The following is a 54,319-nucleotide window of genomic DNA, read 5'->3' as shown; positions in this document are numbered from 1 at the left end:
TAAGGGCTTTCTGGCGCGATGGTCGCAGCGCAAGCAGGAAGCAAAACAGCCGGAGCCGAAGCAGGACGCGCCGGCCGCCGAAAGCGCGGAATCGTCCGGATCGCCCGCACCGCAAGGCGAAGACGTCACGCCGGAGTTCGATCTCTCGACCCTGCCAACGCTCGAGGAACTGACTGCGAGCACCGACATCTCAGCGTTTCTTCGCAAGGGCGTTCCCGAACATTTGCGAAATGCGGCCTTGCGAAAATCCTGGGCGCTGGATCCCGCGATCCGTAACTATGTCAATCCCGCGCTCGAATACGCGTACGACTGGAATACGCCGGGCGGCGTTCCCGGCGGCGGCGAACTCGGCGCCGGCGTCGATGTGGCGCGGCTGGTGTCGCAGATCATGGGCGAACCCGCGGCCGTAACGACAAGTTCCGGTGCAAGTTCCAGAGATGACGCCGCAGGCTCTCCGGCAGAGCTGACGGAACGGGAACTGTTCGCAAAACCGCAGGAAGATCTCCCGGTGCAGTCCCTTAGACAGTCCGGGGAACCGGCTGAGACGGAAGCCGTTTCAAAGGCTGACGGCGATGCCAGCGAACCCCCGCTGGCCGAAGAAACCCAGCCGGTGCAACCTGTTGCATCGCAACAGCCAGTGCGACGTCATGGCACCGCAAAACCGATTGTTTAGACAAAAGTTTTTGCGGACATAGCCAATGGCTATGTTAGAGATTCCCGGCTTGGAATAATTCTAGTTCCAAGTTGTACGCCCAAATGAGGGACAACGTGTGGGCGTGGGTGCGAGTGGGCGGGGAGAAATCGGTAGCACCATGCGTGATGCCGGACTGGAACTAGCAATCAAAGCAGCGGGAGGCGTTGCATCGCTGGCGCGAGGGATCGGCATTGCGCAGCCCTCGGTCTCGGCGTGGTCGCGCATTCCCGCCGAACGGGTTCTCGCCGTCGAGGCGCTGACGCAGGTGAATCGTTTTGTCCTGCGTCCCGATCTGTACGGATCATCCGGGGATCAGGTGACATCGAAGCCCGAAATAGACGAGATAGATCAACTGCGCGCCGCAGAATACGGCCTGTTGTCGCTGCTGCTTGGCAAGGCGCCCGATGCCGAGACGCTCAAGCGGGTTGCAACGCTGAAGGGCGATAGCTCCGAACTCGGCATGGCGCATGTCGAACTCGCCTCCGCAGCCGCCGCGACGGACGACCGCGCCGTGAGCAAGGAATTCTTCGATCTCTTCATCGGCCTCGGCCGCGGCGAACTGCTGCCCTATGCCTCCTACTATCTGACCGGCTTTCTTCATGAGCGTCCGCTGGCGCGGGTGCGTGAGGATTTGCGGGCGCTCGGGATCGAGCGCGCGGGCGCCTCTCGCGAGCCGGAAGATCACGCAGCGATCCTGCTCGAGGTCATGGCTGGCCTTGCACGCGGCGACTTCGAGGCTGAGTTCGCCGACCAGGCGCGTTTTTTCGAACGGCATCTCAAGCCGTGGGCGGCGCGGATGTTCGCCGATCTGGAAATGTCACCATCGGCGCGCTTCTACCGCGCCGTCGGCCGCACCGGCCGTGTCTTCATGGAACTGGAATCCGAGGCTTTCACGCTGTCCGAGTGACGGCGAAAGGCAACGCGAAACGGGAGATCGCAATGAGCAAGCCATCTGACAGCAAGGGCAAGTCACGGGTCACGGGGGTGGATCGGCGCAGCCTGTTTCTGATGGGCGGTTCGGCGGTCGCAGCGGCAGCCGTTGCGCCGCTCACTGGCGGTGAGGCTGTGGCGGACGAGTCGCAGGCCGAGCGCGTCAAGGCGCGCTACAAGGAAACCGATCACGTCAAGAACTACTATCGCGTCAACCGCTATTGATGGGACAACGCACATGTTGATGAAGCGAAGAGACGGATCCGCGGGCAAGGCGCGTTTGCAGGGTATCGCCGCCGGCCTCGCGTCTGGAGTTCTCGACCGCCGTACCTTCCTGCGGCGGTCCGGTCTGGCGGCCGGGGCGGGCGCCGCGATCGGCCTGATGCCGCTCGGCTCGGTACGCAAGGCGCAGGCCGGTCCTGAGAAGGTCGGCGCCCCGACCGATATCAAAAAGAACATCTGTACGCATTGCTCGGTCGGCTGCACGGTGATTGCCGAAGTGCAGAACGGCGTCTGGGTCGGCCAGGAACCGGCCTGGGACTCACCGATCAATCGCGGGTCGCATTGCGCCAAGGGCGCTTCGGTGCGCGAACTCGTCCATGGCGACCGCCGGCTGAAATATCCGATGAAGCTGGTCAACGGCGAGTGGCAGAAGGTCTCGTGGGACCAGGCGATCAACGAAATCGGCGACAAGATGATGGAAATTCGCGCCAAGTCGGGCGCCGATTCCGTCTATCTGCTCGGCTCGGCAAAGTTCTCCAACGAGGGCGGCTATCTGTTCCGCAAATTCGCGGCGTTCTGGGGCACCAACTCGATCGATCACCAGGCCCGCATCTGCCATTCGACCACCGTCGCCGGCGTCGCCAATACCTGGGGCTACGGCGCGATGACGAACTCCTATAATGACATGCGCAACTCGAAGACCATCGTCTTCATGGGGTCGAACGCCGCCGAGGCGCACCCGGTTTCGCTGCAGCACATCCTCACCGGCAAGGAGATCAACCGCGCCAACGTGTTCGTGCTCGACCCGCGTTTCACCCGCACGGCGGCCCACGCCACCGAATATGTCCGGTTCCGCAGCGGCACGGACATCGCGGTCATCTGGGGCATGTTGCACCACATCTTCAACAATGGCTGGGAAGACAAGGAATTCATCAAGCAGCGCGTCTACGGCATGGACCAGATCCGCGCTGAAGTTGCGAAGTGGACGCCGGAAGAAGTCGAGCGTGTCACCGGAATTCCCGGCGAGCAGTTGAAGAAGGTCGCCGAGACCTTTGCCAAGCAGAAGCCATCGGCTTTTGTCTGGTGCATGGGCGGCACCCAGCACACGGTCGGCACCGCCAACGTCCGCGCCTATTGCAACCTGCTGCTGGCGACCGGCAATGTCGGCACCTTCGGCGGCGGCGCCAACATCTTCCGCGGCCACTGCAACGTGCAGGGCGCGACCGATATCGGTCTCGATATCGTGACGCTGCCGCTCTATTACGGCCTGGTCGAAGGCGCCTGGAAGCACTGGGCGCGCGTCTGGGAGGTCGAATACGATTATCTGCAGTCGCGCTTCGACGAAGTGCCGGCGAAGGCGGGCCGTCCGGCCCGCAACCGCAAGCAGAACATGGAATTGCCGGGCATTCCGTGGACCCGCTGGTTCGATGCGACGCTGGCCAACCCCGATGACGTCGACCAGCGCGATGCCGTAAAGGGCGTGGTCATCATGGGGCACGGCGGCAATACCGTGCCGCGCATGACGGAGATGGTGAAGGGCCTCGAAAAGCTCGAACTGCTCGTGGTCGCCGATCCGCATCCCACCACATTCGCCGCGATCTCGCAGCGCAAGAACGGCACCTATCTGCTGCCGGCCTGCACCCAGTTCGAGACCTCGGGCTCACGAACGGCCTCCAACCGCTCGCTGCAGTGGGGCGAGCAGGTCGTCAAGCCGATCTTCGAATCGAAGGACGATTACGAGATCATCTACCTGCTTTCCAAGAAGCTCGGCTTCGCCGATCCGATGTTCAAGAACATCAAGGTAGAAAACAACCATCCGTCTGCCGAAGACCTGCTGCGGGAAATCAACCGCGGTGGCTTCTCGACCGGCTATTCCGGCCAGTCGCCGGAGCGGCTGAAGGCGCACATGAAGAACCAGGGCAAGTTCGACCTGGTGACCCTGCGCGCCAAGGCGGATGAGCCCGAAATCGGCGGCGACTATTACGGCCTGCCGTGGCCGTGCTGGGGTACGCCGCAAATCAAGCATCCGGGAACCCACACGCTCTACAACACCAACCTTCACGCCAAGGATGGCGGCGGCACCTTCCGCGCCCGCTTCGGCGTGGTCTATGAAGAGAAGCAGCCGGACGGCTCGGTGAAGAACGTCAACCTGCTGTCCGAAGGCTCCTACAGCAAGGGATCGGAGCTGACCGACGGTTACCCTGAGTTCACCTACGGCGTGCTCAAGAAGCTCGGTTGGGACAAGGATCTCACCCCGGACGAACTCGCGACCATCAACAAGATCGGCGGCAACAACCCTGATGGCGTCGGCTGGGCGGTCGACCTGTCGGGCGGCATCATCCGCGTCACGCTCGAACACGGCGTGATGGCGTATGGCAACGGCAAGGCTCGCGCGGTGGCGTGGAATCTGCCCGATCCCGTGCCGGTTCATCGCGAGCCGATCTACACGGCGCGGCCCGATCTGGTCGCGAAATACCCGACGCGTCCGGACGGGCGGCAGTTCCGCATGGCCAATCTCGGCTTCTCCGTTCAGAAGGCAGCGGTGGACAAGGGGCTTGCCAGGCAATTCCCGATCATCCTGACCTCGGGACGTCTCGTGGAATACGAAGGCGGCGGCGAAGAAACCCGGTCGAACAAATGGCTCGCCGAATTGCAGCAGGACATGTTCGTCGAGGTCAACACGTCGGATGCCGCCGAGCGCGGCATCAAGGACGGCGGTTGGGTTTGGGTGTTCGGTCCGGAAAACGGCTCGAAGGCCCGGGTCAAGGCGCTGGTCACCGACCGTGTCGGCAAGGGGGTGGCATTCATGCCATTCCACTTCTCCGGCTGGTTCCAGGGCGTCGACCAACGCGGCAACTATCCGAAGGGGTCGGATCCGATCGTGCTCGGCGAAAGCGTCAACACGATCACGTCCTACGGCTACGACCCGGTCACCGGCATGCACGAGGGCAAGGTGACCCTGTGCCAGATCCAATCGGCGTGAGAGGAGAATAGATCATGGCTCGCGTCAAATTTCTGTGTGACGCCGACCGTTGCATCGAGTGCAACGCCTGCGTGACGGCCTGCAAGAACGAACATGAAGTGCCGTGGGGCATCAATCGCCGCCGCGTCGTCACCATCAATGACGGCAAGCCCGGCGAACGCTCGGTCTCGATGGCCTGCATGCATTGCACCGATGCGCCGTGCGCCGCGGTCTGCCCGGTATCGTGTTTCTACACCACCGCCGACGGCGTGGTGCTGCACTCCAAGGATCTGTGCATCGGCTGCGGCTACTGCTTCTACGCCTGTCCGTTCGGCGCGCCGCAATATCCGAAGGTCGGCAACTTCGGATCGCGCGGCAAGATGGACAAGTGCACCTATTGCGCGGGCGGGCCGGAAGCCGACTCGACGCCGGCCGAATACGCCAAATACGGCGCCAACCGTCTGGCCGAGGGCAAGCTGCCGATTTGCGCCGAGATGTGCTCGACCAAGTCGCTGCTCGCCGGCGACGGCGCGATCATCGCCGAAATCTACAAGGAGCGGGTGATGAAGCGCGGTTACGGCTCGGGCATGTGGGGCTGGAAGACCGCCTACAGCGATTCACCGACCGGCTGATGCAACGGCCGCCGTGCTCCGGCGCGGCGGCGCATGCGTAATTCCGATAACCGAAAGGGCGTTGTGCAAATGCCAGGCTCACTTTCAATTCTCAAGCTCGCGATGTTCAGGCCCTTGCTTGCCGCGCTCGCGCTGCTGTTCGTGTTCGCGCAGCCTGCGGCGGCGCAGCTTTCCTTCAAGCCCACCGCCGAAGCCGTTCAGGAAGACAAGTTGCTGAACGCGCTGAAGGAGGGCGACAAGATCTCCGGGCGCGTATCGATCCCCGACGGAAATGCGGCCAATCTGATCCAGCCTGCGGGGCGCGACTGGCGCGACTTCCACCGTAGCAAGCTGCCGTGGATCGGCGGCATTGCCATTCTCGGAATGCTGGCCGTGCTGGCCATCTTCCTGATGGTGCGAGGCCGGATTCGCGTACAGCGGGGGTTCTCGGGGCGGACCATCCTGCGTTTTTCCAGCTTCGAGCGCTTCGTCCACTGGCTGACGGCAAGCTGCTTCATCGTTCTGGCGCTCTCAGGATTGAATGTCAGCTTCGGCCGGATCCTGATCCTGCCGCTGTTCGGGCCGGACGCCTTTGCGGCGATGTCGGCCTGGGCCAAGCTTGCGCACAACTACCTGGCATTCCCGTTCATGCTGGGTGTCGCGATCATGTTCCTGATCTGGATCAAGAATAACATTCCCGGCAAACTCGATATTGAGTGGATCAAGCAGGGTGGCGGTCTTCTGCCCAATGGCAAGCATCCGCCGGCCAAGCGCTTTAATGCCGGCCAGAAGGGAATCTTCTGGATCGTGGTGATCGGTGGCGCGCTGATGTCGGTGTCCGGCTGGTTTCTGCTGTTCCCGTATCTGCCCGGCAACGTCACGGCGCTGCAGCTCTGGACCGTGATCCATGCCGTGATCGCGATGCTCTTCATCGCCGTCATGCTGGCGCACATCTATATCGGCTCGATCGGCATGGAAGGTGCTTTCGACGCAATGGGCACGGGCGAGGTTGATCTCAACTGGGCGCAGGAGCATCACGCGCTCTGGGTCCAGGAGGAGCAGGCCAAGGCCGGCACAGCCGCCGACCGTCCGGCCCGCGCGGTGCCGGCTGAATAAATCCTGTTCGGCTCAAGTCAAAGGTGAGGAAGTGACATGAAATCCTTCGTTGCGGCTTTGGCATTCGCAGTCGTCGCTGCCGTCGGCGTCGCGATGGTGCTCAACACCATCCAGGAGCCAAGCTCGGTCGCGTTTACGACCACGGGCGCCAGGGTCGGCGATCCCGGCCATAATCTGATCGGCCCGAGCTGACGCCGGCGGTGGGCGTGCCTGACGTCACGCTGGCGTGGCCGGTCGAAATCCGCCTTCCGAAGGATCGCCGCACGCTGCGTGTTGCCTTTGACGACGGCCGCAGCTTCGATCTCCCCGCCGAATTGCTCCGGGTGACCAGCCCGTCCGCCGAAGTGCAGGGGCATTCCGAAGCCGAGCGCAAGACGGTCGGCGGCAAACGTAATGTGACCATTCTTTCCGTCGATCCTGTCGGCAATTATGCCGTCAGGATAGGATTCGACGACATGCACTCGACCGGCATCTACTCCTGGGCGTTCCTGCACGATCTCGGCGTGAATGCCGGGCGGCGTTTTCAGGACTACCTCGACGACCTCCAGGCGAAAGGCCTTGACCGCGACAGACCGGGCGTGCGCTGAGGCCGATGCGGATGCAGCAAAGGATTGCCGCGAACGCTTCGCTCGCCAAGGCAGGCCAGTCTGCGCTTCTGAGCTTTGCGGCCCTGTTGATCGCTCTGCCGATCGGTACGACGGCCGCCTTCGCGCAATTGCGCGGCCATGGCGGGCCGGTGCGGGCGCTGGCGATATCGGCCGATGGGCAAAGCGCGATCTCCGGCAGCTTCGATTCGACCGCGATCCGCTGGTCGCTGACGCGCAATGCGGCCGAGCAGGTGCTTCGGTTCCATTCGGACGCGGTCAACGCGGTCGCGATGCTCGGGGAGGGGCGCGTGGCGACCGCCGGCGCCGATGGCCGTATCGCCCTTTGGACCTTCGGCAAGGCCGAGCCCGACGCGGTGTTCGAAGGCCACACGGCGCCGATCGTCGCGCTGGCGGTGTCGCCCGATGGCGCAACGCTCGCATCAGCCTCGTGGGATCACACGGTGCGACTCTGGCCGCTCGCTGGCGGGGCGCCGCGTGTGCTCGACGAGCATACGCAGAACGTCAACGGCGTGGCGTTCACCGCCGATGGCCGCGCCCTGGTCAGCGTCAGCTACGACCTCAGCGTTCGCATCTGGCCGCTGTCGGGAGCGCAAACGCCAACCGTCGTCCCGATGCCGACCCCGCTCAACGCCGTGGCCGCCAGCGCCGACGGTGAAATCGCCGTCGGCGGTGCCGACGGCAAGGTCTATTTTCTGAGCGCAGGCGGTTCGCGGACCGGCGAGGCTGCGGCGGGACCAAGGCCGGTGATTTCGATTGCGATTTCGCCTGACGGTGCGCTGGTTGCCGCCGCGGGCATCGGCGGTACGGTCGCGGTGATCGACCGCAAGGCGCGCACGCTCACGCACACGCTGGTAGGTCCGGGCCTGCCGGTCTGGTCGGTGGCATTCCTGCCCGACAGCCGCACGCTGCTCACGGGCGGCGCTGACAACATCATCCGGCGCTGGAACGCGGCGACGGGCGAGCCGGTCGATCCGATTCTGCTGGAGACAGCGGGAGATCCGCTCGCCGCCTATGCCGGCGATCGCGGAGCCGAAATCTTTCGCGCCTGCGTCGCCTGCCATACGCTTGGCGCCGAGCAGGCCAACCGCGCAGGCCCGACGCTCGCCGGCATCTTCGGCCGGCGCATCGCCACCGCACCGGGCTACAATTTTTCCGAAGCGCTCAAGCGGCTCGATATCGTCTGGACGCCGGAGACGGTTTCCAAGCTGTTCGAGATTGGGCCGCAGGCCTATACGCCCGGCACCAAAATGCCGGAGCAACGCATCGGCTCGGAGCAGGACCGCGCCGCGCTGGTGCAATTCCTCGAGCGCGCGACCAAGCGATAGGGTCGTTCGACGCGGCGGCGATCCCGGTTTCTTTAATGCTTCACGGGAGTCGAAAAGACCAGCGACATATCCTCGTACTCCTCGATCGGAAGCCTGGTTACGCCTGCGGCGGCCGGAGATTTTTTCGACAACGCCGCGCCGGTGGTCACGGTAGAATGCTCATGGGAAATTGAGTACGAACGCATTGTGGTTGCGACAGCGAGCAGGGCGACTGCCACGAATCCGGAAATCAACAAACGCTTCATGGAAACTCCGTTGGCTCGATATGCAGTGTGATTTGCACCACCGCATTACAGCCAACGGTCACGCGCGGATGTGACCTGAGTCACCTATCACGATCTTGTTTTTGACATGGGCGCCGATTCCATCGGCGCCCTCAAATTCCGAGCCGCGATCGTTAAGGCGCCGATGCTCGTGCGAGTTGCGCGCGCGACCGTCTCCGGTCGGGTCATTGCGGCGCTGATCTCGATGGCGGATCGCGGCGCGTGCGGGCGTATCACGGCGCGCTTTGCGTATCCTTGGCGCCAAGCGCGGTCCCGTTGCCGGCCTCGCGACCGGGAACGCTGACGTGGACCTCGTGGCCCTGGCGAATCGCCAGCGACGCGGCGGTGACGGCCGCTTCGAACGCCGCTTCTTTGGTATCGTAGTCGTTCTGCGCGGTCCCGTCGTGGAGCACCGTCCAGCCGTCCGGCTTGGAGACGATCATGTATTCGGCCAATCCCATCGGAGCCTCCTTGCTGTCCTGGAGGGCAACGTTGCAACCCGTTTCAGGGTTCCGGTGGCCTGCGCTCGCCGACATGGGGCCCGAAGGGGCAGATCAGGTCTTTGGAGGACGCCCGCGTCTGGCGAACAGCAATCCCTGCGTATCAGCTGCGTTCTGGAGAATACCTGCCCGTTTCAGCGCTTCGCTTCGCGCAGGGCCACGGGGCATGGCTCGCGCTTGTTCCAGCGCCACCAGCGCCTCGATTTGCAAATCCTGCTGGGGCCGATCCTCGGCCTTTTTCTTGTCCATCCGAAAAAACTAGGAGCGGGATCATCGTCTGTCTGTTCGATAGCGGACATTGGAACCGCGATTGCTGTGGATGCGAGATTGGTGGTCTGCCCTGCCGGGAACCAAATCGCGCGCTCGCTGCTTCCAATCCCGGAGGTGTCCCATGAGCAAAGAGAAGCCCACCGACGATCCGCGTCAGCAGACGGACTGGGGATCGCACAAGCAGACCGACAAGCCCTGGAAGGGGAATCCGGAAAAGGAGCAGCGGCCGGGATCGCCAAAACCCGATCTGGAAAAGTGGCATGAGACCAACACGCATTAGCCGCCCGCATTGTGTGACGGATGGAAGCATTGCGAATGCTGGAAGAGACTGAAGGCGGCTATGGCCTTTGCGGAGCCTGCCAGCTGGCTGGATCAGGAACAGAGGTTGCCGCCCAACGTTTTCCCAAAATGGTTGGACGTAGACATGACTGAACAATTGCCTCTGCTGATCGATAGTTCGATTGAAATCGCCTGGGACTATCTCAACCGTACCGGTGAGTTGGGCGATCCGATGGTGGCCAGCCGTTTTCTCAGCGACACGATAGAGTTGATGGTGCGTCGCGGTGAGCGGCGGCGCTTGATGCTGGCCAACAAGGCAATCGCGGCCTATCAGCAATTCAGGGGGCAGCGATCCGTCCCCCCTGTGCTCGCGTCGGCTTGATGGCGGTTCGATTGTTCACGCCCGGAATGCCGCCGCGGCATTCGCCTCACGCCTCATTCGTGCGTGATGCGTTGCCACTGTACCCGCTTGGTGCGGGCGCTCAGCACTCCCGACTAGAGTTGCGCGTGCTGCCCGCCGGGCCGTGAAATTCCACTCAATGCCGCGCCGGTGCCGTTGCCGCCCTGCGCCAGCGCGATGTCGCCCAGCGCAATAATGCCGACGAGACGCTTGTCGCGATTGAGCACCGGCAGGCGACGGACCTGGAGGTCCCCCATGATCGCGCTCACCTCGTCCAGCTCCTGATCTTCGTAGCAATACTTGACCTCGGCCGTCATCACGTCGCCAACCCGGCCTTCCGGACCTCGGCCCAGGCCGACACCGCGGATCGCGATATCGCGGTCGGAGATCATGCCGACCAGGCGCTCATTGTCGGTCACCGGGAGCAGCCCGACGCCGAGAGCCGCCATGGCCTGCGCGGCGTCCTTTAACGTGTCATCGGGGGTGCAAAGCTGAACCTCAGCGGTCATCGCATCGGAAACTTTCATGTGAGGCTCTCCGTTTGGCGGTTGGTTTATCGGCTAACCGGCTTCGCCGATCGCCGTACCTGGGGGCAAATATCCCGACTCCGGCGGAGAGACTTCAGACTGAGCCGAAGTCTCTCCTGGGAAGTCACTCTTGGATTGTCCTACTGGATTGTCCTACCAGCGCTCGCCGGCGATGCCGACGCCTACGTCCACGCCGGGGGCCCGGATACCGACGCCGGCTCGCGGCTCATCGTAATCACGGTAGCGTCGCTGCTCGATATATCGCTCGCGCGGCGCATAGGCGTATGAGTCGCGCACGACCACACGGCTGCTGCCGCGGGTGCGATAGCAGCGCCCGTTGTCGTCACAGACCATGCGAACCTGCTGTATCAGGTCGGAGTTCGTGTATTCGCTGCTGGTGTAGACATCGGAAGCATTTGCGCTGCCGGCCAAGAGCGCGCCCGCGCCGGCCAGCAGGCCGATTGCGATCTTTCTCATAAAGGTCTCCTCATTCGAATGCTGCCCTCGGGGCTAAAAGCATCGCGCTGGCTTTGGTTCCGATGCGAGGCGCAATGATACCGGAGTTCCATCAGCGCGCGGTGAAGAGCTGGCGGTGATAAGGTGCCGATCGCGGCCGGTGCACTGGCCGGGGCGTCGTCGTCGCAGGGGCAACCCCGCGGCGATTCATGCGTTGGCCCACATGGAGGCATCAAGTAATGACAAATGAATCTATCCCCGTCATCTCCCACAATGCACTTGTTCTGATCGGCGACGGCCAGAAGGCGCTCTTTCTTCGCAACAAAGGCACCGCGCACCAGGTCAAGCTCGAGGTCGAGCAAATCCTGCAGCAGGACAATCCGGCAACGCGCGAGCAGGGCACCGATCGTCCGGGACGCTCCAGTTCAAGCGTCGGGATGGCGCGAAGCGCCGTAGAGGAGGTCGACTGGCACCACATCGCCAAGGAGCGGTTCGCCGGCGAGATCGCAGAAGCGCTCTATCGTCACGCCCACGACAATCGTTTCGACAAGCTCGTCGTCATCGCGCCGGCAAAAATTCTCGGCAACCTGCGCAAGGCATTTCATGCCGAGGTTACTGACAAGATCGTGGGCGAGATTCCAAAGGAACTAACTTCGCATCCGATACCGCACATCGAAAGGCTGATAGCGGCCTAGCCGCGCATCGCTGGCCAGGCGCTGGCAGCCTCACGAACATGGGGCGCCGGGCCGTTGCTATGTCACGGGGCCCGGATTGAACAACGCAAGGGAATTGGTGAGCTTCCAGTGCTCGGCCCAGGTCTCGCGGCCGCTCGCCACGTCAAGCATGAGACGGAATAGTTCCCAGCCGACGTCCTCGATCGTTGCATCGCCGGTCGCGATACTGCCGGCGTCGACGTCGATCAAATCGTGCCAGCGTTGCTTCAACTCGCTGCGCGTGGAAACCTTGATGACCGGCACGGCGGCAAGTCCATAGGGCGTGCCGCGGCCGGTTGTGAAGACGTGCAGCGTCATGCCCGAGGCAAGCTGCAGCGTGCCGCAGACAAAATCGCTGGCCGGCGTTGCCGCAAAAATCAGCCCTTTTTGGTTTACCCGCTCACCCGGCGCGAGCACGCCGGCGATCGGGCTGGTGCCTGACTTGATGACCGAGCCCATCGCCTTCTCGACGATGTTGGAGAGGCCGCCCTTCTTGTTGCCCGGCGTGGTGTTGGCGCTGCGGTCGGCCTCGCCGCCGGCGAGATAGCGGTCATACCAGGCCATCTCGCGCACCAGCGCGTCCGCAACATCCTGGCTCGTCGCGCGCGGCGTCAGCAGGTGGATGGCGTCGCGAACTTCGGTGACTTCGGAAAACATCACGGTGGCGCCGGCGCGGACCAGAAGATCGGCGGCAAAACCCAGCGCCGGATTGGCGGTCACGCCCGAGAACGCATCGCTGCCGCCGCATTGCATGCCGACCACCAGCGCCGATGCCGGGCAGGTTTCGCGGCGCCGCTGGTTCAATATCTTGAGGCGTGCGTCAGCCATCTGCACGATGTCCTCGACGATTTCGCCGAAGCCGGTCAGGCCTTCGTCCTGCATCCGCATGATTTCGTCGTCGGCGTTCATGCCCTCGGGCAGCAACAACTCGGGCTGCAGCTTCTCGCAACCGAGCCCAACGATCATCACCTCGCCGCCGAAATTGGGATTGCGGGCGAGATTCTGTAGTGTACGGATCGGGACCGCGGCGCCTGGCGCGTTGATCGCGACCCCGCAGCCATAGGCATGCGTGATCGCCACCACGTCGTCGACGTTGGGATATCCAGGCAACAGTTCCTTGCGAATCCGGTCCAGCGCGAACTCGACCGTGCCGGCAACGCATTGCACGCTGGTCGAGATCGCGAGGATGTTGCGGGTGCCGACCGAACCGTCGGCATTGCGATAGCCTTCGAACGTGTAGCCTTCCAGCGGCGGCAGGGCGATCGCGCCGCCGTTCGGCGTCGGCAGATTGTCGAACGACGGCGCGTCGGGCATCTGCACCAGCGATTCCTTGACCCAGCTGCCTTTCGCGATCGGCGCTGCGGCGCGACCGATGACCTCACCGTAACGGTGAATGGCTTCGCCTTCTCCGATATCGGCGAGGGCGACCTTGTGGCCTTGCGGGATCTGTTCGACCAGCCGCAAGCCGCATCCGAATTCGGTGCCCGCCTGCAGGCCGCCGCGGTTCGCGACGATCGCGACGTTATCGTCCGCGTGCATGCGGATGTAGAGCGGCTTCGCGGTGACGGGCTGCATGTCGAATCCTCAGTTCACGGGCGGCATCAGGCAACGCGTAGCTGCGCCGCATGATCGAGGCAATCAAGGTCAAACCGCGCGCCTGATCAAGCGGCTCTTCGGGCACAAAGCCGGCGGATATGAACTGAGCGTCCGACCAAATGGGGAATTAATCCTGCCCCGGTGAGGGACGGCGACTGGAACCAATAGTCAAATAATATTACTAGTCAGCAGCGATCTTCCGTGAAATATTGCCCGCGCTGCCGCCAATAGGCAGCTTCAAAGGTGCCTAGATACCGAATTCGGGGATGCAGGCACCCTGAACAACATTTTGGGAGAACGCGCCTCATGACCTCCAAAGCCCTTCTTGCGGCCACCGCGCTGGTCGCCATCACCCTCTCGCTCCCGGCAACCGCCGCCGAGCTCACCGTCGGCTTTTCCCAGATCGGATCTGAATCCGGCTGGCGGGCGGCGGAAACCTCCGTCTCAAAAACCGAGGCCACCAAGCGAAAGGTCACGCTCAAGATCGCCGACGCCCAGCAGAAGCAGGAGAACCAGATCAAGGCGATCCGTTCCTTCATCGCGCAAGGGGTCGACGCCATCTTCCTCGCGCCTGTCGTGTCGAGCGGCTGGGACGCGGTGTTGAAGGAGGCCAAGGAAGCCAAGATTCCGGTCGTGCTGCTCGATCGTGACATCGATCCGTCGGGCAAGGAGCTTTATCTCACCGCCGTCACCTCCGACAGCGTGCACAAGGGCGCCGTCGCCGGCGAATGGCTGGCGAAGACCGTGGCCGGCAAGGCATGCAATGTCGTCGAGCTGCAGGGCACGGTCGGTGCGAGCGTCGCGACCAACCGCAAGAAGGGCTTTGACAGCGTCGTCGCCAAGAACGCCAACCTCAAGGTGGTGCGCAGCCAGACCGGCGACTTCACCCGCGCCAAGGGCAAGGAAGTGATGGAAAGCTTCATCAAGGCCGAAGGCGGCGGCAAGGCGATTTGCGCGGTCTATGCCCACAACGACGATATGATGGTCGGCGCGATCCAGGCGATGAAGGAGGCCGGCCTCAAGCCGGGCAAGGACATCCTGACGGTGTCGATCGACGCGGTGCCGGATATCTTCAAGGCGATCGCGGCCGGCGAGGCCAACGCCACCGTGGAGCTGACGCCGAACATGGCAGGTCCGGCGCTGGACGCCGTCATGGCCTTCAAGGCGAAGGGAACGGTGCCGTCGAAGTGGATCCAGACCGAGTCGAAGCTCTACACGGCCGCCGACGATCCACAGAAGATCTATGACAGCAAGAAGGGCCTCGGCTACTGATCGGCCGGCGCTACGCCGCCGGGTCTCAAGCCAGCCCCAGACCCGGCGGCAAAAGCCTTCTCGACGAATCCGCCTCCTGAGGCGAACATGCCGGGCGTTCGCGTTGACGCGAACGTCGGTGGGAGTGATGCCGGCATGAATGCAAGTTCCGATCCTGGATCAGCGCTGCTGGAGGTGCGTGGCCTGAGCAAAAGCTTTGGCACGCTGCGCGCCCTGCAGGAGGTGGATTTCACCTTGCGGGCCGGCGAAATTCACGCGCTGCTTGGCGAGAACGGCGCAGGGAAATCCACCCTGATCAAGGCGGTGACCGGCGTGTTCCCGCGCGACGCCGGCATCGTCCGCCTCGGCGGCGCCGAGGTCGCGCCGCGCTCGGCCAAGGCAGCGGTCGATGCGGGCATTGCGACCGTCTATCAGGAGGTCAATCTGCTGCTGAACCTGTCGGTGGCGCAGAACCTCTATCTCGGCAGGCAGCCGACGCGGTTCGGGCTGGTACGCGAGGCGGAGATGCGTAGCTCGGCCATCGCGCTGCTTGCGGAGTTCGATCTGCATATCGATGTCGCCGAGCCGCTCGGAAACTATTCGGTCGCGGTTCAGCACATCACCGCGATCGCCCGCGCCGTCGACCAGTCGGCGCGCGTGCTGATCCTCGACGAGCCGACCGCGAGCCTCGATCGCCATGAGGTCGAGATCCTCTTTGCGGTGATGCGCAAGCTCGCGCTGCGCGGCATCGGCGTCGTCTTCGTCACGCATTTTCTCGACCAGGTTTACGAGATCTGCGACCGCATCACGGTTTTGCGCAACGGCCGGCTGATCGGCGAGCGGACCACCGCCGAGCTGCCGCGGATCGAATTGATCCGCATGATGCTCGGCCGCGAACTCGCCGAGACCACCAGCGAGCGCGCGGCGGCGCAGGTGCGGCAGGTCGGGGAGATTTGCGCGCGCTTCGAAAACTATGGCAAGGCCGGCTATGTTGCGCCGTTCGATCTCGTGCTTCGCCGCGGCGAGGTGGTTGGCCTCGCGGGCCTGCTCGGGTCGGGGCGGACCGAAACCGCGCGGCTGGTGTTCGGCGCCGAGCGCGCCGACAGCGGCAGCGCCACGGTCGAAGGCAAGCCGGTTCGCCTGCAATCGCCGCGCGACGCGGTCACCCATGGCTTCGGCTATTGCCCGGAAGAGCGCAAGACCGAGGGCATCATTGCCGATCTCACGTTACGCGAAAACATCGTGCTGGCGTTGCAGGCCAAGCGCGGCCTCGCAAAACCGCTGTCCCGCTCCGAGCAGGAAGAGATCGCGATGCGGTTCATCAGGCTGCTCGACATCCGCCCGCCGGAGCCGGAACGCCCGATCGGGCTGTTGTCCGGCGGCAACCAGCAAAAGGTGCTGCTGGCCCGCTGGCTCGCCACCGCGCCGCGCGTCCTGGTGCTCGACGAACCGACCCGCGGCATCGATGTCGGCGCTCACGCCGAGATCATTCGCCTGATCCGCGAACTGTGCGACGACGGTCTGGCGCTCTTGGTGATTTCTTCCGAGCTCGACGAGATCGTGACCTATTCTGACCGGGTGATCGTGCTGCGCGATCGCAGCCACATCGACGAACTGGAAGGGGAGGCCATCGACGTCTCCAACATCCTTGCGGCGATTGCCGCAGCAAGCACCGCCGGTGCGGAAGCCGGGCCGTCATGATGCCAAGCCTTTTGCAAAGACTGCTGCAAAGCCGTGGCCTTGCCCAGATTGTCGCCTTGCTGGTGATCCTCGCGGTCGATCGCGCCGTCTCGCCGCAATTCTTCGATCTGCGGATGCAGGACGGGCGGCTGTTCGGCAGCCTGATCGACGTCCTGAACCGCGGCGCGCCGGTCGCGCTGCTCGCTTTGGGCATGGTGCTGGTGATCGCCACGCGGGGCATCGATCTATCAGTAGGCGCGGTGATGGCGATATCAGGCGCCATCGCCGCTAGCCTTGCCGACGCCCACGGCCTGCCGCTGGCGCTCGCCGCAGCGCTCGGCGCCGGGCTGTTATGCGGGCTGTGGAACGGCTTTCTCGTTGCGGTGCTCGGCATCCAGCCGATCGTCGCCACCTTGATCCTGATGGTGGCCGGCCGCGGCGTCGCGCAGCTCATCACCGAGGGCCGTATCGTCACCTTCACCGCGCCCGACCTGGTCTGGCTCGGCAACGGTGCCGTGCTCGGCGTGCCGGCGCCGGTGGTGGTCGTGCTCGGCATGCTGATCGTCACCGGTGCGGTGGTCCGTGGCTCGGCGCTCGGCCTGTTGATCGAGGCGACCGGCGGCAACGCACGGGCGAGCGAACTGGCCGGGATCGGCACGCGCGGCATGATCCTTGCGGTCTATGTCTGGTGCGGCCTGTGCGCGGCGCTCGCCGGCGTCATTGCGGCTGCCGACATCATGGGCGCGGATGCCAACAATGCCGGGCTCTGGCTCGAGCTCGACGCCATCCTTGCGGTGGTGATCGGCGGCACCTCGCTGTTCGGAGGGCGTTTCAGCCTGGTGCTGGCGATGGTCGGCGCGCTGATCATCCAGGCCATGAACACCGGTATCCTGCTGTCGGGTTATCCGCCGGAGTTCAATCTCGTGGTGAAAGCGGCTGTTGTGCTGGTTGTTCTGCTGCTGCAGTCGCCGCGCTTTGCCAATGCCGGGTTCGTGCTGGGGAGGGCCCGCCAATGAGGGGGCTGCCGCCGGCCGCGATCACCGCCATGGTTTTTGTCGTTGGATTTGCGCTCTGCACGGTGCAATTTCCCAATTTCGCTTCCACCCGCGTCGCGGCCAATCTGCTGACCGACAACGCCTTTCTCGGCATCGTCGCCACCGGCATGACCTTCGTGATCATTTCCGGGGGGATCGACCTGTCGGTTGGTTCGGTGATCGGCTTCACCACCGTGTTCGTCGCGCTGGCGATCGAGCGCCTCGGCCTGCCGCCGCTGGTCGCCTTTGGCGCGATCCTGCTGCTGTGCGCCGCCTTTGGCGCGGCCATGGGCGCCATCATCCACGTCTTCGACATGCCGCCGTTCATCGTCACGCTGGCGGGTATGTTCCTCGCCCGCGGCGCCAGCTTCCTGATGTCGACGGAATCGACGCCGATATCAGCGCCGCTCTATTCGACGGTGTCGGATTTCGCGCTGCGGCTGCCCGGGGGAGGCCGGCTCACAGCCATTGCCCTCATCATGCTGGCGGTGGTCGCGGCGGGAGCCGTGCTGCTGCATTTCACCCGCTTCGGGGCCAATGTCTATGCGCTCGGCGGCAGCCGCGCGACGACCGCGCTGATGGGCATACCGGTCGGGTCCATGACGGTGCGCATCTATATGCTGTCGAGCGTCCTTGCCGGGCTCGCCGGCATTGTGTTCTCCTTCTACACCGCGGCGGGCTACTCGCTGTCGGCCGTCGGGGTCGAACTCGATTCCATCGCGGCCGTGGTGATCGGCGGCACCTTGCTGACCGGCGGGCAGGGGTCGGTGGTCGGCACGTTGCTCGGCGTGCTGATTCAGGGCCTGATCCAGACCTACATCAATTTCGATGGAACCTTGTCGAGCTGGTGGACCAAGATCGTAACCGGTATCCTGCTTTTCGCTTTCATCGCCCTGCAGCAGGCCATGCTGGGCATCGCCCGCCGCGCCGGCCCCCGTAAGGCAGGAGTCAAATCATGACGTCCCGGCTTCTCGTCATCCCGACCCGGCGCGCGCATTCCAACCACGCCGAGGTTGCCCGCAGCATCGGCATCGACATCATCGTCGGCCGTTACGCCGAAGGCGGACGCCTTCCGGGCGATGCCGAACTCACGGCGATGTTCGGCGTATCGCGGCCGGTCTTGCGCGAGAGCGTCAAGACGCTGGTGGCGAAGGGGCTGCTTACCACCAAGGCGCGGGTCGGCACCGTGGTGCGCGAGCGCGGCGCCTGGAACATGTTCGATGCCGATGTGCTGGCCTGGCATCTCGATGGCGGCATCGACCGGCGTTTTCTCAACGATCTCGCCGAAATCCGGCTCGCCGTCGAGCCGCGCGCCGCCGCGCTCGCGGCTGGCCGCCGCTCGGAGGCCGACATCGCCGAACTCCGCCGGAGCATGGCGCGAATGCGGGCGGAGGCTTCCGACTCCGTGGGCTTTGCCGACGGCGATCTTGCCCTGCACCTGGCTGTCGCCAACGCCTCCGGCAATTTGTTCATGCGATCGATCGGCAACGTCATCGAGGCGGCGTTGCGCGCTTCGTTCCTGCTCAGCGCACCGGTCGAAACGCAGGACCGCGAGACGGTGCTGTCGTGGCACCAGCGCATTGTCGACGCGATCGAGAGCGGCGATGCCGAGGCAGCCACCGCAGCCATGATCGAGGTGATCCACAACGGATTGCGCCGTCATGAGGGAACGCCTACATCGTCCGGCGCTGCGCCTGCGCCCCCCGCGGTAGTCGAGTCCGGAGAGCAGTCATGAACCCGCTTCGCGTTGCCATCGTCGGCTTCGGCAAGATCGCCCGCGACCAGCATGTGCCGGCGATTGCTGCGACCGACGGTGTGGAGCTGGTTGCCGTCGCCAGCCGCAATGCCTCGCTTCCCGGCGTGCCGCATGCGGCGACGCTCGATGAATTGTTGCGCGACGGCCCGCCGATCGATGCGGTGGCGCTGTGCACGCCGCCGCAGGTTCGCCACGCGCAGGCGGCGATGGCGCTTGCCGCCGGCAAGCATGTGATGCTGGAAAAGCCACCGGGCGCGACGGTCGCTGAAATCACCCCGCTCGTGATCGCCGCGCGCGCCGCGCAACGCACGCTGTTCGCCACCTGGCACTCGCGGTTCGCACCTGCCGTCGAGCCGGCGCGGCAATTGCTGGCCGGCCGGCAGGTCACATCCGTCAAAATCAGCTGGAAGGAAGACGTGCGAGTCTGGCATCCGGGACAGGCCTGGATCTTTGAGCCGGGCGGGCTCGGCGTGTTCGACCCCGGCATCAACGCGCTTTCGATCCTGACGCGCATCTTGCCGCAGCCATTGTTCGTAACGGCGGCCGATCTTGCATTCCCCGCCAATCGCGACGCGCCGATCGCCGCTACACTTGCGCTCAGCGATGCGCAGGGGCTGAAGATCACAGCCGAACTCGACTTCCTCCAGACCGGCCCGCAAAGCTGGGACATTGACCTCGACACCGACGGCGGCCCAGTCACGCTTTCCATGGGCGGGGCGAGGTTGCGGGCAGGGGGCAAGCAACTCGTCGATGCCGCGGATGCCGAGTATGCCGGGCTCTATCGCCGCTTCCGCGAGCTCGCCGAAACCGGCGAATCCGATGTCGATCTCGCGCCGCTCCAGCTCGTCGCCGACGCGTTCCTGCTGGGGCGGCGGCGCACCGTTGAGCCATTCGAGGACGAGACATGAACATGCCGGCCGTTCCTCGCGTGGCGCGTTCCCGCTTTGGTGTCCTGCCTGACGGCACCGAAGTCGAGTGCGTGACCCTGCACGCCGCCGATGGACTGGAAGCACGCATCATCACCTATGGCGCATCGCTGCAGGCATTGTTGGTGCCGGATGCCGCCGGACACCGCGACGACATCGTGCTCGGTCATGATACCTTCGAGGGATACCTCGCCCGCCGCCAGTTCTTCGGCGCAACCGTCGGGCGCTATGCCAACCGCATCGCCGGCGCGCGCTTTGTGCTCGACGGCGCCGAGGTGCAGCTTGCGGCAAATAACGGGGCCAATGCGTTGCATGGCGGGCTGGAGGGCTTCGATCGCCGCAACTGGCGGATTGTCAGGGTCGAGGATGGCGATCATCCGGGCGTGACGCTTGCCTACACCAGCGCCGATGGCGAGGAGGGCTATCCCGGTGTGCTGGAAGTAGAGGTGACCTGGCGCCTTGCCGGGCCGATGGAGCTCCAGCTCGACATGACGGCGCGAACCGATCGCCCCACCGTGGTCAACCTTACCAATCACAGCTTTTTCAATCTGGCCGGTGCGCGCTCGGGCCGGAATATTCTCGATCATCATCTCACCGTGGCAGCGGACCATTTCCTCGCCATCGATGCCGGCGCGATCCCGTTGCCGCAGCCGCCCAGCGCGGTCGCCGAAACCCCGTTCGACTTCCGGGCCGGCGTCGAGATCGGCGCGCGGATCCGAAACGACCATCCGCAGCTTCGGGTTGGCCGCGGTTACGATCACAATTTCTGTCTCGGCGCGCCAAGCGGCGAACCCCGCTTTGCCGCGCGGCTCGCTGAGCCAGCGTCCGGCCGCGTGCTGGAGCTGTTCACCAACCAGCCCGGGCTGCAGGTCTATTCCGGAAACTTTCTCGACGGCTCCACCGCCGGAAAGGGCGGCCGCCTCTATCGGCAGTCCGATGCCATGTGCCTCGAACCGCACGCCTGGCCGGACACGCCCAATCGGCCCGACTTCCCGACCGCCCGGCTTTCCCCGGGCGAGGTCTATCGCCACACCACGCTGTACCGCTTCACGCATGCGATTCAAGGCGCAATTCACGGCGCAATCGAGACACAATCCGCGGTAGAGTCGCCTGAGGGAGCGGGGCGATGAGCGGCGACAGCGAAATGGAAGAGGTACCGACGGCCGTTCTCTGCGGCGAGCGATGCCATCTTGGCGAGGGACCGACCTACGACGCCGCCACCGACACGGCCTGGTGGTTCGACATCATCGAACGCCGGCTGTTCGAAGCGCGGCTCGACACCGGGCGGACCACCATCCATTCGCTGGACGTGATGGGCAGCGCGCTTGGGCGGATCGACGCGCATCGCCAGCTCCTCGTCGCCGACGATGGCCTCTATATACGTGAGACGGCGGATGGGCGGATGACGCTGTTCCATCCGCTCGAGGCCGACAATGCCGCAACGCGTTCGAATGACGCCCGGGTCCATCCGTCCGGCACCTTCTGGATCGGCACCATGGGTCGCCGGGCCGAGCGGGGGCTGGGCGCCATCTATGCGCTGCATCGCGGTGAGTTGTCGCGCCTTTATGACAGCATCACGATCCCGAACGCGATCTGCTTCTCGCCGGACGGGACTACCGGCTATTTCGCGGACACCGGGAAGAATACGCTGTTCCGGGTCGATCTCGATGCCGCGACCGGCCTGCCGCGCGGCACGCCCGCCGCGCTGGTCACCCGGCGGGGCGGCGGCGGCATCGACGGCGCGGTGGTCGATGCCGACGGGCTGATCTGGAATGCGCGCTGGGGCGGCGGCTGCGTTGACGTCTATAGCCCGCAAGGCGAGCATCTGCGCTCGCTCCGCGTCCCGGCGCGGCAGTCGAGCTGCCCCGCTTTCGTCGGGCGGGATTTCTCGCGGCTGCTCGTTACCTCGGCCTGGCAGGATATGGGCGAGGACGCGAAGCGCGCCGATCCCGATCATGGCCGCACCTTCGTGCTCGATGTCGCCGCGCGTGGCCGCCCTGAACCAGACGTAAAACTAGCAACAGGTTGATGGAGGAAGACGAGGCGCGCACGAACGCGCGAGATGACTGAGTTTCAAGAACCGCATTCAGCGGTCTCACAATCCAGGAACCATAGATCGTCGATGATCAAAGGGAGTGAAGCATGACTAGTCTGAAGACCACATTGTCGGCCCTCGCGCTGGCAGCAACCATGGCCGCAACGGCGGTAACCGGCGCCGTCGCCCAGAGCAAGGGAACCGTCGGCATCGCCATGCCGACCAAATCCTCGGCACGCTGGATCGACGATGGCAACAACATCGTCAAAATCCTGAAGGAGCGCGGCTACGGCACCGACCTGCAATATGCCGAGGACGACATTCCGAACCAGCTCTCGCAGGTCGAGAACATGGTGACCAAGGGCGCCAAGGTGCTGGTGATCGCGGCGATCGACGGCACCACGCTGTCGGATGTGCTGAAGCAGGCCAAGGCCAAGGGGATCACGGTCATCGCCTATGACCGATTGATCCGTGACACGCCCAATGTCGACTACTACGCCACGTTCGACAATTTCCAGGTCGGCGTTCTGCAGGCGCAGTCGATCGAGCAGGGGCTCGGGCTGAAGGAAGGCAAGGGGCCCTTCAATATCGAATTGTTCGGCGGCTCGCCGGACGACAACAACGCCTACTTCTTCTACAATGGCTCGATGTCGGTGCTGCAGCCCTATATCGACAGCGGCAAGCTGGTGATCGGCAGCGGTCAGAAGGGCATGGACAAGGTTTCGACCCTGCGCTGGGACGGCGCCACCGCCCAGGCACGCATGGACAACCTGTTGAGCGCGTTCTACGGCCGCAAGCGGGTCGATGCGGTGCTCTCTCCCTATGACGGCCTGTCCATCGGTATCCTCTCTTCGCTGAAGGGCGTCGGCTATGGCAGCGGCAACATGCCGATGCCTGTCGTCAGCGGTCAGGATGCCGAAGTGCCGTCGATCAAGTCGATGCAGCGCGGCGAACAGTATTCGACCATCTTCAAGGATACCCGCGACCTCGCCCGCGTCACCGCCGACATGGTAGACGCCTCGCTTAGCGGCAAGGAAGTCACCGTCAACGACAGCAAGACCTACAACAACGGCGTCAAGGTGGTACCTTCCTATCTCCTGAAGCCGGTTGTCGTCGACAAGAGCAACTGGGAGAAGGTGCTGATCGACGGCGGTTACTACAAGCGTTCGCAGTTCGATTGACGCGCAATGGTGGCGTCGGCGATGGCCGGCGCCACCACCTGCCTGTGTGCGACCGCGACGAGATAGACAGATAATGGACGTGATGACGCGATGACCGCAATTCTCGAAATGCGCGGCGTAAGCAAGAGCTTTTCCGGCGTTCAGGCCCTGCGCGACGTCAACTTCACGGTTGAGGCGGGACAGATCCATGCGCTGGTCGGCGAGAACGGCGCCGGCAAGTCGACCCTGATGAAGGTTCTCAGCGGCGTCTATCCGCACGGCGATTACGAAGGCAGCATCATCTTCGACGGCGAGGAGCGGCGCTTTCGCGACGTGAACGATTCCGAGGCGCTGGGCATCATCATCATCCACCAGGAGCTGGCGCTGATTCCGCTGATGTCGATCGCGGAGAATATTTTTCTGTCGCATCCGCCGCAACGTCTCGGCGTGATCGACCGCGACACGGTCTACAGCCGGACCCAGGAACTGCTCGCCCAGGTCGGCCTCACCGAGATGCCCGACACGCTGGTGACGGATCTTGGCGTCGGCAAGCAGCAATTGGTGGAAATCGCCAAGGCCTTGTCGAAGAGGGTGCGGCTATTGATCCTCGACGAGCCGACCGCCAGCCTGAACGAGAACGACAGCGCGGCATTGCTGGATCGCCTGCTGGCATTCCGCGCCCAGGGCATCGCCTCGATCCTGATCTCGCACAAATTGTCGGAGGTCGCGCGCGTCGCCGACCGGATCACGGTGCTGCGCGACGGCCGCACGGTCGACAGCATCGATTGCCGGGCTGAGGCGGTGGAAGAGGACCGCATCATTCGCAGCATGGTCGATCGCGACCTTGCCCATCGCTTTCCGCAGCGCACCCCGGCGATCGGCGAACCGGTCTTCGCCGTTCAGGACTGGACGGTGTATCACCCGCAGCATCGGGAACGCCGCGTGATCAAGGGCGTCAACTTCGAGGTCCGGCGCGGCGAGGTGGTCGGGATCGCCGGGCTGATGGGCGCAGGCCGTACCGAATTCGCCATGAGCCTGTTCGGCCGCGCCTGGGGAGACCGGATCAGCGGACGCGTCTGGCTCGATGGACGGGAGGTCAACCTGTCGAGCGTGGCGGCGGCGATCGATGCCGGCCTTGCTTACGTCACCGAGGACCGCAAGCAGCTCGGCCTGATCCTGGACAGCGACGTCCGCAAGAACATCACGCTGGCGAGCCTCGGCCGCGTGGCGCGACAGGGCGTGATCGACGACATGTCCGAATTGCGCGTTGCGAGCGACTACCGCAACCGGATGCGGATCAGGTGTTCCGATGTCTACCAGCAGACCGGCCAGCTCTCCGGCGGCAACCAGCAGAAGGTGGTGCTGTCGAAATGGCTGATGACCGATCCGAAAGTATTAATCCTCGACGAGCCCACGCGCGGCATCGATGTCGGGGCAAAATACGAAATCTATTGTATCATCAACGAGCTTGCCGAGGCGGGCAAGGGGGTGGTGATGATCTCGTCGGAGATGCCGGAACTGCTCGGGGTCTGCGACCGCATCTGCGTAATGAATGACGGCGCCTTTGTCGGAGAATTCGCTGCCGCCGAGGCCACCCAGGAAAGGATCATGCGCGCCATCATGCGCAACAAGGAAATGGACAAGAAGGTACTTCAGGGAGATTTGCGGCCATGACCGACAAGGCGGTTGCGCTGCCCGGGCACACCGGCTTCATCAAGAACAATCTGCGCAACTACGGCATGCTGCTGTCGCTGTTTGCGATCATGCTGTTCTTCCAGGTCATGACCGACGGTACGCTGCTGCAGCCGTTGAACCTGACCAATCTGGTGCTGCAGAACAGCTACATCGTGATCATGGCGCTCGGTATGCTCTTGATCATTGTCACCGGCCATATCGACCTGTCGGTCGGCTCGGTCGCGGGCTTCGTCGGCGCCGTCGCGGCGGTGCTGATGGTGCGCTATCACATTGACTATCCGCTGGCCTTCCTCGCCTGCCTGCTGGTCGGCGCGATGATCGGCGCGGCACAGGGCTATTGGGTTGCCTATTTCAAGATCCCGTCCTTTATCGTGACGCTGGCCGGCATGCTGGTGTTCAAGGGGCTTGCGCTCGCGATCCTGGCAGGCCAGTCGGTCGGACCGTTCCCGCCGACCTTCCAGAAACTGTCCTCGGGCTTCATCCCCGAACTGTTTCCCGGCGCCGGCACGCTCTATCCGACTTCGCTGTTGATCGGTGCCGTGCTGGCAGTGGCCCTGGTCTATACCAGCGCCAAGAGCCGGGCGCGGCAGGCGTCGCACGGCATCGAGGTCGAGCCCTTCGGCTTCTTCGTCGCCAAGAGCGCGGTGCTGTTCGCGGCGATCGTGTTCTTCGCCGGCCTGATCGCCTCGCATCGCGGCCTGCCCAACGTGCTTGTCATCATGACGGCGCTGATCGCGCTCTATGGCTTCGTCACCACCCGCACCGTGATCGGCCGCCATATCTATGCCATCGGCGGTAACGCCAGGGCCGCGAGCCTGTCCGGCATCAAGACCGAACGGCTGACGTTCCTGACCTTCGTCAACATGGGGGTGCTGGCGGCACTGGCCGGCCTCGTGTTCGCGGCGCGGCTCAATACGGCGACGCCGAAGGCCGGCGCCGGCTTCGAGCTCGACGTCATCGCGGCCTGCTTTATCGGCGGCGCGTCCGCCTATGGCGGTGTCGGCCGGGTCGGCGGCGCGGTGATCGGGGCCATGATCATGGGGGTCATGAACAACGGCATGTCCATCCTCGGCATCGGCATCGACTACCAGCAGGTGATCAAGGGGCTGGTGTTGCTCGGCGCCGTCTGCCTCGACGTCTACAACCAGCGGCGCTAACCAGGACATGGATCGATAAGCGCGCAGCCAAATTCGAGTGGCTGCGAGCTTGACGAAGGCAAGGTAGTCGAATTCAGGTCGGGATGGGGCCGGATAGCGGACAGGCTGCGGTCGTCAAAAGCGACGCGAATGAGCCGAACCGGTAATGATTTGGCTACAGCTCGCTCGAAATGAACTGCTTGAATTCGGCAGTTTGCGGTCGGGCGAACAGTTCAGACGTCGGCCCGCTTTCCCAGATCTTTCCCCGATGCATGAAAACGACCTGATCCGCGACTTTGCGCGCGAAGCCCATCTCATGTGTGACGGTGATCATTGTCATGCCACTTGTCGCGAGATCTTCCATGACGGCGAGCACTTCTGCGGTCAGCTCGGGATCGAGCGCCGAAGTCACCTCGTCGAAAAGCATGACCTGGGGGGACAAGGCGAGCGAACGTGCAATGGCGACCCGCTGCTGTTGTCCGCCGGACAACTGCTCGGGATAAGAACTGATCTTGTCGGTTAGCCCGACGAGGCCCAGCACCTCGGCGGCCTTCCTCCGCGCTGCGTCCATTGCCTGCTTTTTCACCAAAGTCAGCGCCAACGTGATATTCCGCTCCACCGTGAGATGCGGGAATAAGTTGTACCCCTGAAAAACCATGCCGACATCGTGGCGCAACTGCGCCCGTGCGGCCTTGCCGGGCCTGCCGACTTCGTGGCCGCAAATTTCAATCCTGCCGGCCTGGATCGTCTCAAGCCCCGCGATGCAACGGAGCAGCGTGCTCTTGCCGGATCCGCTCCGGCCGACGATGGCCACGGTCTGGCCGCGCGCCACGTCGAGGCTCACTTCGTCCAGAACGCGCAACGTCCCGAACTCCTTGACCACGCCCGTAACCTGCACGACGGTGGCGCTAGTGGCTGGCGCGACCTGCATTGGCTCTCCTTTCGAGGAAACGGCTGGCCAGCGATAGCGGGTAGCACATCGCAAAATAGATTGCGGCCACGATACAGAAGATGATGAAGGGCTCGAAGGTCGAGTTGTTGACGATCTGGCCAGCGCGCGCGAGCTCGACAAAGCCGACCACCGAAGCCAGCGACGTATTCTTCACGATCTGGACCATGAAACCCACAGTCGGCGGAATGGCCATTCGGAAAGCTTGCGGCAATATCACATAGGCATATTGCTGGAATCGATTGAGGCCGAGACAATCGGAAGCCTCCCACTGCGTGCGTGGCACCGCCTCGATGCAGCCACGCCAGATCTCACCCAGAAAGGCGGCGGCATATAGCGTCAGGGCCAGGCCAGCCGCGACCAGCGGCGCCAGCTTGTAGCCGAGGATGCCGAGGCCGAAATAGGTCAGGAACAGCAGGATCAAAAGCGGGGTGCCCTGGATGAGCTGGATGTACCCGCCGGCGACGATGCGCAGCGCGTGGCTCGGCGAGACCCGCATCAGCGCGATAGGCAGGCCGACGAGGGCGCCACCCGCGAATGCAACCAGCGACAGCAGCACCGTCCATTGCGCCGCCATGATGAGATACCAGATGTGGTGGGCGTTGAGCTGGATCATAAGGCGGTGCCCAGCCGCCGCCGGCGCTCGAAGATGATGAGGCCGATGGCCTTGAACGCAAGTCTGTAGAGAAGCGAAAGCCCGAGATAGATAACCGCGACGATGATGTAGACCTCAAAGCTACGATACGTATCGGACTGCACGTTGTTGGCGACGGCGGTCAGCTCCTCCGCCGAGATTTGCGAGGTGATCGACGATGCCAGCATGAGAAGCACGAACTGGCTGGAGAGGGCGGGATAGACCCGCTCGATGGCGGGCAACAGAACGACGTGCAGGATGGTCTGAAGGCGCGTCAGGCCCAGGCAATCCGCTGCCTCGAGCTGGGTGTGGTGGATGGACTGGATGCCCGCCCGCATGATCTCCGTCGTGTAGGCGCCCATATTCACCACGAGCGCAATGACGGCGGATGTTTCGGCCGATAGTTTGAGGCCCATGCTCGACAGGCCGAAATAGACGATGAAAATCTGCACGAGCAGGGGCGTATTGCGGATCAGCTCCACATAGAAGCCGACGAGCAGCCGCAATGTGCGCCCGCCGTAAACCCGGACGACCGCGCACAGCGTGCCGACCACGAAGCCGAGGGCGATCGACAGTACTGTGAGCTGAATCGTGAGCCACGCGCCGGTCAGGAAGGCAGGCCATTTCTCCAGCAGGAACGAGAAGTCGAACTTGTAGAGCATAGCCGCCGGCCCTGCTGCTTAGTTGCCTGCCTTCAGTAGCTGCTCCACCGGAATATCGACGCCGTGATACTTCTTGTAAATCGCGCCGAGCTGTCCGTTCTGAAGGTTGCTCTTCACCCAGCCGTTCACCCACTCCTTCAGCTTGGGCTCGTCCTTGCGCATGCCGACGGCGAGGTAGAACGTCTGCATTGTGATGCGCGACTCCGCCGTGCGTGCCGGGTTCTTCTTGCTGATCGCCGGCAGCAGCGAGCGCGCCGTCGCGAGGATATCCACCTGGCCCGATGCGAATGCGAGCGCCATCGTGGCGTCGTCCTCGTAGCGTACCAGCTGGGCGCCTTTCGCCTGCTGGGTAAGATCGGTGTCCTGCGTCGTGCCGCGCACGACGGCGACCTTCTTGCCGGCGAGGTCCGCCATCTCCTTGAGCGGGACCGTGCTCAACGACGCCACGACCGAGGGATGATCGGCATAGGGAATCGAGAAATCGATCACCTTGGCGCGATCGGGCGTGATCGACAGCGTGGAGACGACGAGGTCCGCCTTGTCGGTCTGCAGCATCGGTATGCGCGTAGGGCCCGTGGTGGTTACGATCTCCAGGGAGACCCCGAGATCTTTTGCGAGAAGCTTCGCCGTATCGACGTCCGATCCGGTCGGCTCCAGCTTGTCGTCGGTCATGCCGAACGGAGGGATGGCCGTGTCGATGGCGATCCGGACCTTGCCCGCCTTCTTGATGTTATCGAGCGTATCGGCCTGTGCCGGTGCAAACGACAGTGACAGGGCCGCGAGCGCCAGACCTGCGATCAGGCGGCGAGAGATCATATTGGTCATGGCCGGTCCTATTGCTTCAGAATGAGATCGGGCAAGTTGTCACCGAAGTACTTCTTGTTCAGCTCGTTGAGCTTACCGTTTTTGAGATTGGCTGATATCCAGGCGTTGACCTCGTCCACGAGGCGCTTCTCGTCCTTCTTCACACCGACAGCGAGCTTGAAATTGTCGAGTACGAATTTCAGCTCCACCTGCCGCGCCGGGTTTTTCTTGTCGATCTGCGGGACGATCATTTCCGCCGTGGAGAAGATGTCGACCTGTCCAGAGAGGAAGGCCTGTGCCTCGGTGGCATCATCCTCGTAGCGGACCAGCTTCATTCCCTTCGGTCCCTCTTTTGTAAGCTGCGTGTCGTGCGTTGTGCCTCGCACCGTCCCGACGGTCTTCCCATCGAGATCGGCCAGCGACTTGAGAGCGAGGGACTTCGGGGCGGCGATGACCGTTCGCAGCACGGCATAGCCTAACGAGAAATCGATGACCTTGGCGCGTTCGGCCGTGTAGGAGAGGCTCGAAATCACGAGGTCGGCCTTGCCGGTCTGGAGGGACGGAATCCGGGAGGCGCCCGTGGTCGGCACGTGCTCGAACTCGAGTCCCCAGTCCTTGGCGAGAAGCTTTGCCGCCTCGACGTCGAGGCCGGTCGGCTGCATCTTGTCATCCGTCATGCCATAGGGCGGCACGCCGAGATCGATGGCGATGCGGATCTTGCCGGCTTTCTTGATATCGTCCAGCGCGTCCGCGTACGCGAGGGACGTGACGGCTACCAGCGCGGTGATGGCGAGTGCCATCGCAGCTACAATCCGTTTCAACATTTGCTTCCTCCCGTTTGTCTTGTTTGTTGGCGTTCGTTGTCTTGTTTTTTTTAACGTTCGGCATCCATGATCGCGAGCTTGGCCACCCGGCGCCGGAATTCCTCAGCGGTTGAGAACGTCGCGCCGAGGTAAGCTGCGATCAGATCCTTGGCGAGCCATGGCCCCACGATCTGCGCCCCAACGCACATGACGTTGACGTCGTCGTGCTCGACGCATTGGTGGGCAGAATGGACATCGTGGCACACGGCTGCCCGAATTCCCTTCATCTTGTTTGCACCGATTGACGCACCGACGCCCGTACCGCACACCATGAGGCCGCGCTCCACCTGGCCCGTGGTGATGGCAGCCGCGACCTTGCGTGCGATATCCGGGAAGTCGACCGGAGCGGGATCGAAGCTGCCGACATCCAGCACTTCGTGTCCGCTCTCCTCCAAGAAGGCGAGCACTTCCGCCTTCATGGGAAAGCCCGCGTGATCCGAACCTACGACGATCTTCATGTGGTCTTCCTGCTGTTCGCCCGTCTTTTCGTTGGTAGATTTGCCGCCGGCGAGGCCGTGGCGCTGTCGATGTCACCGACGATGGCGCGCCTCCGGTATTCGTTGCCGATTTCAAAATGCTTTCGCAGCGTCGAATCGGCGCGATCCGGATCGCGCGCGACGATCGCCTCGAAGATGCGCCGGTGATCGTCGATCAGATAGGTTTTCATCGAAGGGAACGCCTGCACGAGCTCGCGGCGGTTGCGGTGCACATGCGTCAGCAGCCCCGCCATCGAATTGTGAAGGACGGCCAGTGTTTGCGAATGCGACGCCAGCACAATCGTGCGATGGAATTCGTAGTCGGCGATGCCGCCGGCGTCAGCCTTGTCGATCGTTTCCGCGATCTTGCCGAGTGCGGTCTGCAGGCGTTCGAAATCGGCAATGCCTGCGCGCTCGCAGGCGAGTCGGATCGCCTGGCACTCGATGGCGACGCGGGCCTGCATCACGTCATCCGGCATGTCCGCCTGCTGGGCAAGCGCGAAGGTGAAGAAGTCGTTCAGGACCGAGATGTCCGGTCGTGTCACGACAGTGCCGATGCGATCCCGGATCTCGACAATGCCGAGCATCGAGAGGGCCCGCAGCGCTTCGCGGACGAGCGGACGACTGACGCCTAATTGGATAGCGAGATCGCGCTCGGAGATCAGGCGATCGCCGGGTTTCAGCGAGCCGGCGAGCAGGCGGTCGCGCAAGAAGGCGAACACCTTCTCGAATCCCTTCTCACCCTCGTCCACCCGCTTCAACTCCACCCCTGGTTCCCCCGCTGATATTACCTTGGTAAGACCAGTAAGCAGACCAGACGACGTCGTCAAGCTCCTAGGGGCTTTAGATCGGTGGGCCAGACAATCCGTCGCGAGCGCGATCGGTCAATCGGCCTGGGCCGGCATCCGCGCAGTTTCGTTGGTGCGATAGACTTCGCGCGCAGTTTCACAAAACAGCCGCGCCTGTTCGGCTTTGGAATAGCGTGCGGCGATCCGCTTGAAGCCCGAAAAGATCGTGTCGAACGATCCGCATAAGCTGTCGACGGGGAAATTGCTGGCGAACATCGCGCGCTCCGCGCCGAACATGGCGACGGTCTGCTCGACGATCCAGCGATTGTCGTCGACGCGCCACGGGCGGTTGCGCAAGCCAAGGCCGGAGATCTTGACGCGGACGTTCGGCTCTTCGGCAAGACGCGCCATGGCAGCGCGCCAGCCCGCGAGCCCTTCCGGACTGCGGTCAGCCGGCAGGCCTGCGTGATTGAGGATGATCAAGATACGCGGAAAGTCGCGCGCCAGCGTGACCGCTTCGTCAAGATTCCACCATGACGTCTGCAGGTCGAAGTGCAAGCCGTGTCTTTCTAGCAGTGCGAATCCGCACCGCCATGTGTCGTCGGACATCAGTGTCCGCGTACGCCCGACTTCGTCGGGCGACATCGGCCCTTCCGGCTTGTGCCGGATGCTTCGCACCAGCGGAAATGCCGCTTGTCCGGCGATGATCGTGGCCGCGTCGTCGCGATTGAGCCATACCTGTCCCACGATCGCGTTTGGCAGGCGATAGCGGGCGCTTAGTCCGGATGCATAGCGCGTCTCGTCGAGCGGCGTCTTCGGGTCCCATTCGGTCTCGACATAAACCGTCTCGCAGACGGCGTGCCCGGCGGCATCCTTGCGATAGTCGTCAGGCAGATAAGGTCGCTTGATTGCTGAATAGTCACCGTAGCGAAACGGGATCATGACGCCCGGGCGCAACCAGGGATGATCGTTGGCGATCGGATCCCAGAAATGGTGGTGGGCGTCCACGACCGGGCCTGTCCAGATGTTCTCGTCGCTCATCGGCGTGCCTCCGCTTGCCGGAAATCAATCAGCAGCGACCCGACGACATGGAGGGCAGCTTGGGACGCAACGGAAGGCCCATTTCGTGTTCCCATTCTACTTTGCATGGGGTTGTTTTCGATATTTTGAGTCTGGTCCCCAGGGACGTCAATCCTGCAATGGCCAGCGGCCGATGACCCGAAACCGCGAATTCGGGTCTTCCTGGCGGCACAGGGCAATCGCGTCGATCGCGAGCGGCCCGATGCCGGTCGCCGCAAACCGGTCGCGCAGCATCGTCACAACCTGCTCGCGCCGTTCCGCGGGAAGCCGTCCCGTCAGCGTCATGTGGAAGCGAAACTCTTCGAAGACGTAAGGGTAACCCCAGCGGTCGAGATAGTCGCGCTGTTCCGGCGTCAGCTTGTCGGGATTGCGCCGCGCACGATCTTCCGGGCTGAGGGGGGCACGGAACGGATCGAATGCCTTGGTCGCCTCGGCGGCGAGCAGTTCGAGCTCTGCCGACGGCTCGGCCGGGATCACCGCGATGAAACCGCTGATCGAATCGACGACCGGTTGGATCACCGGCACCGGCCGGGCCAGATCGGCGAACAATTCGCATGCCGCGGCAAGCTGCCCCTCGGCCTTGCCGTCGGCCAGCGCGATCGGCGCCTTCAGCGTGGCGTGAAAGCCGTATTTGCGGGGATCCTGCGTCAGGTCGCGCCAGTCCAATGGGAGCCCATCCGGAAAGGGCAGGTCGTCGCCGCCATGGGCGTCGTAGCCGAGCAGGGCCGCGCCGAACCGGTCGAGCGCGCTGCCCGGCGTGGCGGTGTAATAGATTGCGTAACGGGGATAGTTTGCCATTGCGCCAGAATAGGGCCCGCTCACGCGGCTGCAACTGCCTTGCGCGCCACGATGGACGAACGGACGAGGCGGTGCGCCTCCGTCAGATACACCAGGCGCCCTGCGGCAATGACCGCGACTACTCGTGGCCGTAGCGGCACCGTGTCATCGACCAGAATGATGTCGGCGCGCTGTCCCGCGGCGAGCAGGCCGCGATCGGCAAGGCCGGCGGCGCGCGCCGGCGCCGAGGAGATCAATTGCCACGCCTCGGCCAGCGGCAGCACGCCGTCGGCGGCGAGTCGAAACGCCGCCAGCAGCGGCGCCGGATAATAATAGTCGGACGCCAGCACCGAACAGAGGCCCTTGGCAATCATGTCGGAGGCGCTGGTGCATCCGGTATGGCTGCCGCCGCGCACCACATTGGGGGCGCCGAATACGATGAAATCACCGGCTTCGGCGGCCTCGCAGGCGGTTTCCTCGTTGACCGGAAATTCGGCGATGGCAACGCCCTGCGCGCGAAAGGCCTCCCGCATCGCCGGGCTCTTGTCGTCATGCGAGAGCATCCGGACATCAGCCGCGCGCGCCGCCTGCGCCAGCCGGGCGATCGACGCCGGCACGTCGTGGCCGCGGGTGACCACACTTTGCACCAGGCGATCGAACTCGTCATTGGTAAGCCCCGTACGCTCGACCATTCGGCTGCGCTTGAGCGGCTTGGTGAGGCTGGCGACCGTCGAGTCCATATGGTCGTTGAACGCGAACAGGTCGACGCGGCCTTCCGAGAGCCAGTCGATGATTTCACTTTCCGCGTCGAGATTGTAGGTCTCGTGGCGCAAATGGAAGCGGGTGTCGGCGGCGAGCTGCGGCCGCATCTGCTCCATCGCCTCCAGCAGTTTCCGCGCATTGTCCGCGCCGCGAAGGCCGGGCTCCCACGACCATGTCGTGGCGTGATAGACGGTGGTGATGCCGTTGCTGACCGCCTGCCGGTCGCTGTCGATCAGCGCCACATCGATCGGAAAATCGACGCCGGGGCGCGGCATCATCTGACGTTCGAACGCATCGCCATGCAGATCGACGATGCCCGGCAGCACCAGCAAGCCGCCGGCATCGATGCCGGGCGAGCTGTGGCTGTTGTCCGTACCCACGGCGACGACCTCTCGGCCGGCAATCCGTAGCGAGGTCTCGATGATTTCGTTGCCGAGCAGCGCCCGGCCACCTTCAATGAACAGTTCGGTCACGATGCGGCACTCTGGTTGAATGGCTGACGGCCCGATGTTTCGGCCGATTCGTACTTTTCGAGAAAGCCCTCGACATCGAGCTTGCGAAAATCGGGCAGGGCGCGGCGAAGCGTCTCATGGTCCCAGTCCCACCATGCAAGCTCCGCGAGCCGCCCGGCAATGGATTCCGAAAACCGCTGCCTGACCGGCCGGGCCGGGTTGCCTGCAACGATCGTGTAGGCGGGGACATCCTTGGTCACGATGGCGCCAGCCGCGACCACCGCGCCGGTGCCGATCGTGCGGCCGGGCAGAATGACCGCGCCGTGACCGATCCAGACGTCATGGCCGACGTGAACATGATGCTCACGCCGCCACGCAAAGAATTCGGCGTCGTCGCTCTCGCCCGGAAAATAGCTGCTGGCGCGGTAGGTGAAATGCGCCTGCGAGGCCCGGTGCATCGGGTGATTGCCCGGGTTGATCCGCGTCATCGCCGCGATCGAACAGAATTTTCCGATCGTGGTGTAGGTGATCTGCGCGTCGTTCACGACGTAGGAATAGTCCGCCATCGCGACCTCGAGCAGGATGGTCCGGGCACCGACCTCGGTGTAGGCGCCGAGCCGGCAGTCGCGCACCGACGCGGTGGGGTCGACGGCAGGTTCAGTGGAAAGCATCTTGCCGGCCATCGGTAGCGTCCATCCGCAATTGGGAGAGATCATGAGCGTCCGCTCGTCTTCGATGCGCATGATGACAGGATCGTGACGGATGCATGACGATCCGCCGCTGCTGTGGACGAGGGGTGTGGACGAACGCCGCACCGCAGCAGTCGTGTCACACAACTGTTAGATCGAGCCGTTAGCGATGCTCCACGACTGGAATTCTGGAGCAGTGCATGCTGGTGGTGGAAGGTTTGACGTGCCGGTTCGGTACCAAAGCCGCGGTGGACAACGCGTCATTCTCGATCGCGCCCGGCAGCTTCGTCGGCGTGATCGGCCGCTCCGGCGCCGGCAAGTCCACTCTGCTTCGCATGATCAACCGCCTCGCTGAACCTTCCGAAGGACGCATCCTGTTCGAAGGCGTCGACGTGACCGCACTGCGCGGCAAGGATCTGCGGCAATGGCGTGCGCGTTCCGCGATGATCTTCCAGCAGTTCAATCTGGTGGGGCGGCTCGATGTCCTGACCAATGTGTTGATGGGTCGGCTTGCAGAAATTCCGTCCTGGCGTTCGCTGACGCAGCTTTGGCCCGAAGAGGACAGGGCGCTGGCAATGTCGGCGCTGGACCAGTTCGATATGGCAGCGATCGCCGCCCAGCGCGCCGACCAGCTTTCCGGCGGCCAGCAGCAGCGCGTCGCGATCGCGCGCGCGCTGGTGCAGGAGCCCGATATTATTCTCGCCGACGAGCCGATCGCCTCGCTCGACCCGCGCAACACGCGGATCGTGATGGACGCGCTGCTGCGCATCAACAAGCATTTCGGCATCACCGTGATCTGCAACCTGCATTCGCTCGATCTGGCGCGAAGCTATTGCGACCGGCTGATCGGCATGGCGGCGGGACGGGTGGTATTCGATGGCGCGCCCGAGACGCTGACCGACCGCATCGCGCGCGAACTCTACGATCTCGAAGCCGACGATGTCATGGGTGCCGCGCCCGCGCAGGCACCCGGTGGGGCGATGCCTGAACTCGGCACAGCGGCCGCGGCCTGAGTGTCATTTCTGTACAGGGTAGCCGGTTGCAAACCTGCAATCGGCGAAGAGGCGTAACCACAACAAGAGGGCTCACCATGATCACCCGTCGTATCGTTCTGGCCGGCGCAGCCGCGCTTGTCTTCACCGCTTCCGCCTCGGCGCAGGACTGGAAGAGCAAATATCCGGAACTGACTTTTGCCGTTGTGCCGGCCGAAAACGCTTCTGGTGTCACCGAGCGTTGGACCCCGTTCGTCGCCTATCTCTCCAAGGAACTCGGCATCAAGGTCACGTTGCGCATTGCCAACGACTACGCCGCCGTCATCGAAGGCCAGCGCGCCGGCAATATCCATATCGCCAGCTACGGTTCGGCATCGTTTGCCCGCGCCCGGCTGACCGGTGTCAAGACCGACGCCTTCGCCAACGACATCAATGCCGACGGTTCGACCGGCTACTATTCCGTGTTCTTCGTCAAGGCATCGAGCGCTTACAAGAATGTCGATCAGCTGAAGGGCAAGAACCTCGGTCTCGTCGACCCGAACTCGACGTCGGGCAACAACGTGCCGCGCTTCGAGCTGGACAAACTCGGCATTTCCGACGCCGATAGCTATTTCGGCAAGGTCGTCTTCACCGGTAGCCACGAGAACGCCATGCTGGCGCTGTCGCAGGGCACCGTCGAGGTCGCGGCCAATCAGTGGACCAACGACGACGATTCCACGCTCGCCCAGATGCTGCACAAGGGCATGCTGAAGAACGCCGACGGCTCGGCAATGAAGAAGGACGATTTCCGGATCATCCACAAGTCGGCTCCGATCATCAACGGACCCTACGCCTATAATTCGGATCTGCCTGACGACCTGAAGGCGGCGATCGCCAAGGCGTTCACCGAAGCGCCGGCCAAGGACAAGGCTGCGTTCGACCGCCTGTCCGACGGTCAGAAGAAAGGCTTCAACCCAGCGACCACCAAGGACTGGGACGGCACTATCGAGCTGATCAAGTTCGTCGATGCGTTGCGTAAAAAGAAGGCGTCCTGATCGATCGGTAGAAACAAATGAGGCCGGGTCCGCGTGGCCCGGCCTTTTTTTGAACCCGGGCAGAACGCCTCCATGACATCAGCCGTATCGATCCTTCCAAGCGCGCAACTGGCCGTTCTCAACGCGGCCTATCGCGCGGCGGTGGCGCGCAAGCGGTTGCGGCTCGCGCTGGCGGCGGCGGCTTTTCTTGCCGCGCTTGTCGTCGCGGCGCTCGGCGCGGAAGTGAATCTGCGCACCCTGTTCAGCTATTTCGGAAACTTCATCAGTTATTTCGACCGCATCCTGACGCTGGAAGACGGCACCAGGGTGTGGAGCAACCCGGCCGAGTGGTTCTGGGGCTGGCGCAAATGGCTGTGGATGCTGGCTGAGACCATTCTGATCAGCTATGTCGGCACCATGATCGGGGCGGTGCTGGCCTTTGCCCTGAACTTCTTCGCCGCCCAGAACACCTCGCCGGCGCCATGGCTTCGTTTCGTCATTCGCCGCCTGCTGGAGTTCGCCCGCACCGTTCCCGGCATCGTGTTCGCACTGATCTTCGTCATCGCCTTCGGGCTCGGCCCGATGGCCGGCGTGCTGGCGATCGCCATCCATTCCACCGGGGCGCTGGGAAAACTGTTTTCCGAGATCGTCGAAAATGCCGACATGAAGCCGGTCGAAGGCGTACGTTCGACTGGCGCAAGCTGGCTGTCCTGCATGCGGTTTGCCGTGTTGCCGCAGGTGGCGGCCGGCTACGCCAGCTACGCGCTGCTGCGCTTCGAGATCAACGTTCGCGAAGCCTCGGTGATGGGCTTTGTGGGCGCCGGGGGCATCGGGCAGGAGCTCGTGGTCGCAATCCGGAAATTCTACTACTCCGACGTCAGCGCCATCCTGGTGACGATCATCGTCACCGTCTTCATCATCGATATCGCCACCGGCTGGCTGCGCGGTCGTCTGTTCGGCAAGGATGCGCGGGCATGAGCCAGTTGCCGAAGCCGGACCGGGAACAATTACGGGCGAAATATCCCGATGTGTTTGACAGGCCGGCCGCGACGCGCCTCGCCACGCCCGCGATGATCGTCGCCGCCTTCGCCGTTTTCATCTTCGGGCTGGTCGACCTCGGCTTCTCACCGGCGAAACTGTTCGCAGGGCTGAGCCAGCTCGGCTGGATCACGCTGATGATGATCCGGCCCGATCCGGGCTCATCATTACCGGCCTATCTCTCGGCGCTGGGTGAAACCCTGTCGATTGCGCTGCTCGGCACCACCATCGCCGCTGTTTTCGCGCTGCCGTTCAGTTTGCTGGCGGCGCGGAACATCATTCCCTCGGGGTGGCTACGCTTTCCGGTGCGCCGTTTTTTCGATTCCATCCGCGGTGTCGATACGCTGATCTGGGCGCTGGTGTGGATCAACGTCGTTGGCCTCGGCCCGTTCGCTGGTGTTCTGGCGATCGCGCTGTCCGACTTCGGCGCGTTCGGCAAATTGTTTTCCGAGGCGATCGAGGCCGCCGACAGGAAGCAGGTCGAAGGCATCAGGGCTTCCGGCGGCAACGTGCTGCATGAAATACGCTTCGGTCTGATGCCGCAGGTGCTGCCTGTCATCGCGGGGCAGGTGCTCTATTTCATCGAATCGAATACCCGCTCGGCCACCATCATCGGCATCGTCGGCGCCGGCGGCATCGGGCTGCAACTGGCCGAGCAGATCCGCGTGCTGGAATGGCAAAAGGTCTCGTTCCTGATCCTGATGATTCTGGTCGCGGTCGCCGCGATCGACTGGATCTCGGGCAAACTGCGCTTTGCCATCATCGGGCAGCGGGCGGTCGCGTAAACTAACTGTTCTCGATCAAAAACTCGACGCGCTCGGCGGCAAAGCGCGCGCGCTTGGTCACGAGCGGCTTATCGTCGGTACCGACGTCAGTGCTGTCAACCACCAGCACGGGACGCCCGAGCGCGAGATCGAGTCTTGCGGCGTCGGTGGCGTCCACGATCCCGGCGGTAACGCGGGTTGAGGCACGGCGGTAGTCGCGAACGCCGTAATGCGCCAGCAGCTTGGTCATTGAGCGCGCGTTGGCGAAGACTGCCCCTGCGCCCGGGAAGTGATCGGCGGAGAGCCAACTGGTGCTGACGCAGATCGGCGTGCGGTCGGCGAGCCGCACCGATTCGATCCGGATCAGGGGTGCGCCGGTCTTTAATCCGAGCTCACGGGCGAGTTCGCGCGTCGCGGGCTCTTCGGAGGCATCGATCAACTGGCCGCGCGGCTCGCGGCCGCCGGCACCGACGATTTCAGAAAATCGTGTCCGCGCGCGCAACGGATAGGCGATGCGCTGCGCCTCGACGTAGGTTCCGCTGCCGCGTTCGGCGCGCACCAGGCCGCGTTCGGCGAGCGTGGCGAGCGCCCGGCGAACCGTGTGGCGGTTGACCCGATAGGTCTCGGCGATCTCCATCTCGCCCGGCAGCTTTTCGCCGGCAACAAAGCGGCCGTCGGCGATGCCGCGCTCGATGCCGTCGGCAACCTGCCGCCACAACGCGACGCCGGAGGCGGTGTCCTGAATGCTCATGTGGCGATATCGATCATTGGAGAAAAATCACCTCATTGTCACGAAATCGTCATGGCGGTTCGGTATCGAGTTGTCTAATATCATAGACAACTTGATTCAGGCAAGGTCGATGTGATGGCAGGCGAGGAAAGTCACGGGCAAACCCGGCGCAAGGCTGCGATGGCGGTGCTGGTCCACTCCACGGCCACAGACATTGCCGGTCATCTCGAGGCGATTGCGTTGCCGGCGCATGAAGACCTGCGCGAGCCCGAAAATGGCCTGGTCATGGTGCGCGGCCGCGTTGGCGGCGACGGCGCGCCCTTCAACCTCGGAGAGGCCACGGTTTCGCGCGCCGCGGTGCGGCTTTCGACCGGAGAAGTCGGCTTCGGCTACACGCTCGGTCGCGACCGTCAAAAGGCGAAGCTGATCGCACTGTGCGACGCCATGGTGCAGTCGGATAAATTCGCGGCCGCGGTTGAAGCCGAGGTCGTGGCGCCGTTGCGTGCGGCAATGATCGAAAAACGAAACCGCAAGTCCGCGGAAGCCGCGGCGACGCGGGTCGATTTCTACACGCTGGTACGGGGCGAGGGCTGACATGACGAGCGTTGCCGAATTGCCCGCAGGATTTGCCGACAAGGTGTTGTCGGCGCAATCGGTCTTCCGGTCCGTGATGGATGCGATGGCGCGCCCCGGCAGCGTTCAACGTATCGCGTCCGCGGCCGGCACGCCGGTCGCGATGATGCGCGGCACAGCCGCCATAGCGCTGACCTTGTTCGACCACGACACGCCGGTCTGGCTTGACGGCCGGATGTCGGCGACAGCCGATGTCGCCAAGTGGCTCAAGTTCCACACCAGCGCGCCGGTCGTTGCGGATTCGTCGGTTGCCAGTTTTGCGCTGGTGGGCGATCCCGAAAACCTGCCGGCGCTCGATCGCTTCGCGTTCGGCAGCAATGAATATCCGGACCGTTCGACGACGCTGATCCTGCAGGTCGACAGCCTGACGGATGGTCCCGTTGTCGAGCTGCGGGGCCCTGGCATCGACGGCTCGGCGGCGCTGCGCGCTTCAATCCAGCCGCGTGACCTGTTCGAGCGGCTGGCCATCAACGCCGCGCTTTTCCCGCGCGGCATCGATGTCGTGCTGGTTCATGACGATTCCATCGTCGCCATACCGCGCACGACGCGGCTCGTGAGGGGAGGCTGACCATGTACGTTGCCGTCAAGGGAGGCGAGCGCGCCATCGAGAACGCCCATCGTCTGCTGGCGCATGAGCGGCGCGGCGACCGAGACGTTCCCGAATTGTCGCTGGCCCAGATCTCCGAGCAGCTTTCGCTCGGCGTCGATCGCGTCATGACCGAAGGCTCGCTATACGACCGCGAACTCGCGGCGCTGGCCATCAAGCAGGCGCGGGGCGACCTGATCGAGGCGATCTTCCTGGTGCGCGCGTTCCGCGCCACGCTGCCGCGCTTTGGCGCGACCGAGCCGGTCGACACCGGCGCAATGCAGGTGCGCCGCCGGATTTCGTCGACCTTCAAGGATATTCCGGGAGGGCAGATCCTTGGTCCCACCTTTGATTACACGCATCGCCTGCTCGACCCCCAGCTCGCCGAGGGGTTCACGCCCGAGGCTCCCGCGACGGGCGAGGTGTCCACGGGCGCGACGCCACGCGTGACCGATATTCTGGGCCGCGATGGCCTGATCGAGCCGTCGCCGGTTGCGGATGCCGACGCGTCCGTCGGTGATCTGACGCGAGAGCCGCTCAATTTCCCGGCGGATCGCGATCTGCGCCTGCAAAACCTGGCCCGCGCCGACGAGGGTTTTCTGCTGGCGCTCGGCTACTCCTCGCAGCGCGGCTATGGCCGCAACCATCCCTTCGCCGGTGAGATTCGTTTCGGCGAGGTGGAGGTCGAGTTCATGGCCGAGGATGCCGGCTTTGCCGTTCCGCTCGGTTCAATCGCGCTGACGGAATGCCAGATGGTCAACCAGTTCAAGGGCTCGGCCACCGAAGCACCGTGTTTTACGCGCGGCTATGGTCTCGCCTTCGGGCAAAGCGAGCGCAAGACCATGTCGATGGCGCTGGTCGACCGCAGCCTGCGCGCCCGCGAGCTCGGCGAGGAAGTGATCGCGCCGGGCCAGGACGAGGAATTCGTGATGTCGCATTCTGACAATGTGCAGGCGACCGGCTTCGTCGAGCATCTCAAGCTGCCGCATTACGTCGACTTCCAATCCGAGCTCGGCCTGCTGCGCAAATTGCGCAAGGAGTTTGCCGAGGCGAACGAGGCTCCGCCAATGCAGGAGGCCGCGGAATGAACGCGCCGGCTTACAATTTCGCTTATCTCGACGAGCAGACGAAACGGATGGTCCGTCGCGCGATCCTCAAGGCGATCGCGATCCCCGGCTATCAGGTGCCGTTCGCCAGCCGCGAGATGCCAATGCCCTATGGCTGGGGCACCGGCGGCGTGCAGGTGACGGCGGCGATCCTGGGTCCTGATGACGTGCTCAAGGTGATCGACCAGGGTTCGGACGACACCACCAACGCGATCTCGATCCGCAAATTCTTCGGCAAGACGGCCGGCGTGGCGACCACTACGTCTACGGCGGACGCTACCGTGATCCAGACCCGGCACCGGATTCCCGAAGCACCGCTGCATGCCGGGCAGGTGCTGGTCTATCAGGTGCCGATCCCGGAGCCGCTGCGTTTCCTGGAGCCACGCGAGACCGAGACGCGGCGCATGCATGCGCTCGGCGAATATGGTCTGATGCACGTCAAGCTGTACGAGGATATCGCGCGCTTTGGCCATATCGCGACCTCGTATGCGTATCCGGTGAAGGTGAACGCGCGTTATGTGATGGACCCGTCGCCGACGCCGAAATTCGACAATCCGAAGATGGACAATTGTCCGGCGCTGCAGCTGTTCGGCGCCGGCCGCGAGAAGCGTATCTACGCGATCCCGCCGCATACCCATGTGGTGTCGCTCGACTTCGAGGATCACCCGTTCACGCGCTATCGCTTCGACGCGCCCTGCGCGCTGTGCGGCGCCGGCGATTCCTATCTCGACGAGATCGTCACCGACGACAAGGGTGGGCGAATGTTCGTCTGTTCCGACACTGACTACTGCGAGGCGCGTCAGCAGGCCGGCCATCGCGGCAGCGAGAGCGCAGCCCCGCACAAGGAGAGGGCGCATGGCTGAGCCGCAAAATCCCGTGCAGGACGATGAACCGCTTCTGGTCGCAGATCACCTTGGCAAGAACTACGGCCGGCTGACCGCCTGCCGCGACGTATCCTTTGCGCTCTATCCCGGCGAGGTGCTGGCCATCGTCGGCGAGTCCGGATCGGGCAAGTCGACACTGTTGCAGCTGTTGTCCGCGCAGCTCGCGCCGAGCGCCGGCCATGTGTCGTACCGGATGCGCGATGGCGTGTTGCGCGATCTGGCCGCGTTAGGTGAGGCCGAGCGCCGTTTTCTGTTCCGCACCGACTGGGGTTATGTGCACCAGGACCCCGCGCAGGGCCTGCGGATGGCGGTCTCGGCCGGCGCCAATGTCGGCGAACGGCTGATGGCGGTGGGCTGGAATCACTACGGCCGCATCCGCGATAGCGCTTCATCCTGGCTGGAGCGCGTCGAGATCGATACCGCGCGCATCGACGACGCACCGCGGACCTATTCGGGCGGCATGCGGCAGCGGCTGCAGATCGCGCGCAATCTGGTCACCGAACCGCGGCTGGTGTTCATGGACGAGCCGACCGGCGGGCTCGACGTATCGGTGCAGGCGCGGCTGCTCGATCTGATGCGTAATCTCGTCAGTGAGCTCGGCCTTGCCGCCATCGTCGTCACCCATGACCTCGCCGTGGCGCGGCTGCTGTCGCATCGCGTGATGGTGATGAAGGGTGGTCGCGTCATCGAAACCGGCCTGACCGACCAGGTGCTCGACGATCCCCGTGAGCCCTACACCCAATTGCTCGTTTCCTCGATTTTGCCGGCATGAGCGCACCAATGACTGCGATGATCGACATCACCAGCGCCGAAAAGACCTTTACCATGCACCTGCAGGGCGGCGTCGAGCTGCCCGTGGTGCGCGGCGTCTCGTTCCATGTCGAACCGGGAGAATGCGTGGTGCTGTCGGGGCCTTCGGGTGCAGGCAAATCTTCGATCCTGAAAATGATCTTCGGTAATTATCGCTGCGATGGCGGCCGGATCGGCATCCGCCATCAGGGCGCGGTGATCGATCTTGCGACCGCCGAGCCGCGGCAGGTGCTTAGCGTGCGTCGTTCCACCATCGGCTATGTCAGCCAGTTCCTGCGCGCGGTGCCGCGGGTCGCCACCGTCGATGTCGTTGCCGAGCCCTTGATCGCGAACGGCACGGCGCGCGCGGAAGCCCGCGAGAAGGCAGGCGCGCTGCTGCGCCGCCTCAACATTCCCGAACGGCTGTGGGCGCTGCCGCCGTCGACGTTCTCCGGCGGCGAACAACAGCGGGTCAACATCGCGCGCGGTTTCATTTCCGATCTGCCGATTCTGCTGCTGGACGAACCGACCGCCTCGCTCGACGCGGCCAACCGCGCGGTCGTCGTCGAGCTGATCGCACAGAAGAAGCAACAGGGTGTCGCGATGGTGGCGATCGTCCATGACGACGAAATACGTCACCTGATCGCCGACCGTATCGTCGACGTCACGTCATTTGCGGCCGCCGCTTGAAGGAAGAGAAGTGAGATGACAAGGCAAGAAACCATCCTCGGTAACGCCCGCATCGTGCTGGCCGATCGCGTGGTCGAGCGCGGCTGGGTCGCGTTTGTCGACGGCCGCATCGCGGAATTCGGCGAGGGAAGCGCGCCGTCGGGCAGCGAGGACGCCGGCGGCGACCTGATCATGCCCGGCCTGATCGAACTGCACACCGACCATCTCGAAATGCATTACGTGCCGCGTCCAAAGGTATTCTGGGATCCGATCGCAGCGGTGGTGTCCTACGACGGCCAGTTGGCCACCTCGGGCATCACCACGGTTCTGGATTCGCTGCGGGTCTGGCGCGAGGACGGCGCCGAGGAAGTGGACGGCAGGGCAGGCGTGCTCGCAGAAGCGATCACATCCGCGCGCGAAGCGAACCTGCTTCGTGCCGATCACTTCCTGCACCTGCGCTGCGAAATTCCGATGCCAAGCGTGGTCGAGGAAGCCAAGGAGTTGATCGACCGGCCGGACGTGCGGCTGATGTCGCTGATGGACCATACGCCGGGCCAGCGTCAGTTCCGCGACGAGGTCAAGCTGCGCGACTATTATCGCGGCAAGGGGGGCGGCAAAACTGACGCCGAACTCGATGCGCTGTTCGAGAAGCGCTTCCACTATCAGAAGACGTATGCCGCGAACAACATGCGCGAAATCGTGGCGCTTGCGCATCAGTATGAAATCCCGCTCGCCAGCCATGATGACACCACCGAGGAAAACGTCGCCGATGCGATCCAGGATCGGGTTTCGGTGGCAGAATTTCCGACCACGATGGAAGCCGCGCGCGGGCTGCATCAGGCCGGCATCGGCATCCTGATGGGGGCACCGAATGTGGTCCGGGGTGGTTCGCATTCCGGCAACATCGCCGCCATCGATCTCGCCCGCGAGGGATTGCTGGATATCCTGTCGTCCGACTACATCCCCTCGAGCCTGCTGATGGCAGCCCTGCAATTGCCGCAGCATGTTCCGGCGATCGACCTGGCCGCCGCCGTCCGCACCGTCACCAAGACGCCGGCCGAAGCCGTGGGCCTTGCGGACCGCGGCGAAATCGCGCCCGGCAAGCGCGCCGATTTGATCCGGGTGCATGTCGCCCGCGACATTCCGGTGGTGCGCAGCGTCTGGCGGGAAGGGCGGCGGGTGGCATGACGGAGACGCTGACAACCACGACAACAGATCAGACCGCTGCCATCGGGCCGGGCCGGTTGGTGCTCGTGGTCGGCCCGAGCGGCGCCGGCAAGGATACGCTGCTCGGCCTTACCAGGACTGCCTGTGCCGATGATGGCAACGTTGTATTTCCACGCCGCGTGATTACGCGCGAAGCGTCGGCATCGGAGGAAAACGAGGAGGTTAGCACCAGCACGTTTCAGGAGGCGTTGACGCGTGGCGAATATGCCATGCATTGGGAAGCCCACGGCCACTGCTACGCGCTGGGGCGTGCGATCGACGACGAAATCCGCGTCGGGCGAACCATCGTCGCCAACGTATCGCGCACGGTCATTGGCGCAATGCGCCGTGCCTATGCCGACGTGGTGGTGGTTTTGATCACCGCGCCGCCAAACGTTCTGGCTGAACGGATTGCGATGCGCGCGCGAAGCAGCGACGGGATGGTCGAAAACCGCCTGCGCCGCACGGTGGAGGACGCTTCGGCCGCGCCCGACGTTACCATCGTCAACGTCAGCAGCGCCGAATACCATGCCCGCCAACTCGCCCGCGTCATCAAGGGAGAGAAATGGGACGAATGACTGGAGACCCGAAATGACCGTTGTCGCGACCATCGACCAGCTTGAGGCCATCTACGGCTTTCCGAACGATGCCTCGACCGTCAAGGTCGCGGACAGGATCACGCCGGCCTATCGGGCGCTGATGGACAAGTCGCCGTTCGCGGCGCTGGCAACCTGCGGGCCGGAGGGGCTGGACTGCTCGCCGCGCGGCGACCTGCCGGGCTTCGTTCGCATCCACGACGAGAAGACGCTGATGATGCCGGACCGCCGCGGCAACAACCGCTGCGATTCGCTGCGCAACATCGTGCGCGATCCGCGGGCGGCGCTGTTGTTTCTCATCCCGGGCTCCGGCAGCACGCTGCGCATCAACGGCCACGCGCATGTCTCGGCCGATCCGGAACTGCTCGCGTCGTTCAAGATGGAGGGCAAGGCGCCGCGCACCGTTATCGTCATGACGGTCGAGGAGGTCTACTTCCAGTGCGCGCGTGCCATCGTGCGCTCCGATCTCTGGAATCCCGACAAGCACGTCGATCCCAGGAGCCTGCCGACGCCGGGCCAGATCCTTGCAGAGATGAGCGACAACACGGTCGGAGGCGAAAAATATGATCGCGAATGGCCGGAGCGCGCGCGGCAGACGATGTGGTGATGCGCTGATATCGCATCGCGATCCGGCAGCAGACGCGAGCGGGAAGCCGCGGGTGTCAGGCCTGGCGGATCGCCTTTTCGGCGCATTTGAGAAAATTCCGGACCAGCGGATTGAGAGAATCCCGCCGCCAGCAAACCGCGACATCGATGGCATCGTCGACGTCGACGAAGGGCCTGAACACGACGCCGGTCGGGCATCCGAGCTGGGCGCAGGCCGGAACGATCGCCATGCCTTCGCCGGCAAGGACGAGGCTGAGCGCCGAGTGCACCGTTTCGACCCGGTTCGCGACCGTCATGCTGACCTGATGCCGCCGGAGCAGCGAATTCACAACGGAGGTCGCCGGATCTTCGGCAGGCCAGGGCAAACTTATCAGCGGGCGGCCCTGCAGCTTTCCCACCGGAACGGCTGCCGAGCGCGCCAGCTGCGAACCGGCCGGCATGGCCAGCATTAATCGCTGCTTTCCGATCGTGGAGACCTCAATCTCGCTGTGGCGAATGGCGGGCATGCAAAGCGCGACCGTTACGCTGTGATCCAGCAGCCGTGCCTCGCGCGTCGATGCGCTCAGTTCGATGAACTCCAAGTCGACCTTGGGAAGGGACCTTCGAAGTTCCGGCACCAGCCTCGGCAACACGGCGTGGGCCAGCGCGAACATGTAACCGACCGACAGTCTTCCCCGGCGCCCGGCGGCCACCGCGCGGGCGGCCTCAAAACCTTCAGCCGTCAGGGCCAGCGCTTCACGCGCGCGCGACAGCAGGGCGCGGCCGGCCGCCGTCAGCTCCATTCCCCGCGCGCCGCGGCGAAACAGCGGGGTTCCGACTTCCGATTCCAGTTTGCGGATCTGGACCGACAGGGGCGGCTGCGCCATGCGCAGGCGGACGGCCGCCCGGCCAACGCTGCGCTCTTCGGCGACGGCAACGAAATAGCGGAGACGCCGGAGGTCCATTTTTGCTATACCGAACTCGTATGGGTCAATTGTGCGATGGTATTGGACGGAAAGTCAATCTGAATGTCATCTTGGCGTCATTCGACCCTAAGGACTTTAGCGCGATGAGCGATGAACTGTGCTTGCTGCCTGCGACCGAACTCCGCGCGCGGATCGTGCGCAAGGAGGTTTCACCGGTCGAAATAACGCGTGCCGTTCTTGCGCGTGCCGAGCGATTGCAGCCCGAGTTGAACTGCTTCATCACGCTGTGCGGCGATGAGGCCATGGCCGATGCGAGGAAGGCGGAGCGTGACGTGATGGCCGGGGGGCCGCTCGGCCTTCTTCACGGCATTCCGTACACCGTGAAGGATATCGTCAACACCAAGGGGGTGCGAACGACCTTCGGAGCGGTGCCCTACAAGGACAACGTCCCTGACCACGATGCGGTCGCCGTGGCGCGAATGCGGGCAGCAGGTGCCATTCTCGTGGGCAAGACCACGACGCCGGAGTTCGGCACCAAGTGCCTGACGGACTCGCCGCTGTTCGGTCGCACGCGCAATGCCTGGAGTGGCGCGCGCTCCAGCGGTGGTTCAAGCGGGGGAGCGGCGGTTGCGGTTGCCAGCGGCATCGCGCCGCTTGCCATCGCCACCGATGGCGGCGGCTCGACGCGGATTCCGGCAGCCTGCAACGGCGTTGTCGGGCTGAAGCAAAGCAATGGTGTCATTCCCCACAGTCAGGTGCAGGACGCGTTCGGCAACCAGACCTATGTGACGCCGATGACGCGCACCGTCGCAGACACCGGCTTGATGATGCAGGCGATGTCGGGAGAAGACGCTTCTGATCCGTGGTCGATCGGATTTCCGCAGTGGAATTTTGTCGAGGGATCGGCTCCATCAGGCGATCTGCGCGGGCGCAAGATTGCATTCTGCCTCGCGCCGCTCGGCCGGCCCGTTGCGGCCGATGTCGTCGCGGCATTCAAGGTCGCGCTTGCCAGGCTGGAGGCCCTCGGGGCCGAGGTCGAGGAAATGTCCGGCGACGGATTTGAGGTGGAGCCGATCTGGCGCGCCATCAATCACACCGCGTGGCGCGCGCGGTTCGAGAAGCTTGCGGCCGATCATCGCGACGTGCTGAGCGAGACGTTCATGAAGCAACTGGCGCTGGCCACCAAGGTCAGCGGTGTTGACTATCAGCAGGCGATGTTTGACCGTACGGCGCTGTTCCGGCGGATTCAGACATTATTGCAGAGGGTCGATATTCTTGCGATGCCAACCATCACCCGGTCAGCGCTTCCGATCGACCAGGACCTGTTCGGCACGATGGAAATCGACGGGCGGGTATTCATCGACGTACGGCCGAGCTGGTTTCCATGGACAATGCCGTTCAACATGACCGGTCATCCCGCCGTCAGTCTGCCCGCCGGCTTTGACGCGGACGGCCTGCCGATCGGCATCCAGTTGGTCGGGCAATTCCGGGGAGACGTCGAATTGCTGCGCGTCAGCGCGCTGTTTGAGGCCTCGCAAGATCTTCTCGGCCGCTGGCCGAGCCTGGCTGGGTAAGCGAAGATGCGGCCACCATCGCACTTGATCGCTGACAAGGGACTGGCCGCCAACAAGGGAATCGAGACTTGAGCGTCTTCATTTTCCGCCGCTTTCTGACGCTGATAGCGACGCTGGTTGGCGCGTCGCTGATTATCTTCCTTGTGCTGGATGCCTTGCCCGGCAACGCCGCGCAGATGCTGATGGGCGCGGATGCCTCGCCGGATGCGGTCCGGGCGCTAATGGTCAAGCTCGGGCTGGATCAGCCGCTGCACTATCGCTACGTCCACTGGATCAAGGGGCTGCTGACGGGCGATCTGGGCAACAGCTATGCCTATGGCACGCCCGTTGCGGGATTGATTGCAGAGCGTCTGGTGCTGACAATTCCATTGGCGATCATGTCGATGTCGATGACGGTCGTGCTGGCCCTGTCGGCCGGCATCTATACGGCGGCAAATCACAACAAGCTCGGCGATGTCGGCGTGATGTCGCTGACGCAGTTCGGCATCGCGCTTCCCAACTTCTGGTTCGCCATTCTGCTGATCCTGCTGTTCTCGGTGAAGCTGCAATGGCTTTCGGCCGGCGGATTTGCGGGCTGGGACGAAAGCATCATTGCCGGGATCAAGTCGCTGCTGTTGCCTGCGATCTCGCTATCGGTGGTGCAGGCGGCGATCCTCGCACGCGTCACGCGCTCGGCGGTGCTTGAGGTGCTGCGCGAGGATTTCGTGCGCACCGCGCGCGCCAAGGGCTTGAGCAAGCGCGACGTATTGTGGCGGCATGTGCTGCGCAATGCGATGATCCCTGTCATGACGGTGATGGGCCTGCAATTCGCCAATCTGCTGGCGGGCACGATCGTGATCGAGAACGTGTTCTATCTGCCGGGGCTCGGCCGGCTGATCTTCCAGTCGATCGCCAATCGCGACCTGATCGTGGTGCGCAACTGCGTGATGCTGCTGGCGGCCGTGGTCGTCATCGTCAACTTCGTGGTCGATGTGCTCTATGCCTTCATCGATCCGCGTATCAAGGTACACAACCTATGAGCACCCCGCTGAGCGCCTCAGTCGAGGTTGGGGCCCCGGCGCGTCCGCGGCTTGCCAACGGGTTCTGGCGCCGCGCGCTGCGCCATCGCAGCTTTGTTGCGGGCGGCACGCTCAGCCTGATGGTGCTCTGCGCCGCCTTGCTGTCGCTGGTCTGGACGCCGTGGTCAGCCTATGAAATCGACGTGGCCGCCAAGCTGCGACCACCGTCGGCCGCACACTGGCTCGGCACCGACGTGCTTGGCCGCGATATCGTCTCGTTGCTGCTGGTCGGCGCGCGCTCCACCATCATGGTCGGCGTCATCGCGGTCGGGATCGGCCTCACCTTCGGGGTGTGCCTTGGGCTGATCGCCGCCGCGCGCAAGGGCTGGACCGAAGAGCTCATCATGCGGATGAGCGATTTCACCTTCGCGTTTCCCGCGGTGCTCTCGGCCATCATGCTGGCGGCCGTCGCCGGCCCCGGCATGGTGACCTCGATCATCGCCATCGGCATCTTCCAGATCCCAACCCTGGTCCGGCTCACCCGTGGGTCGGCCAATGCGATCTGGGCGCGGGAGTTCGTGCTGGCCGCGCGCGCCTCCGGCAAAGGCGGCTTCCGCATTACAATCGAGCATGTGCTGCCGAACGTGCTGCCGATCCTGATCGTACAGGGGACGATCCAGTTCGCGCTGGCGATCCTGGCCGAAGCGGCGCTGTCCTATCTCGGGCTCGGCACGCAGCCGCCGCAGCCTTCCTGGGGCCGCATGCTGAACGATGCGCAGACGCTGCTGTTCCAATCGCCGATGCTCGCGGTTTATCCGGGCGCTGCGATCGCGGTCGCCGTGCTTGGTCTCAATCTGCTCGGTGACGGGTTGCGCGATCTGCTCGATCCCCGGCTGGCGCGGGAGCGTTGAACATGAGCGTATCAGCTAACGCGCCTTTGATCGAAGTCAGGGATCTCGGCGTCCGGCTCAACACCAGCCGCGGTCCCGCGCAGGCCGTTCGCGGCGTCAGTTTTTCGCTGAAACGCGGCGAGACCCTGGGTCTCGTCGGCGAATCCGGCTGCGGCAAATCCGTCACCGCGCTCGCGCTGATGGGCCTGCTGCCCGACAGCGCCGTCGTTAGCGGCAGCATCCGGCTCGACGGCAGCGAGTTGGTGGGCCTGTCGGATGCGAATTACTGCAAGCTGCGCGGCAATCGCATCAGCATGATCTTCCAGGAGCCGATGACCGCGCTCAATCCGATGCACACGATTGGCCGCCAGGTGGCCGAGCCGTTGCGACGCCACACCAATTGCTCGGCGGCAGAGGCACGCAAGGAAGCCATCGCCTTGCTCGATCGCGTCGGCCTTCCCGATGCGGCGAAGCGCGTGGATGCCTATCCACACCAGTTCTCCGGCGGCCAGCGCCAGCGCGTTACCATTGCCATGGCGCTGGCCTGCCAGCCCGACGTGCTGATCGCAGATGAGCCGACCACGGCACTCGACGTCACCATCCAGGGGCAGATCCTCGATCTGATCGCAGACCTTGTTGCCGAGCGCGGCATGTCCATGATCCTGATCTCGCACGATCTCGGCGTCATCGCCGAGAATGTGCAGCGCATGATGGTGATGTATGGCGGCACCGTCGTCGAAAGCGGCGCGACGAATGCCGTGTTCACGCGGATGGGACATCCCTATACGCAGGGCCTGTTTCGCGCGCGCCCGCGCCTTGGTGCCCGGAAGGGCACGAGGCTGCAGACCATCGCCGGCACCGTGCCCGAGCTTGCCGATCTGCCCTCGGGCTGCACCTTCGCCGACCGCTGCGCAATCGTCGAAGATCGTTGCCGCGCGGCGTTGCCAGTCCCGGTGGACGTCGGCGCCGGCCATGGCGTGCGCTGTCTCAGGACGGATGTTTCGATGGCTGAGGCGGTCGGAGTGGGCGCATGACCATGCTGGACCAAGCGTCACCGTCTGCCGAACTGCCGCTGCTCGATGTGAAGGATCTGGCGCAGCGCTACACGCTGCCGCGCGAAAGCATGTTCAAGCCGGCCGGGCAGGTGCATGCGCTCAACGGCGTCACCGCGCAGGTGATGGCAGGCCGAAGCCTCGGCGTGGTCGGCGAGTCCGGATCGGGCAAGTCGACATTCGCGCGGCTGGTGATGGCGCTGGAACAGCCGTCATCGGGCTCGGTGTCGCTGATGGGTCGCGACCTGCACCGGATGCCGGCCGACGAGTTGCGCCGCGCCCGGCGTGATTTCCAGATGGTGTTTCAGGATCCCTATGGCTCGCTGGACCCGCGACAGACCATCGCGCGCATCGTCGCGGAGCCTTTGACCGCGCTCGGGCGCATGGATCGCGCCACGCTGCGTCAACGCGTTGCCGGCGTGCTGCGGCAGGTCGGGCTGCGAGACGCCGACATGGACAAGTTCCCGCACGAATTTTCCGGTGGCCAGCGCCAGCGCATCGCGATCGCGCGTGCGCTGATCACCCAGCCAAAACTGATTGTCGCCGACGAGCCGGTCAGCGCACTCGACGTCTCCGTGCAGGCGCAGGTGCTCAATCTCCTGCAAGACCTGCAGGATCAGTTCGGGTTGAGCTACATCCTGATCAGCCACGATCTCGCGGTGGTAGATTATCTCTGCGACGAGATCGCGGTGATGTATCTCGGCCGGAGTCGTCGAGCAGGGGGCCCCTGAGGATCTGTTCGCCCATTGCGCCCATCCCTACACGCGGGCGTTGCTCGAGGCCGTGCCGCGCGCCCGGGCCGGCGGGGTACGCCGCCGCCGCGGCGCCCAGTCGATCGCGTCCCAGTCGACCGGCGCGACCGGATGCGCCTACGCATCGCGCTGTCCGCTGGCCGATCAGCATTGCCGCGATACCGCGCCGGCGCTGCGCAACGTCGGCACCGCGCACCTTGCCGCATGCCACTACGCCGAGGCGGTGATGGCGCTGCCACAGGTCACGGCGGAGGGTTAGCCTTTTACACGGTACTGCACTAGATTGTCCGGGATATTTCGGGGAAACAAACATGCTGAAGAAACTGACCATTGTCGCGGTGGCCGCCGCGTTCGCCGCCGCGCCGCTGCCGAGCCTCGCGCAAGGCAAGAAGGACAGCGTCGTCATGGGCATGACGCTGGAGCCGCCGGGGCTCGACCCCACCAACGCCGCCGCTGCGGCGATTGCCGAGGTCACGCTCTATAACCTCTATGAGACGTTGACCAAGATCAACGAGGACGGTTCGGTAACGCCGTTGCTGGCCGAGAGCTGGCAGGCGTCGGCCGACCTGAAGACCTATACGTTCAAGCTCCGCAAGGGCGTCAAATTCCATAACGGCGAGCCGTTCGATTCGGCGGCGGTAAAGTTCACCTACGAACGCAACGCAGTGCCGGCCAGCACCAACAAGGACAAGAGCCTGTACCAGGCCTTTGAATCGGTCACCGCACCAGATGCGGATACGATCGTCGTCGCGGTGAAATATTCCGAACCGAACCTGCCGTTCCTGCTGGGTCAGGCGGGCGGCTCGATCGTCGAGCCGAAAAGCGCACCGACCAATGCGACGCAACCGGTGGGCACCGGACCCTATACGCTCGGCGCCTGGGCCAAGGGATCGTCGATCACCCTGACCAAATGGCCCGACTATCGCAACGCCGCCGCGATCAAGCTTTCCAAGGTCACCATCCGCTTCATCGGCGATCCCTCAGCGCAGGTCGCGGCGCTGCTGTCGGGTGACGTCGACGCGTTTCCGCGCGCCGCAGTGGCGCGCAGCGTGGCGCAGTTCAAGGCCGATCCGCGCTTCAATGTGCTGATCGGCGGCTCCAAGGCCAAGACCATCGTCGGCATCAACGAACGGAAGAAGCCGCTCGACGATGTGCGGGTTAGGCGCGCCATCCTTGCCGCCATCGATCGCAAGGCGATGATCGAAGGTGCCGTCGATGGCTTTGGCACGCCGATCGGCAGCTTCTATACGCCGGGATCGCTGGGCTATGTCGACACCACAGGCATCAATCCCCACGACCCCGAAAAGGCCAAGAAGCTGCTCGCGGAAGCCGGCGTGACGACCCCGCTTGAGCTCAGCCTCAAGCTGCCACCGCCGCCTTACGCGCGGCAGGGCGGCGAAGTCCTCGCAGCCCAGCTCGCCAAGGTCGGCATCATCGCCAAGATCGAGAACGTCG

General features: G+C 64.0%; 60 protein-coding genes and 1 pseudogene (2 of these 61 only partly in view). 42 read left to right on the top strand and 19 right to left on the bottom strand.

The genetic code is table 11. The features are described from left to right. The 9 genes from ACVWVY_RS34520 to ACVWVY_RS34480 all read left to right on the top strand — a co-directional run. A protein-coding gene (locus ACVWVY_RS34520; RefSeq protein ID WP_456630569.1) for a DUF3306 domain-containing protein crosses the window boundary here: on the top strand, nucleotides 1-673 show its 3' portion. Its footprint begins 29 nt before the window's first position; the window shows 673 of its 702 coding nt (coding positions 30-702); its start codon lies beyond the left edge, outside the window; its stop codon occupies nucleotides 671-673. A 139-nt stretch (nucleotides 674-812) separates the two neighbouring features. Next, a complete protein-coding gene (locus tag ACVWVY_RS34515; protein ID WP_456630568.1) occupies nucleotides 813-1,601 on the top strand; it encodes a molecular chaperone TorD family protein in 789 nt (262 codons plus the stop codon). A gap of 32 nt (nucleotides 1,602-1,633) precedes the next feature. Continuing rightward, nucleotides 1,634-1,849, top strand: coding sequence for a hypothetical protein (locus ACVWVY_RS34510; protein ID WP_456630567.1), 216 nt, complete (start codon nucleotides 1,634-1,636; stop codon nucleotides 1,847-1,849). 13 nt (nucleotides 1,850-1,862) lie between these two features. Continuing rightward, nucleotides 1,863-4,829: a formate dehydrogenase subunit alpha gene (locus ACVWVY_RS34505; RefSeq protein WP_456630566.1), complete on the top strand. Its 2,967-nt coding sequence runs from the start codon at nucleotides 1,863-1,865 to the stop codon at nucleotides 4,827-4,829. A 14-nt stretch (nucleotides 4,830-4,843) separates the two neighbouring features. Beyond that, complete coding sequence (gene fdh3B / locus ACVWVY_RS34500) at nucleotides 4,844-5,440, top strand: formate dehydrogenase FDH3 subunit beta (protein WP_028348819.1); 597 nt, start codon at nucleotides 4,844-4,846, stop codon at nucleotides 5,438-5,440. Between the two features lie 69 nt (nucleotides 5,441-5,509). Continuing rightward, nucleotides 5,510-6,535: a formate dehydrogenase subunit gamma gene (locus ACVWVY_RS34495; RefSeq protein WP_456630565.1), complete on the top strand. Its 1,026-nt coding sequence runs from the start codon at nucleotides 5,510-5,512 to the stop codon at nucleotides 6,533-6,535. A gap of 36 nt (nucleotides 6,536-6,571) precedes the next feature. Further along, complete coding sequence (locus ACVWVY_RS34490; RefSeq protein ID WP_214486768.1) at nucleotides 6,572-6,727, top strand: hypothetical protein; 156 nt, start codon at nucleotides 6,572-6,574, stop codon at nucleotides 6,725-6,727. 14 nt (nucleotides 6,728-6,741) lie between these two features. After that, nucleotides 6,742-7,122, top strand: a complete 381-nt coding sequence (locus ACVWVY_RS34485; RefSeq protein ID WP_456630564.1) for a gamma-butyrobetaine hydroxylase-like domain-containing protein — start codon at nucleotides 6,742-6,744, stop codon at nucleotides 7,120-7,122. 11 nt (nucleotides 7,123-7,133) lie between these two features. Beyond that, nucleotides 7,134-8,468, top strand: a complete 1,335-nt coding sequence (locus ACVWVY_RS34480; RefSeq protein WP_456630563.1) for a c-type cytochrome — start codon at nucleotides 7,134-7,136, stop codon at nucleotides 8,466-8,468. Nucleotides 8,469-8,500: 32 nt separating this feature from the next. On the opposite strand, the gene ACVWVY_RS34475 is transcribed toward ACVWVY_RS34480, so the two are convergent. The 3 genes from ACVWVY_RS34475 to ACVWVY_RS34465 form a co-directional block, all read right to left on the bottom strand. Beyond that, nucleotides 8,501-8,713 (bottom strand): hypothetical protein, encoded by a 213-nt coding sequence (locus tag ACVWVY_RS34475; protein ID WP_456630562.1) that lies wholly within the window; start codon nucleotides 8,711-8,713, stop codon nucleotides 8,501-8,503. 251 nt (nucleotides 8,714-8,964) lie between these two features. Beyond that, nucleotides 8,965-9,192 (bottom strand): hypothetical protein, encoded by a 228-nt coding sequence (locus tag ACVWVY_RS34470; RefSeq protein ID WP_456630561.1) that lies wholly within the window; start codon nucleotides 9,190-9,192, stop codon nucleotides 8,965-8,967. 93 nt (nucleotides 9,193-9,285) lie between these two features. Continuing rightward, entirely contained in the window at nucleotides 9,286-9,480 is a 195-nt protein-coding gene (locus ACVWVY_RS34465; RefSeq protein WP_456630560.1) for a hypothetical protein, read from the bottom strand. A 142-nt stretch (nucleotides 9,481-9,622) separates the two neighbouring features. Between ACVWVY_RS34465 and ACVWVY_RS34460 the strand changes: the two genes are divergently transcribed. Together ACVWVY_RS34460 and ACVWVY_RS34455 are read left to right on the top strand one after the other, a co-directional pair. Beyond that, entirely contained in the window at nucleotides 9,623-9,781 is a 159-nt protein-coding gene (locus tag ACVWVY_RS34460) for a hypothetical protein (protein ID WP_456630559.1), read from the top strand. A gap of 144 nt (nucleotides 9,782-9,925) precedes the next feature. Then, on the top strand, nucleotides 9,926-10,162 hold the full coding sequence (locus ACVWVY_RS34455; RefSeq protein ID WP_456630558.1) for a hypothetical protein: 237 nt from the start codon (nucleotides 9,926-9,928) through the stop codon (nucleotides 10,160-10,162). A gap of 113 nt (nucleotides 10,163-10,275) precedes the next feature. Here ACVWVY_RS34455 and ACVWVY_RS34450 read toward each other — a convergent pair whose 3' ends face one another. After that, the gene (locus ACVWVY_RS34450) at nucleotides 10,276-10,707 is read right to left on the bottom strand and encodes a CBS domain-containing protein (RefSeq protein WP_456630557.1); all 432 of its coding nucleotides are present in this window, start codon (nucleotides 10,705-10,707) and stop codon (nucleotides 10,276-10,278) included. A 153-nt stretch (nucleotides 10,708-10,860) separates the two neighbouring features. Further along, nucleotides 10,861-11,184, bottom strand: a complete 324-nt coding sequence (locus ACVWVY_RS34445) for a hypothetical protein (RefSeq protein ID WP_456630556.1) — start codon at nucleotides 11,182-11,184, stop codon at nucleotides 10,861-10,863. A 218-nt stretch (nucleotides 11,185-11,402) separates the two neighbouring features. On the opposite strand from ACVWVY_RS34445, the gene ACVWVY_RS34440 reads away from it, so the two are divergent. After that, nucleotides 11,403-11,858 carry a host attachment family protein gene (locus ACVWVY_RS34440; protein ID WP_456630555.1) on the top strand — a complete coding sequence of 152 codons (456 nt, stop codon included), beginning with the start codon at nucleotides 11,403-11,405 and terminating at the stop codon, nucleotides 11,856-11,858. 57 nt (nucleotides 11,859-11,915) lie between these two features. Here the strand turns inward: ACVWVY_RS34440 and garD are convergent, their stop codons facing one another. Further along, on the bottom strand, nucleotides 11,916-13,451 hold the full coding sequence (gene garD / locus ACVWVY_RS34435; protein WP_456630554.1) for a galactarate dehydratase: 1,536 nt from the start codon (nucleotides 13,449-13,451) through the stop codon (nucleotides 11,916-11,918). A gap of 327 nt (nucleotides 13,452-13,778) precedes the next feature. On the opposite strand from garD, the gene ytfQ reads away from it, so the two are divergent. The 11 genes from ytfQ to mmsB all read left to right on the top strand — a co-directional run bounded on the left by ytfQ (nucleotide 13,779) and on the right by mmsB (nucleotide 26,166). Continuing rightward, the gene (ytfQ, locus tag ACVWVY_RS34430; protein ID WP_456630553.1) at nucleotides 13,779-14,744 is read left to right on the top strand and encodes a galactofuranose ABC transporter, galactofuranose-binding protein YtfQ; all 966 of its coding nucleotides are present in this window, start codon (nucleotides 13,779-13,781) and stop codon (nucleotides 14,742-14,744) included. 135 nt (nucleotides 14,745-14,879) lie between these two features. Continuing rightward, on the top strand, nucleotides 14,880-16,424 hold the full coding sequence (locus ACVWVY_RS34425) for a sugar ABC transporter ATP-binding protein (protein ID WP_456630552.1): 1,545 nt from the start codon (nucleotides 14,880-14,882) through the stop codon (nucleotides 16,422-16,424). Further along, nucleotides 16,424-17,419, top strand: a complete 996-nt coding sequence (locus tag ACVWVY_RS34420; protein ID WP_456632384.1) for an ABC transporter permease — start codon at nucleotides 16,424-16,426, stop codon at nucleotides 17,417-17,419. Before ACVWVY_RS34425 ends, ACVWVY_RS34420 begins: the two co-directional genes overlap by 1 nt. Further along, nucleotides 17,416-18,396 carry a galactofuranose ABC transporter, permease protein YjfF gene (gene yjfF, locus ACVWVY_RS34415; protein WP_456630551.1) on the top strand — a complete coding sequence of 327 codons (981 nt, stop codon included), beginning with the start codon at nucleotides 17,416-17,418 and terminating at the stop codon, nucleotides 18,394-18,396. Before ACVWVY_RS34420 ends, yjfF begins: the two co-directional genes overlap by 4 nt. Then, nucleotides 18,393-19,172 carry a FadR/GntR family transcriptional regulator gene (locus ACVWVY_RS34410; RefSeq protein WP_456630550.1) on the top strand — a complete coding sequence of 260 codons (780 nt, stop codon included), beginning with the start codon at nucleotides 18,393-18,395 and terminating at the stop codon, nucleotides 19,170-19,172. Before yjfF ends, ACVWVY_RS34410 begins: the two co-directional genes overlap by 4 nt. Further along, on the top strand, nucleotides 19,169-20,101 hold the full coding sequence (locus ACVWVY_RS34405; protein WP_456630549.1) for a Gfo/Idh/MocA family protein: 933 nt from the start codon (nucleotides 19,169-19,171) through the stop codon (nucleotides 20,099-20,101). Before ACVWVY_RS34410 ends, ACVWVY_RS34405 begins: the two co-directional genes overlap by 4 nt. A gap of 2 nt (nucleotides 20,102-20,103) precedes the next feature. Beyond that, nucleotides 20,104-21,249 (top strand): aldose epimerase family protein, encoded by a 1,146-nt coding sequence (locus tag ACVWVY_RS34400; RefSeq protein ID WP_456632383.1) that lies wholly within the window; start codon nucleotides 20,104-20,106, stop codon nucleotides 21,247-21,249. Nucleotides 21,250-21,263: 14 nt separating this feature from the next. Beyond that, nucleotides 21,264-22,148, top strand: a complete 885-nt coding sequence (locus tag ACVWVY_RS34395; protein WP_456632382.1) for an SMP-30/gluconolactonase/LRE family protein — start codon at nucleotides 21,264-21,266, stop codon at nucleotides 22,146-22,148. Nucleotides 22,149-22,261: 113 nt separating this feature from the next. Next, nucleotides 22,262-23,335 (top strand): multiple monosaccharide ABC transporter substrate-binding protein, encoded by a 1,074-nt coding sequence (gene chvE, locus ACVWVY_RS34390; RefSeq protein WP_456630548.1) that lies wholly within the window; start codon nucleotides 22,262-22,264, stop codon nucleotides 23,333-23,335. Nucleotides 23,336-23,425: 90 nt separating this feature from the next. Then, nucleotides 23,426-24,988: a multiple monosaccharide ABC transporter ATP-binding protein gene (mmsA, locus tag ACVWVY_RS34385; RefSeq protein WP_456630547.1), complete on the top strand. Its 1,563-nt coding sequence runs from the start codon at nucleotides 23,426-23,428 to the stop codon at nucleotides 24,986-24,988. Next, nucleotides 24,985-26,166: a multiple monosaccharide ABC transporter permease gene (gene mmsB / locus ACVWVY_RS34380; RefSeq protein WP_456630546.1), complete on the top strand. Its 1,182-nt coding sequence runs from the start codon at nucleotides 24,985-24,987 to the stop codon at nucleotides 26,164-26,166. Before mmsA ends, mmsB begins: the two co-directional genes overlap by 4 nt. A gap of 154 nt (nucleotides 26,167-26,320) precedes the next feature. Here the strand turns inward: mmsB and ACVWVY_RS34375 are convergent, their stop codons facing one another. The 11 genes from ACVWVY_RS34375 to ACVWVY_RS34325 all read right to left on the bottom strand — a co-directional run bounded on the left by ACVWVY_RS34375 (nucleotide 26,321) and on the right by ACVWVY_RS34325 (nucleotide 35,075). Next, complete coding sequence (locus ACVWVY_RS34375; protein WP_456630545.1) at nucleotides 26,321-27,076, bottom strand: amino acid ABC transporter ATP-binding protein; 756 nt, start codon at nucleotides 27,074-27,076, stop codon at nucleotides 26,321-26,323. Next, nucleotides 27,054-27,710: an amino acid ABC transporter permease gene (locus ACVWVY_RS34370; RefSeq protein WP_456630544.1), complete on the bottom strand. Its 657-nt coding sequence runs from the start codon at nucleotides 27,708-27,710 to the stop codon at nucleotides 27,054-27,056. Before ACVWVY_RS34370 ends, ACVWVY_RS34375 begins: the two co-directional genes overlap by 23 nt. Next, nucleotides 27,707-28,390 carry an amino acid ABC transporter permease gene (locus ACVWVY_RS34365; RefSeq protein WP_456630543.1) on the bottom strand — a complete coding sequence of 228 codons (684 nt, stop codon included), beginning with the start codon at nucleotides 28,388-28,390 and terminating at the stop codon, nucleotides 27,707-27,709. Before ACVWVY_RS34365 ends, ACVWVY_RS34370 begins: the two co-directional genes overlap by 4 nt. Before the next feature lie 18 nt (nucleotides 28,391-28,408). Further along, complete coding sequence (locus ACVWVY_RS34360) at nucleotides 28,409-29,215, bottom strand: transporter substrate-binding domain-containing protein (RefSeq protein ID WP_456630542.1); 807 nt, start codon at nucleotides 29,213-29,215, stop codon at nucleotides 28,409-28,411. Between the two features lie 8 nt (nucleotides 29,216-29,223). Further along, nucleotides 29,224-30,018 carry a transporter substrate-binding domain-containing protein gene (locus tag ACVWVY_RS34355; RefSeq protein WP_456630541.1) on the bottom strand — a complete coding sequence of 265 codons (795 nt, stop codon included), beginning with the start codon at nucleotides 30,016-30,018 and terminating at the stop codon, nucleotides 29,224-29,226. A 50-nt stretch (nucleotides 30,019-30,068) separates the two neighbouring features. Then, a complete protein-coding gene (gene rpiB, locus ACVWVY_RS34350) occupies nucleotides 30,069-30,515 on the bottom strand; it encodes a ribose 5-phosphate isomerase B (protein WP_456630540.1) in 447 nt (148 codons plus the stop codon). Further along, nucleotides 30,512-31,300: a FadR/GntR family transcriptional regulator gene (locus ACVWVY_RS34345; RefSeq protein WP_456630539.1), complete on the bottom strand. Its 789-nt coding sequence runs from the start codon at nucleotides 31,298-31,300 to the stop codon at nucleotides 30,512-30,514. Before ACVWVY_RS34345 ends, rpiB begins: the two co-directional genes overlap by 4 nt. A 117-nt stretch (nucleotides 31,301-31,417) precedes the next feature. Further along, entirely contained in the window at nucleotides 31,418-32,362 is a 945-nt protein-coding gene (locus ACVWVY_RS34340) for an amidohydrolase family protein (protein WP_456630538.1), read from the bottom strand. A gap of 147 nt (nucleotides 32,363-32,509) precedes the next feature. Next, nucleotides 32,510-33,199, bottom strand: a complete 690-nt coding sequence (locus ACVWVY_RS34335; protein WP_456630537.1) for a DUF1045 domain-containing protein — start codon at nucleotides 33,197-33,199, stop codon at nucleotides 32,510-32,512. Nucleotides 33,200-33,219: 20 nt separating this feature from the next. Beyond that, entirely contained in the window at nucleotides 33,220-34,413 is a 1,194-nt protein-coding gene (locus tag ACVWVY_RS34330; RefSeq protein WP_456630536.1) for an alpha-D-ribose 1-methylphosphonate 5-triphosphate diphosphatase, read from the bottom strand. Beyond that, the gene (locus ACVWVY_RS34325; RefSeq protein WP_456632381.1) at nucleotides 34,410-35,075 is read right to left on the bottom strand and encodes a transferase hexapeptide repeat family protein; all 666 of its coding nucleotides are present in this window, start codon (nucleotides 35,073-35,075) and stop codon (nucleotides 34,410-34,412) included. Before ACVWVY_RS34325 ends, ACVWVY_RS34330 begins: the two co-directional genes overlap by 4 nt. Before the next feature lie 206 nt (nucleotides 35,076-35,281). On the opposite strand from ACVWVY_RS34325, the gene phnC reads away from it, so the two are divergent. The 4 genes from phnC (at nucleotide 35,282) to phnE (ACVWVY_RS34305) (ending at nucleotide 38,909) form a co-directional block, all read left to right on the top strand. Beyond that, nucleotides 35,282-36,094, top strand: coding sequence for a phosphonate ABC transporter ATP-binding protein (gene phnC / locus ACVWVY_RS34320; protein ID WP_456630535.1), 813 nt, complete (start codon nucleotides 35,282-35,284; stop codon nucleotides 36,092-36,094). A 77-nt stretch (nucleotides 36,095-36,171) separates the two neighbouring features. After that, on the top strand, nucleotides 36,172-37,107 hold the full coding sequence (gene phnD / locus ACVWVY_RS34315) for a phosphonate ABC transporter substrate-binding protein (RefSeq protein WP_456630534.1): 936 nt from the start codon (nucleotides 36,172-36,174) through the stop codon (nucleotides 37,105-37,107). 72 nt (nucleotides 37,108-37,179) lie between these two features. Continuing rightward, nucleotides 37,180-38,064: a phosphonate ABC transporter, permease protein PhnE gene (gene phnE, locus ACVWVY_RS34310; protein WP_456630533.1), complete on the top strand. Its 885-nt coding sequence runs from the start codon at nucleotides 37,180-37,182 to the stop codon at nucleotides 38,062-38,064. After that, nucleotides 38,061-38,909 carry a phosphonate ABC transporter, permease protein PhnE gene (phnE, locus tag ACVWVY_RS34305; RefSeq protein ID WP_456630532.1) on the top strand — a complete coding sequence of 283 codons (849 nt, stop codon included), beginning with the start codon at nucleotides 38,061-38,063 and terminating at the stop codon, nucleotides 38,907-38,909. The genes phnE (ACVWVY_RS34310) and phnE (ACVWVY_RS34305) overlap by 4 nt, the downstream gene beginning before the upstream one ends. Before the next feature lies 1 nt (nucleotide 38,910). On the opposite strand, the gene phnF is transcribed toward phnE (ACVWVY_RS34305), so the two are convergent. Continuing rightward, on the bottom strand, nucleotides 38,911-39,639 hold the full coding sequence (gene phnF / locus ACVWVY_RS34300; protein ID WP_456630531.1) for a phosphonate metabolism transcriptional regulator PhnF: 729 nt from the start codon (nucleotides 39,637-39,639) through the stop codon (nucleotides 38,911-38,913). A 114-nt stretch (nucleotides 39,640-39,753) separates the two neighbouring features. Between phnF and phnG the strand changes: the two genes are divergently transcribed. The 9 genes from phnG to ACVWVY_RS34255 are packed head-to-tail and all read left to right on the top strand — an operon-like array spanning nucleotide 39,754 to nucleotide 46,694. Next, nucleotides 39,754-40,212, top strand: a complete 459-nt coding sequence (gene phnG, locus ACVWVY_RS34295) for a phosphonate C-P lyase system protein PhnG (RefSeq protein ID WP_456630530.1) — start codon at nucleotides 39,754-39,756, stop codon at nucleotides 40,210-40,212. A 1-nt stretch (nucleotide 40,213) separates the two neighbouring features. Continuing rightward, nucleotides 40,214-40,819 (top strand): phosphonate C-P lyase system protein PhnH, encoded by a 606-nt coding sequence (gene phnH, locus ACVWVY_RS34290; protein WP_456630529.1) that lies wholly within the window; start codon nucleotides 40,214-40,216, stop codon nucleotides 40,817-40,819. A 2-nt stretch (nucleotides 40,820-40,821) separates the two neighbouring features. Then, nucleotides 40,822-41,925, top strand: coding sequence for a carbon-phosphorus lyase complex subunit PhnI (locus tag ACVWVY_RS34285; protein ID WP_456630528.1), 1,104 nt, complete (start codon nucleotides 40,822-40,824; stop codon nucleotides 41,923-41,925). After that, the gene (locus tag ACVWVY_RS34280; protein WP_456630527.1) at nucleotides 41,922-42,806 is read left to right on the top strand and encodes an alpha-D-ribose 1-methylphosphonate 5-phosphate C-P-lyase PhnJ; all 885 of its coding nucleotides are present in this window, start codon (nucleotides 41,922-41,924) and stop codon (nucleotides 42,804-42,806) included. Before ACVWVY_RS34285 ends, ACVWVY_RS34280 begins: the two co-directional genes overlap by 4 nt. Continuing rightward, nucleotides 42,799-43,599 (top strand): phosphonate C-P lyase system protein PhnK, encoded by an 801-nt coding sequence (gene phnK, locus ACVWVY_RS34275; RefSeq protein WP_456630526.1) that lies wholly within the window; start codon nucleotides 42,799-42,801, stop codon nucleotides 43,597-43,599. Before ACVWVY_RS34280 ends, phnK begins: the two co-directional genes overlap by 8 nt. Before the next feature lie 8 nt (nucleotides 43,600-43,607). After that, a complete protein-coding gene (phnL, locus tag ACVWVY_RS34270) occupies nucleotides 43,608-44,306 on the top strand; it encodes a phosphonate C-P lyase system protein PhnL (protein WP_456630525.1) in 699 nt (232 codons plus the stop codon). Between the two features lie 15 nt (nucleotides 44,307-44,321). Beyond that, the gene (locus ACVWVY_RS34265; protein WP_456630524.1) at nucleotides 44,322-45,473 is read left to right on the top strand and encodes an alpha-D-ribose 1-methylphosphonate 5-triphosphate diphosphatase; all 1,152 of its coding nucleotides are present in this window, start codon (nucleotides 44,322-44,324) and stop codon (nucleotides 45,471-45,473) included. After that, the gene (gene phnN, locus ACVWVY_RS34260; protein WP_456630523.1) at nucleotides 45,470-46,069 is read left to right on the top strand and encodes a phosphonate metabolism protein/1,5-bisphosphokinase (PRPP-forming) PhnN; all 600 of its coding nucleotides are present in this window, start codon (nucleotides 45,470-45,472) and stop codon (nucleotides 46,067-46,069) included. The genes ACVWVY_RS34265 and phnN overlap by 4 nt, the downstream gene beginning before the upstream one ends. 13 nt (nucleotides 46,070-46,082) lie before the next feature. Then, nucleotides 46,083-46,694 (top strand): pyridoxamine 5'-phosphate oxidase family protein, encoded by a 612-nt coding sequence (locus ACVWVY_RS34255; protein ID WP_456630522.1) that lies wholly within the window; start codon nucleotides 46,083-46,085, stop codon nucleotides 46,692-46,694. Between the two features lie 55 nt (nucleotides 46,695-46,749). On the opposite strand, the gene ACVWVY_RS34250 is transcribed toward ACVWVY_RS34255, so the two are convergent. Then, nucleotides 46,750-47,637 carry a LysR family transcriptional regulator gene (locus tag ACVWVY_RS34250; RefSeq protein ID WP_456630521.1) on the bottom strand — a complete coding sequence of 296 codons (888 nt, stop codon included), beginning with the start codon at nucleotides 47,635-47,637 and terminating at the stop codon, nucleotides 46,750-46,752. A gap of 104 nt (nucleotides 47,638-47,741) precedes the next feature. On the opposite strand from ACVWVY_RS34250, the gene ACVWVY_RS34245 reads away from it, so the two are divergent. The 6 genes and pseudogenes from ACVWVY_RS34245 to ACVWVY_RS34220 all read left to right on the top strand — a co-directional run. Then, nucleotides 47,742-49,172: an amidase gene (locus ACVWVY_RS34245; protein WP_456630520.1), complete on the top strand. Its 1,431-nt coding sequence runs from the start codon at nucleotides 47,742-47,744 to the stop codon at nucleotides 49,170-49,172. Between the two features lie 68 nt (nucleotides 49,173-49,240). Beyond that, on the top strand, nucleotides 49,241-50,191 hold the full coding sequence (locus ACVWVY_RS34240; protein ID WP_456630519.1) for an ABC transporter permease: 951 nt from the start codon (nucleotides 49,241-49,243) through the stop codon (nucleotides 50,189-50,191). After that, nucleotides 50,188-51,081 (top strand): ABC transporter permease, encoded by an 894-nt coding sequence (locus ACVWVY_RS34235; RefSeq protein WP_456630518.1) that lies wholly within the window; start codon nucleotides 50,188-50,190, stop codon nucleotides 51,079-51,081. Before ACVWVY_RS34240 ends, ACVWVY_RS34235 begins: the two co-directional genes overlap by 4 nt. Before the next feature lie 2 nt (nucleotides 51,082-51,083). After that, nucleotides 51,084-52,094, top strand: a complete 1,011-nt coding sequence (locus ACVWVY_RS34230; protein WP_456630517.1) for an ABC transporter ATP-binding protein — start codon at nucleotides 51,084-51,086, stop codon at nucleotides 52,092-52,094. 2 nt (nucleotides 52,095-52,096) lie between these two features. Continuing rightward, nucleotides 52,097-53,123: pseudogene (locus ACVWVY_RS34225) on the top strand (ABC transporter ATP-binding protein). 52 nt (nucleotides 53,124-53,175) lie between these two features. Further along, a protein-coding gene (locus ACVWVY_RS34220; RefSeq protein ID WP_456630516.1) for an ABC transporter substrate-binding protein crosses the window boundary here: on the top strand, nucleotides 53,176-54,319 show its 5' portion. It continues 353 nt past the right edge of the window; only the first 1,144 of its 1,497 coding nucleotides appear in the window; its start codon is at nucleotides 53,176-53,178; the stop codon falls past the right edge of the window.

Source organism: Bradyrhizobium sp. URHC0002 (assembly GCF_054059515.1).
Note: the sequence above shows the minus strand (reverse complement) of the source record. Positions and strands in the feature narration are given on the sequence as shown.

Coding starts and splice junctions, on each gene's coding strand:
- ACVWVY_RS34515 (WP_456630568.1), top strand. CDS start 813: ATGCGTGATGCCGGACTGGAACTAGCAATCAAAGCAGCGGGAGGCGTT.
- ACVWVY_RS34510 (WP_456630567.1), top strand. CDS start 1,634: ATGAGCAAGCCATCTGACAGCAAGGGCAAGTCACGGGTCACGGGGGTG.
- ACVWVY_RS34505 (WP_456630566.1), top strand. CDS start 1,863: ATGTTGATGAAGCGAAGAGACGGATCCGCGGGCAAGGCGCGTTTGCAG.
- fdh3B (WP_028348819.1), top strand. CDS start 4,844: ATGGCTCGCGTCAAATTTCTGTGTGACGCCGACCGTTGCATCGAGTGC.
- ACVWVY_RS34495 (WP_456630565.1), top strand. CDS start 5,510: ATGCCAGGCTCACTTTCAATTCTCAAGCTCGCGATGTTCAGGCCCTTG.
- ACVWVY_RS34490 (WP_214486768.1), top strand. CDS start 6,572: ATGAAATCCTTCGTTGCGGCTTTGGCATTCGCAGTCGTCGCTGCCGTC.
- ACVWVY_RS34480 (WP_456630563.1), top strand. CDS start 7,134: ATGCAGCAAAGGATTGCCGCGAACGCTTCGCTCGCCAAGGCAGGCCAG.
- ACVWVY_RS34475 (WP_456630562.1), bottom strand. CDS start 8,713: ATGAAGCGTTTGTTGATTTCCGGATTCGTGGCAGTCGCCCTGCTCGCT.
- ACVWVY_RS34470 (WP_456630561.1), bottom strand. CDS start 9,192: ATGGGATTGGCCGAATACATGATCGTCTCCAAGCCGGACGGCTGGACG.
- ACVWVY_RS34465 (WP_456630560.1), bottom strand. CDS start 9,480: ATGGACAAGAAAAAGGCCGAGGATCGGCCCCAGCAGGATTTGCAAATC.
- ACVWVY_RS34460 (WP_456630559.1), top strand. CDS start 9,623: ATGAGCAAAGAGAAGCCCACCGACGATCCGCGTCAGCAGACGGACTGG.
- ACVWVY_RS34455 (WP_456630558.1), top strand. CDS start 9,926: ATGACTGAACAATTGCCTCTGCTGATCGATAGTTCGATTGAAATCGCC.
- ACVWVY_RS34450 (WP_456630557.1), bottom strand. CDS start 10,707: ATGAAAGTTTCCGATGCGATGACCGCTGAGGTTCAGCTTTGCACCCCC.
- ACVWVY_RS34445 (WP_456630556.1), bottom strand. CDS start 11,184: ATGAGAAAGATCGCAATCGGCCTGCTGGCCGGCGCGGGCGCGCTCTTG.
- ACVWVY_RS34440 (WP_456630555.1), top strand. CDS start 11,403: ATGACAAATGAATCTATCCCCGTCATCTCCCACAATGCACTTGTTCTG.
- garD (WP_456630554.1), bottom strand. CDS start 13,451: ATGCAGCCCGTCACCGCGAAGCCGCTCTACATCCGCATGCACGCGGAC.
- ytfQ (WP_456630553.1), top strand. CDS start 13,779: ATGACCTCCAAAGCCCTTCTTGCGGCCACCGCGCTGGTCGCCATCACC.
- ACVWVY_RS34425 (WP_456630552.1), top strand. CDS start 14,880: ATGAATGCAAGTTCCGATCCTGGATCAGCGCTGCTGGAGGTGCGTGGC.
- ACVWVY_RS34420 (WP_456632384.1), top strand. CDS start 16,424: ATGCCAAGCCTTTTGCAAAGACTGCTGCAAAGCCGTGGCCTTGCCCAG.
- yjfF (WP_456630551.1), top strand. CDS start 17,416: ATGAGGGGGCTGCCGCCGGCCGCGATCACCGCCATGGTTTTTGTCGTT.
- ACVWVY_RS34410 (WP_456630550.1), top strand. CDS start 18,393: ATGACGTCCCGGCTTCTCGTCATCCCGACCCGGCGCGCGCATTCCAAC.
- ACVWVY_RS34405 (WP_456630549.1), top strand. CDS start 19,169: ATGAACCCGCTTCGCGTTGCCATCGTCGGCTTCGGCAAGATCGCCCGC.
- ACVWVY_RS34400 (WP_456632383.1), top strand. CDS start 20,104: ATGCCGGCCGTTCCTCGCGTGGCGCGTTCCCGCTTTGGTGTCCTGCCT.
- ACVWVY_RS34395 (WP_456632382.1), top strand. CDS start 21,264: ATGGAAGAGGTACCGACGGCCGTTCTCTGCGGCGAGCGATGCCATCTT.
- chvE (WP_456630548.1), top strand. CDS start 22,262: ATGACTAGTCTGAAGACCACATTGTCGGCCCTCGCGCTGGCAGCAACC.
- mmsA (WP_456630547.1), top strand. CDS start 23,426: ATGACCGCAATTCTCGAAATGCGCGGCGTAAGCAAGAGCTTTTCCGGC.
- mmsB (WP_456630546.1), top strand. CDS start 24,985: ATGACCGACAAGGCGGTTGCGCTGCCCGGGCACACCGGCTTCATCAAG.
- ACVWVY_RS34375 (WP_456630545.1), bottom strand. CDS start 27,076: ATGCAGGTCGCGCCAGCCACTAGCGCCACCGTCGTGCAGGTTACGGGC.
- ACVWVY_RS34370 (WP_456630544.1), bottom strand. CDS start 27,710: ATGATCCAGCTCAACGCCCACCACATCTGGTATCTCATCATGGCGGCG.
- ACVWVY_RS34365 (WP_456630543.1), bottom strand. CDS start 28,390: ATGCTCTACAAGTTCGACTTCTCGTTCCTGCTGGAGAAATGGCCTGCC.
- ACVWVY_RS34360 (WP_456630542.1), bottom strand. CDS start 29,215: ATGACCAATATGATCTCTCGCCGCCTGATCGCAGGTCTGGCGCTCGCG.
- ACVWVY_RS34355 (WP_456630541.1), bottom strand. CDS start 30,018: ATGTTGAAACGGATTGTAGCTGCGATGGCACTCGCCATCACCGCGCTG.
- rpiB (WP_456630540.1), bottom strand. CDS start 30,515: ATGAAGATCGTCGTAGGTTCGGATCACGCGGGCTTTCCCATGAAGGCG.
- ACVWVY_RS34340 (WP_456630538.1), bottom strand. CDS start 32,362: ATGAGCGACGAGAACATCTGGACAGGCCCGGTCGTGGACGCCCACCAC.
- ACVWVY_RS34335 (WP_456630537.1), bottom strand. CDS start 33,199: ATGGCAAACTATCCCCGTTACGCAATCTATTACACCGCCACGCCGGGC.
- ACVWVY_RS34325 (WP_456632381.1), bottom strand. CDS start 35,075: ATGGCCGGCAAGATGCTTTCCACTGAACCTGCCGTCGACCCCACCGCG.
- phnC (WP_456630535.1), top strand. CDS start 35,282: ATGCTGGTGGTGGAAGGTTTGACGTGCCGGTTCGGTACCAAAGCCGCG.
- phnD (WP_456630534.1), top strand. CDS start 36,172: ATGATCACCCGTCGTATCGTTCTGGCCGGCGCAGCCGCGCTTGTCTTC.
- phnE (WP_456630533.1), top strand. CDS start 37,180: ATGACATCAGCCGTATCGATCCTTCCAAGCGCGCAACTGGCCGTTCTC.
- phnE (WP_456630532.1), top strand. CDS start 38,061: ATGAGCCAGTTGCCGAAGCCGGACCGGGAACAATTACGGGCGAAATAT.
- phnF (WP_456630531.1), bottom strand. CDS start 39,639: ATGAGCATTCAGGACACCGCCTCCGGCGTCGCGTTGTGGCGGCAGGTT.
- phnG (WP_456630530.1), top strand. CDS start 39,754: ATGGCAGGCGAGGAAAGTCACGGGCAAACCCGGCGCAAGGCTGCGATG.
- phnH (WP_456630529.1), top strand. CDS start 40,214: ATGACGAGCGTTGCCGAATTGCCCGCAGGATTTGCCGACAAGGTGTTG.
- ACVWVY_RS34285 (WP_456630528.1), top strand. CDS start 40,822: ATGTACGTTGCCGTCAAGGGAGGCGAGCGCGCCATCGAGAACGCCCAT.
- ACVWVY_RS34280 (WP_456630527.1), top strand. CDS start 41,922: ATGAACGCGCCGGCTTACAATTTCGCTTATCTCGACGAGCAGACGAAA.
- phnK (WP_456630526.1), top strand. CDS start 42,799: ATGGCTGAGCCGCAAAATCCCGTGCAGGACGATGAACCGCTTCTGGTC.
- phnL (WP_456630525.1), top strand. CDS start 43,608: ATGACTGCGATGATCGACATCACCAGCGCCGAAAAGACCTTTACCATG.
- ACVWVY_RS34265 (WP_456630524.1), top strand. CDS start 44,322: ATGACAAGGCAAGAAACCATCCTCGGTAACGCCCGCATCGTGCTGGCC.
- phnN (WP_456630523.1), top strand. CDS start 45,470: ATGACGGAGACGCTGACAACCACGACAACAGATCAGACCGCTGCCATC.
- ACVWVY_RS34255 (WP_456630522.1), top strand. CDS start 46,083: ATGACCGTTGTCGCGACCATCGACCAGCTTGAGGCCATCTACGGCTTT.
- ACVWVY_RS34250 (WP_456630521.1), bottom strand. CDS start 47,637: ATGGACCTCCGGCGTCTCCGCTATTTCGTTGCCGTCGCCGAAGAGCGC.
- ACVWVY_RS34245 (WP_456630520.1), top strand. CDS start 47,742: ATGAGCGATGAACTGTGCTTGCTGCCTGCGACCGAACTCCGCGCGCGG.
- ACVWVY_RS34235 (WP_456630518.1), top strand. CDS start 50,188: ATGAGCACCCCGCTGAGCGCCTCAGTCGAGGTTGGGGCCCCGGCGCGT.
- ACVWVY_RS34230 (WP_456630517.1), top strand. CDS start 51,084: ATGAGCGTATCAGCTAACGCGCCTTTGATCGAAGTCAGGGATCTCGGC.